The sequence below is a fragment of the Amycolatopsis sp. NPDC098790 genome (assembly GCF_044759945.1).
In the GTDB taxonomy this organism is placed as follows: Bacteria; Actinomycetota; Actinomycetes; order Mycobacteriales; family Pseudonocardiaceae; genus Amycolatopsis.
Window position 1 is genome coordinate 790233 of sequence record NZ_JBIWAI010000003.1, and the last position, 55992, is coordinate 846224.

General features: G+C 71.3%; 53 protein-coding genes and 1 pseudogene (2 of these 54 running past the window's edge). 22 read left to right on the top strand and 32 right to left on the bottom strand.

Features of this window, described 5'->3' with window-relative positions:
- Positions 1-540, bottom strand: partial view of a class I SAM-dependent methyltransferase gene (locus ACIQWX_RS28910; protein ID WP_400877388.1) — the 5' portion only. 312 nt of this gene lie to the left of the window's left edge; 540 of the gene's 852 nt are visible here — the first part of the coding sequence; it begins with the start codon at positions 538-540; the stop codon falls past the left edge of the window.
- 285 nt (positions 541-825) lie between these two features.
- On the opposite strand from ACIQWX_RS28910, the gene rpsA reads away from it, so the two are divergent.
- The gene (gene rpsA / locus ACIQWX_RS28915) at positions 826-2325 is read left to right on the top strand and encodes a 30S ribosomal protein S1 (RefSeq protein WP_364451091.1); all 1500 of its coding nucleotides are present in this window, start codon (positions 826-828) and stop codon (positions 2323-2325) included.
- 73 nt (positions 2326-2398) lie between these two features.
- Here the strand turns inward: rpsA and ACIQWX_RS28920 are convergent, their stop codons facing one another.
- The gene (locus tag ACIQWX_RS28920; protein ID WP_400877619.1) at positions 2399-3013 is read right to left on the bottom strand and encodes a TetR/AcrR family transcriptional regulator; all 615 of its coding nucleotides are present in this window, start codon (positions 3011-3013) and stop codon (positions 2399-2401) included.
- 181 nt (positions 3014-3194) lie between these two features.
- Between ACIQWX_RS28920 and ACIQWX_RS28925 the strand changes: the two genes are divergently transcribed.
- Positions 3195-3809 (top strand): HD domain-containing protein, encoded by a 615-nt coding sequence (locus ACIQWX_RS28925; RefSeq protein ID WP_400877391.1) that lies wholly within the window; start codon positions 3195-3197, stop codon positions 3807-3809.
- A 4-nt stretch (positions 3810-3813) separates the two neighbouring features.
- Positions 3814-4260, top strand: a complete 447-nt coding sequence (locus tag ACIQWX_RS28930; protein WP_400877393.1) for an OsmC family protein — start codon at positions 3814-3816, stop codon at positions 4258-4260.
- A 157-nt stretch (positions 4261-4417) separates the two neighbouring features.
- On the opposite strand, the gene ACIQWX_RS28935 is transcribed toward ACIQWX_RS28930, so the two are convergent.
- Both ACIQWX_RS28935 and ACIQWX_RS28940 read right to left on the bottom strand, forming a co-directional pair.
- Complete coding sequence (locus ACIQWX_RS28935) at positions 4418-4666, bottom strand: hypothetical protein (protein ID WP_400877395.1); 249 nt, start codon at positions 4664-4666, stop codon at positions 4418-4420.
- A gap of 137 nt (positions 4667-4803) precedes the next feature.
- Positions 4804-5037: a hypothetical protein gene (locus ACIQWX_RS28940; protein ID WP_400877397.1), complete on the bottom strand. Its 234-nt coding sequence runs from the start codon at positions 5035-5037 to the stop codon at positions 4804-4806.
- A gap of 143 nt (positions 5038-5180) precedes the next feature.
- Between ACIQWX_RS28940 and coaE the strand changes: the two genes are divergently transcribed.
- Positions 5181-6365, top strand: a complete 1185-nt coding sequence (coaE, locus tag ACIQWX_RS28945; protein ID WP_400877399.1) for a dephospho-CoA kinase — start codon at positions 5181-5183, stop codon at positions 6363-6365.
- Here coaE and ACIQWX_RS28950 read toward each other — a convergent pair.
- From ACIQWX_RS28950 to ACIQWX_RS28980, 7 genes are all read right to left on the bottom strand, one after another.
- Positions 6362-6985 carry a response regulator gene (locus tag ACIQWX_RS28950; RefSeq protein WP_400877401.1) on the bottom strand — a complete coding sequence of 208 codons (624 nt, stop codon included), beginning with the start codon at positions 6983-6985 and terminating at the stop codon, positions 6362-6364. The two genes, coaE and ACIQWX_RS28950, sit on opposite strands and share 4 nt — an antisense overlap.
- Positions 6982-8253: a sensor histidine kinase gene (locus ACIQWX_RS28955; RefSeq protein ID WP_400877403.1), complete on the bottom strand. Its 1272-nt coding sequence runs from the start codon at positions 8251-8253 to the stop codon at positions 6982-6984. Before ACIQWX_RS28955 ends, ACIQWX_RS28950 begins: the two co-directional genes overlap by 4 nt.
- Positions 8250-9758 (bottom strand): ArnT family glycosyltransferase, encoded by a 1509-nt coding sequence (locus ACIQWX_RS28960; protein ID WP_400877405.1) that lies wholly within the window; start codon positions 9756-9758, stop codon positions 8250-8252. The genes ACIQWX_RS28955 and ACIQWX_RS28960 overlap by 4 nt, the downstream gene beginning before the upstream one ends.
- Positions 9759-9845: 87 nt before the next feature.
- Positions 9846-11342 carry an ArnT family glycosyltransferase gene (locus tag ACIQWX_RS28965; protein ID WP_400877407.1) on the bottom strand — a complete coding sequence of 499 codons (1497 nt, stop codon included), beginning with the start codon at positions 11340-11342 and terminating at the stop codon, positions 9846-9848.
- Complete coding sequence (locus ACIQWX_RS28970; protein WP_400877409.1) at positions 11333-12076, bottom strand: ABC transporter permease; 744 nt, start codon at positions 12074-12076, stop codon at positions 11333-11335. Before ACIQWX_RS28970 ends, ACIQWX_RS28965 begins: the two co-directional genes overlap by 10 nt.
- Positions 12077-12087: 11 nt before the next feature.
- Positions 12088-12993 (bottom strand): ABC transporter ATP-binding protein, encoded by a 906-nt coding sequence (locus ACIQWX_RS28975; protein WP_400877411.1) that lies wholly within the window; start codon positions 12991-12993, stop codon positions 12088-12090.
- 117 nt (positions 12994-13110) lie between these two features.
- A complete protein-coding gene (locus ACIQWX_RS28980; protein ID WP_400877413.1) occupies positions 13111-13629 on the bottom strand; it encodes a DUF402 domain-containing protein in 519 nt (172 codons plus the stop codon).
- Between the two features lie 99 nt (positions 13630-13728).
- Here ACIQWX_RS28980 and ACIQWX_RS28985 point away from each other — a divergent pair.
- The 6 genes and pseudogenes from ACIQWX_RS28985 to ACIQWX_RS29010 form a co-directional block, all read left to right on the top strand.
- Positions 13729-14586 (top strand): annotated as a pseudogene (locus tag ACIQWX_RS28985) (DUF5685 family protein); the annotation flags it as partial.
- Between the two features lie 1009 nt (positions 14587-15595).
- The gene (locus tag ACIQWX_RS28990; RefSeq protein ID WP_400877415.1) at positions 15596-16201 is read left to right on the top strand and encodes a carboxymuconolactone decarboxylase family protein; all 606 of its coding nucleotides are present in this window, start codon (positions 15596-15598) and stop codon (positions 16199-16201) included.
- A gap of 177 nt (positions 16202-16378) precedes the next feature.
- Positions 16379-18535 (top strand): excinuclease ABC subunit UvrB, encoded by a 2157-nt coding sequence (gene uvrB, locus ACIQWX_RS28995; protein ID WP_400877417.1) that lies wholly within the window; start codon positions 16379-16381, stop codon positions 18533-18535.
- Positions 18536-18596: 61 nt separating this feature from the next.
- Positions 18597-18869 carry a type II toxin-antitoxin system VapB family antitoxin gene (locus ACIQWX_RS29000; RefSeq protein WP_400877419.1) on the top strand — a complete coding sequence of 91 codons (273 nt, stop codon included), beginning with the start codon at positions 18597-18599 and terminating at the stop codon, positions 18867-18869.
- The gene (locus ACIQWX_RS29005; RefSeq protein WP_400877421.1) at positions 18866-19264 is read left to right on the top strand and encodes a type II toxin-antitoxin system VapC family toxin; all 399 of its coding nucleotides are present in this window, start codon (positions 18866-18868) and stop codon (positions 19262-19264) included. Before ACIQWX_RS29000 ends, ACIQWX_RS29005 begins: the two co-directional genes overlap by 4 nt.
- Positions 19261-19608 (top strand): MmcQ/YjbR family DNA-binding protein, encoded by a 348-nt coding sequence (locus ACIQWX_RS29010; RefSeq protein ID WP_400877423.1) that lies wholly within the window; start codon positions 19261-19263, stop codon positions 19606-19608. The genes ACIQWX_RS29005 and ACIQWX_RS29010 overlap by 4 nt, the downstream gene beginning before the upstream one ends.
- On the opposite strand, the gene ACIQWX_RS29015 is transcribed toward ACIQWX_RS29010, so the two are convergent.
- Complete coding sequence (locus ACIQWX_RS29015; protein WP_400877425.1) at positions 19605-19991, bottom strand: VOC family protein; 387 nt, start codon at positions 19989-19991, stop codon at positions 19605-19607. The two genes, ACIQWX_RS29010 and ACIQWX_RS29015, sit on opposite strands and share 4 nt — an antisense overlap.
- A 61-nt stretch (positions 19992-20052) precedes the next feature.
- Positions 20053-21444, bottom strand: a complete 1392-nt coding sequence (locus tag ACIQWX_RS29020) for a S28 family serine protease (protein ID WP_400877427.1) — start codon at positions 21442-21444, stop codon at positions 20053-20055.
- Between the two features lie 222 nt (positions 21445-21666).
- On the opposite strand from ACIQWX_RS29020, the gene ACIQWX_RS29025 reads away from it, so the two are divergent.
- The gene (locus ACIQWX_RS29025; RefSeq protein ID WP_400877429.1) at positions 21667-22170 is read left to right on the top strand and encodes an SRPBCC family protein; all 504 of its coding nucleotides are present in this window, start codon (positions 21667-21669) and stop codon (positions 22168-22170) included.
- On the opposite strand, the gene ACIQWX_RS29030 is transcribed toward ACIQWX_RS29025, so the two are convergent.
- Genes ACIQWX_RS29030 through ACIQWX_RS29040 form a run of 3 tightly spaced genes read right to left on the bottom strand, consistent with a single transcriptional unit; the run spans position 22167 to position 26708 of the window.
- Positions 22167-22901 carry an enoyl-CoA hydratase/isomerase family protein gene (locus ACIQWX_RS29030; protein ID WP_400877431.1) on the bottom strand — a complete coding sequence of 245 codons (735 nt, stop codon included), beginning with the start codon at positions 22899-22901 and terminating at the stop codon, positions 22167-22169. The two genes, ACIQWX_RS29025 and ACIQWX_RS29030, sit on opposite strands and share 4 nt — an antisense overlap.
- A gap of 19 nt (positions 22902-22920) precedes the next feature.
- On the bottom strand, positions 22921-23844 hold the full coding sequence (locus ACIQWX_RS29035; protein ID WP_400877433.1) for an ABC transporter permease: 924 nt from the start codon (positions 23842-23844) through the stop codon (positions 22921-22923).
- Positions 23841-26708 (bottom strand): alpha/beta fold hydrolase, encoded by a 2868-nt coding sequence (locus ACIQWX_RS29040; RefSeq protein WP_400877434.1) that lies wholly within the window; start codon positions 26706-26708, stop codon positions 23841-23843. Before ACIQWX_RS29040 ends, ACIQWX_RS29035 begins: the two co-directional genes overlap by 4 nt.
- Before the next feature lie 304 nt (positions 26709-27012).
- Between ACIQWX_RS29040 and ACIQWX_RS29045 the strand changes: the two genes are divergently transcribed.
- The 3 genes from ACIQWX_RS29045 to ACIQWX_RS29055 are packed head-to-tail and all read left to right on the top strand — an operon-like array spanning position 27013 to position 30298.
- Positions 27013-27975, top strand: coding sequence for a TerC family protein (locus ACIQWX_RS29045; RefSeq protein ID WP_400877436.1), 963 nt, complete (start codon positions 27013-27015; stop codon positions 27973-27975).
- A gap of 53 nt (positions 27976-28028) precedes the next feature.
- Entirely contained in the window at positions 28029-29969 is a 1941-nt protein-coding gene (locus tag ACIQWX_RS29050) for an alpha/beta fold hydrolase (RefSeq protein ID WP_400877438.1), read from the top strand.
- Complete coding sequence (locus tag ACIQWX_RS29055) at positions 29951-30298, top strand: hypothetical protein (RefSeq protein ID WP_400877440.1); 348 nt, start codon at positions 29951-29953, stop codon at positions 30296-30298. Before ACIQWX_RS29050 ends, ACIQWX_RS29055 begins: the two co-directional genes overlap by 19 nt.
- A 1-nt stretch (position 30299) precedes the next feature.
- Here ACIQWX_RS29055 and ACIQWX_RS29060 read toward each other — a convergent pair whose 3' ends face one another.
- The 4 genes from ACIQWX_RS29060 to ACIQWX_RS29075 all read right to left on the bottom strand — a co-directional run bounded on the left by ACIQWX_RS29060 (position 30300) and on the right by ACIQWX_RS29075 (position 33832).
- Entirely contained in the window at positions 30300-30956 is a 657-nt protein-coding gene (locus ACIQWX_RS29060) for an RES family NAD+ phosphorylase (RefSeq protein ID WP_086680664.1), read from the bottom strand.
- 52 nt (positions 30957-31008) lie between these two features.
- Positions 31009-31590 (bottom strand): DNA-binding protein, encoded by a 582-nt coding sequence (locus tag ACIQWX_RS29065; protein WP_400877442.1) that lies wholly within the window; start codon positions 31588-31590, stop codon positions 31009-31011.
- A 352-nt stretch (positions 31591-31942) separates the two neighbouring features.
- A complete protein-coding gene (locus tag ACIQWX_RS29070; protein WP_400877444.1) occupies positions 31943-32920 on the bottom strand; it encodes a LacI family DNA-binding transcriptional regulator in 978 nt (325 codons plus the stop codon).
- 105 nt (positions 32921-33025) lie between these two features.
- Positions 33026-33832, bottom strand: coding sequence for a helix-turn-helix domain-containing protein (locus tag ACIQWX_RS29075; RefSeq protein WP_400877446.1), 807 nt, complete (start codon positions 33830-33832; stop codon positions 33026-33028).
- Positions 33833-33982: 150 nt separating this feature from the next.
- Here ACIQWX_RS29075 and ACIQWX_RS29080 point away from each other — a divergent pair, with 150 nt between their 5' ends.
- Together ACIQWX_RS29080 and ACIQWX_RS29085 are read left to right on the top strand one after the other, a co-directional pair.
- Complete coding sequence (locus ACIQWX_RS29080) at positions 33983-34444, top strand: MmpS family transport accessory protein (RefSeq protein ID WP_400877448.1); 462 nt, start codon at positions 33983-33985, stop codon at positions 34442-34444.
- An 8-nt stretch (positions 34445-34452) separates the two neighbouring features.
- Positions 34453-35208 carry an ABC transporter permease gene (locus tag ACIQWX_RS29085; RefSeq protein WP_400877450.1) on the top strand — a complete coding sequence of 252 codons (756 nt, stop codon included), beginning with the start codon at positions 34453-34455 and terminating at the stop codon, positions 35206-35208.
- Here ACIQWX_RS29085 and ACIQWX_RS29090 read toward each other — a convergent pair.
- From ACIQWX_RS29090 to ACIQWX_RS29100, 3 genes are read right to left on the bottom strand one after another with little or no spacing between them, the layout of a single operon-like run.
- Entirely contained in the window at positions 35192-35878 is a 687-nt protein-coding gene (locus ACIQWX_RS29090) for a histidine phosphatase family protein (RefSeq protein ID WP_400877452.1), read from the bottom strand. The two genes, ACIQWX_RS29085 and ACIQWX_RS29090, sit on opposite strands and share 17 nt — an antisense overlap.
- Positions 35879-35888: 10 nt before the next feature.
- On the bottom strand, positions 35889-37772 hold the full coding sequence (locus ACIQWX_RS29095) for a Na+/H+ antiporter (RefSeq protein ID WP_400877453.1): 1884 nt from the start codon (positions 37770-37772) through the stop codon (positions 35889-35891).
- A 33-nt stretch (positions 37773-37805) separates the two neighbouring features.
- Positions 37806-38213: a nuclear transport factor 2 family protein gene (locus tag ACIQWX_RS29100; protein ID WP_400877455.1), complete on the bottom strand. Its 408-nt coding sequence runs from the start codon at positions 38211-38213 to the stop codon at positions 37806-37808.
- A 55-nt stretch (positions 38214-38268) separates the two neighbouring features.
- Between ACIQWX_RS29100 and ACIQWX_RS29105 the strand changes: the two genes are divergently transcribed.
- Entirely contained in the window at positions 38269-39657 is a 1389-nt protein-coding gene (locus ACIQWX_RS29105) for a carboxylesterase/lipase family protein (protein ID WP_400877457.1), read from the top strand.
- Positions 39658-39703: 46 nt separating this feature from the next.
- Here ACIQWX_RS29105 and ACIQWX_RS29110 read toward each other — a convergent pair whose 3' ends face one another.
- From ACIQWX_RS29110 to ACIQWX_RS29130, 5 genes are all read right to left on the bottom strand, one after another.
- A complete protein-coding gene (locus ACIQWX_RS29110) occupies positions 39704-42769 on the bottom strand; it encodes a glycosyl hydrolase 2 galactose-binding domain-containing protein (protein ID WP_400877459.1) in 3066 nt (1021 codons plus the stop codon).
- Between the two features lie 119 nt (positions 42770-42888).
- The gene (locus ACIQWX_RS29115) at positions 42889-44121 is read right to left on the bottom strand and encodes a hypothetical protein (RefSeq protein WP_400877461.1); all 1233 of its coding nucleotides are present in this window, start codon (positions 44119-44121) and stop codon (positions 42889-42891) included.
- A gap of 68 nt (positions 44122-44189) precedes the next feature.
- Positions 44190-44570: a YchJ family protein gene (locus ACIQWX_RS29120; RefSeq protein WP_400877462.1), complete on the bottom strand. Its 381-nt coding sequence runs from the start codon at positions 44568-44570 to the stop codon at positions 44190-44192.
- A 78-nt stretch (positions 44571-44648) separates the two neighbouring features.
- Positions 44649-45416 carry a hypothetical protein gene (locus ACIQWX_RS29125; protein WP_400877464.1) on the bottom strand — a complete coding sequence of 256 codons (768 nt, stop codon included), beginning with the start codon at positions 45414-45416 and terminating at the stop codon, positions 44649-44651.
- Positions 45413-46108 carry a hypothetical protein gene (locus tag ACIQWX_RS29130; RefSeq protein ID WP_400877466.1) on the bottom strand — a complete coding sequence of 232 codons (696 nt, stop codon included), beginning with the start codon at positions 46106-46108 and terminating at the stop codon, positions 45413-45415. Before ACIQWX_RS29130 ends, ACIQWX_RS29125 begins: the two co-directional genes overlap by 4 nt.
- 72 nt (positions 46109-46180) lie before the next feature.
- Between ACIQWX_RS29130 and ACIQWX_RS29135 the strand changes: the two genes are divergently transcribed.
- Entirely contained in the window at positions 46181-47224 is a 1044-nt protein-coding gene (locus ACIQWX_RS29135) for a hypothetical protein (RefSeq protein ID WP_400877468.1), read from the top strand.
- A 43-nt stretch (positions 47225-47267) separates the two neighbouring features.
- Here the strand turns inward: ACIQWX_RS29135 and rnhA are convergent, their stop codons facing one another.
- Positions 47268-47729 (bottom strand): ribonuclease HI, encoded by a 462-nt coding sequence (rnhA, locus tag ACIQWX_RS29140; RefSeq protein ID WP_400877470.1) that lies wholly within the window; start codon positions 47727-47729, stop codon positions 47268-47270.
- 75 nt (positions 47730-47804) lie between these two features.
- Here rnhA and ACIQWX_RS29145 point away from each other — a divergent pair, with 75 nt between their 5' ends.
- The 4 genes from ACIQWX_RS29145 to ACIQWX_RS29160 all read left to right on the top strand — a co-directional run bounded on the left by ACIQWX_RS29145 (position 47805) and on the right by ACIQWX_RS29160 (position 51254).
- Positions 47805-48512, top strand: coding sequence for a Crp/Fnr family transcriptional regulator (locus ACIQWX_RS29145; protein WP_400877472.1), 708 nt, complete (start codon positions 47805-47807; stop codon positions 48510-48512).
- A gap of 358 nt (positions 48513-48870) precedes the next feature.
- Positions 48871-49836 carry a hypothetical protein gene (locus tag ACIQWX_RS29150; RefSeq protein WP_400877474.1) on the top strand — a complete coding sequence of 322 codons (966 nt, stop codon included), beginning with the start codon at positions 48871-48873 and terminating at the stop codon, positions 49834-49836.
- A gap of 7 nt (positions 49837-49843) precedes the next feature.
- Positions 49844-50449 carry a hypothetical protein gene (locus ACIQWX_RS29155; protein WP_400877476.1) on the top strand — a complete coding sequence of 202 codons (606 nt, stop codon included), beginning with the start codon at positions 49844-49846 and terminating at the stop codon, positions 50447-50449.
- Between the two features lie 22 nt (positions 50450-50471).
- Complete coding sequence (locus ACIQWX_RS29160) at positions 50472-51254, top strand: DUF1684 domain-containing protein (protein WP_400877478.1); 783 nt, start codon at positions 50472-50474, stop codon at positions 51252-51254.
- A 15-nt stretch (positions 51255-51269) separates the two neighbouring features.
- On the opposite strand, the gene ACIQWX_RS29165 is transcribed toward ACIQWX_RS29160, so the two are convergent.
- The 3 genes from ACIQWX_RS29165 to ACIQWX_RS29175 form a co-directional block, all read right to left on the bottom strand.
- On the bottom strand, positions 51270-51752 hold the full coding sequence (locus ACIQWX_RS29165) for a hypothetical protein (protein WP_400877480.1): 483 nt from the start codon (positions 51750-51752) through the stop codon (positions 51270-51272).
- Positions 51753-51878: 126 nt separating this feature from the next.
- A complete protein-coding gene (locus tag ACIQWX_RS29170; RefSeq protein ID WP_400877482.1) occupies positions 51879-55448 on the bottom strand; it encodes an NB-ARC domain-containing protein in 3570 nt (1189 codons plus the stop codon).
- A gap of 106 nt (positions 55449-55554) precedes the next feature.
- On the bottom strand, positions 55555-55992 hold the 3' portion of the coding sequence (locus ACIQWX_RS29175; RefSeq protein ID WP_400877622.1) for an MBL fold metallo-hydrolase. The gene runs 240 nt beyond the window's last position; the window shows 438 of its 678 coding nt (coding positions 241-678); the start codon falls outside the window, past its right edge; it ends in the stop codon at positions 55555-55557.

Below are 55992 nucleotides of genomic sequence, written 5' to 3' on the forward strand. Positions count from 1 at the left end.
CCACGGCGCACCCGGCCGCAGCACCCGGTGCACCTCCGCGAAGACGGCGTCCACCGAGGCCACGAACGGGATCGCGCCGAACGCCGAGCAGGCGGCGTCGAAGCTGCCCGACGCCAGCGGCAGGTACTCGGCGTTGGCCTGCACCAGCGGGACGTCGAGCCCGGTGCGGGCGTTGCCGTCGCGGGCGTGGCGCAGCATGCCGGCGGACAGGTCGGTCGCCACGGCCAACGCGCCTTCGGCCGTCAGCCAGCGCGCGCAGGCGGCCTGCCCGCACCCGACCTCCAGCACGCGCTTGCCGCGGACGTCGCCGAGCAGCCGCGCCTCCGCCTCACGCACGCCCTCCGGGCACCAGACGAAGTCGGCGTCGCCGAGGAACCCGCCGTGCTCGGCCTGGTAGTCGTCCGCGTCGGCGTCCCACCAGGCGAGGTTCGCGGCGGCGGCTTCGGCGCCCCCGACCTCGCGGTAGGCGACGGCCGCGGTGCCCAGCCGGTGCTCGGCCGCGTCGTGGCGCCCCGGCGCGGGCGGCTCCTCCGGTGGCATGATGGTGGTCTCCGGTCCGCTGCGTGTTTGCTTCCGCGAGGACCTTAGCGATCGAGGGGGACCCTGATTGTGCCCCCTAGCGGCCGCCGCGTACGATAAGTGTTAGCGCAGTGGGTTCGCGCTGCCTTCCGCTCAGCTTCTGGTTGGGACTCGGGTCGCGCACCGTATGCGGGGTCATGCCGCGGTCGTTCACTGGTGGACGTTTGCTCGCAGGGTCGTCGTATGCCGCCCATCGCGTCGACAACTGCCAACCCTCGATTCCCATCCACCGGAGCAACCCGCCTAATGACCACCGACACCGCCACCGCCCCGACCGCCCCCACCGGGCCCCAGCAGGTCGCCATCAACGACATCGGGTCGGAGGAAGACTTCCTCGCGGCGATCGACAAGACGATCAAGTACTTCAACGATGGCGACATCGTCGAAGGCACGATCGTCAAGGTCGACCGCGACGAGGTCCTGCTCGACATCGGCTACAAGACCGAGGGTGTCATCCCCTCGCGTGAGCTCTCCATCAAGCACGATGTCGACCCGGCTGAGGTTGTCACCGTCGGCGATGAGGTCGAAGCCCTCGTTCTCCAGAAGGAGGACAAGGAAGGCCGTCTGATCCTGTCCAAGAAGCGCGCGCAGTACGAGCGCGCCTGGGGCACGATCGAGGAGCTCAAGGAGAAGGACGAGCCCGTCAAGGGCACCGTCATCGAGGTCGTCAAGGGCGGCCTCATCCTGGACATCGGCCTGCGCGGCTTCCTCCCCGCGTCCCTGGTCGAGATGCGCCGCGTCCGCGACCTGCAGCCGTACGTCGGCCGCGAGCTCGAGGCGAAGATCATCGAGCTGGACAAGAACCGCAACAACGTGGTCCTGTCCCGCCGCGCCTACCTGGAGCAGACCCAGTCCGAGGTGCGCAGCGAGTTCCTCAACGCGCTCGCCAAGGGCCAGGTCCGCAAGGGCGTCGTGTCGTCCATCGTCAACTTCGGTGCCTTCGTGGACCTGGGTGGCGTCGACGGCCTGGTGCACGTCTCCGAGCTGTCCTGGAAGCACATCGACCACCCGTCCGAGGTCGTCGAGGTCGGCCAGGAGGTCACGGTCGAGGTCCTGGACGTCGACATGGACCGCGAGCGCGTCTCGCTGTCGCTGAAGGCGACCCAGGAAGACCCGTGGCGCCAGTTCGCCCGCACCCACGCGATCGGCCAGATCGTGCCGGGCAAGGTCACCAAGCTGGTTCCGTTCGGTGCGTTCGTGCGCGTCGAAGAGGGCATCGAGGGCCTGGTCCACATCTCCGAGCTGGCCGAGCGCCACGTGGAGATCCCGGAGCAGGTCGTCCAGGTCAACGGCGACGTCATGGTCAAGGTCATCGACATCGACCTCGAGCGCCGTCGCATCTCGCTGTCGCTGAAGCAGGCGAACGAGGGTGTCACGCCGGACACCGAGTTCGACCCGACCCAGTACGGCATGGCCGCCGAGTACGACGCCGAGGGCAACTACATCTACCCCGAAGGCTTCGACCCGGACACCCAGGAGTGGCAGGAAGGCTTCGACAAGCAGCGTGAGGAGTGGGAGCGCCAGTACGCCGAGGCGCACACCCGTTACGAGGCCCACATGAAGCAGGTCCAGAAGGCCGTCGAGGCCGACGCGGAGGCCGCGGCCGACGCGGCGACCGGCGTCGAGGGTGGCTCGGAGAGCTACACCTCGGGCTCGACCTCGACCGACACGAAGAGCAGCGGCGGCACCCTCGCCTCCGACGAGCAGCTCGCGGCGCTCCGCGAGAAGCTCTCCGGCGGTGCGTGAGCACTAGCGCTCTGAGCTGACGAACGAACCCCCGGTCCACTGCGGACCGGGGGTTCGTTTCGTGTTCCGGGGGTCAGCGGTTGCGCAGGCCGAGGCCGGTGATCATCGCCGTGACGCCGCGGCGGTACATCTCTTCGTTCGCCTCGTCGGTCGGCGGGATGAACCAGTCCGGCAGCGGCGTCCGCGACGCCAGCATCAGCTCCGCCCCGACCAGGCCGTGCATCGCCGTCCACAGCTGGTACGCCGCCGCGCGGGGGTCCGCTTCCGGTGGGCACACCCGCTCGACGCGGGCGATGAACAACGTGAACGTCGTCCGCAGCACCGCCGACCGCAGCGCGGGGTCGGGGTCGAACCCCGGCACCGGACGCTCGAACATCAGCGCGTAGCGGACGGGGCTCTCGCGCGCGAACCGCCGGTACTCGAGCGCCAGGTGCAGCAGGTCCGCGACGCCGTCCGGGCTCGACGGCGGCAGCCCCTCCAGCAGCTCCCGGAGCGAGTCGAACGTGCGCTCGTACAGGGCGTCGAGCAGGCCTGCGCGGCCGCCGAAGCGGGCGTACACCGAGAGCGTCGACGCGCCGGCCGCTTCGGCCACCCCGCGCACCGACAGCCCCGAGACGCCGCGGTCGAACAGCACCGACAGCGCCGCGTCCAGGAAGCGTTCGCGGTTGCCCTGCTCGGCGGGGCGCATCGACAGGTGCCTGGTGGCCACGGCGCACCCCCTTCGCGCACAACGACGTCCGGGTGACCCACCCGCAGCAGAAGATACGATATCCGGCGCTTCTTGGGAATGCGGCCGATGTCCGGATGTGCGGGGTTCCCGTCCGGCGGACGCATGTCCGGGCACGGCGGACCCGGGCATCGTCACCGTCATGAACGTTCCCGACAGCGCCCTCGCGCGTGAAGCCGCCGACTACGTCCGCGACACGGCCGGCCCGCTGCTCTACGACCACTCGTCGCGCGTCTACCTCTTCGGCGCCCTCCAGGGCGAGCGGCTCGGCCTCGACTTCGACGCCGAGCTGCTCTACGTGGCCGCCCTGTTCCACGACCTCGGGCTGGTCGAAGGCCACCGCACCGACCGGCGCTTCGAGCTCGACGGCGCGGACGAGGCCCGGCGCTTCCTGCTGGACCACGACGTCGACGCCGAACGCGCCCGGATCGCCTGGACCGCCATCGCGCTGCACACCACCCCGGGCATCCCCGCGCACATGGAACCCGAGGTCGCCCTGGTGACGGCGGGCGTCGAGTACGACGTCCTGGGCATCGGCTACGACGACCTGTCCGAGCGGGACCGGGCGGCGGTCGTGGCCGCGCACCCGCGGCCGGACTTCAAGCGGCGCATCCTCGCGGCGTTCACCGAAGGCATCCGTGACCGGCCCGACACGACGTTCGGGAACGTCAAAGCCGACGTCCTGGCCCGGTTCGTGCCAGGCTTCACGCGCACGGACTTCGTGACCACGATCGAGGACTCACCCTGGGAGGACTGACCGCATGGAGCACCCCGAGCCCGGCACGGTGGTCGTCACCGCGAGCGGCGACGGCACGTACACGCAGCAGGTGACGACGGCGACGCACGAGCTGCTGGTCGACGAGCCGGTCGCGGTCGGGGGCGCGGACGCCGGGCCGAACCCGTACGAGCTGCTGCTGGCGTCGCTGGGTTCGTGCACGGCGATCACGCTGCGGATGTACGCGGACCGCAAGGGCATCCCGCTGACCCGCGCGACGATCCGCCTGCGCCACGACCGCATCCACGCGGAGGACTGCGCGAAGTGCGAGACCGAGCGCGGAATGCTGAGCCGGATCACGCGCGAGATTTCGCTGGAGGGGGATTTGGACGACGACCAGCGCGCGAGGTTGATGGTGATCGCGGACAAGTGTCCGGTGCATCGGACGCTGTCTTCGGAGATCGCGATCGAGACCCGCGAGGTCGCGGGCTGAGCGCAGGCCGGTCGGGTCGGCCGGGCAGTTCGCGGCGGCGGCAAGTCGGCCGGCGCGCGGCGGGCCGGCGGTCGAGCGAGGGCGCAAACGTTCGCGTGGAGTCTTGCCGCCCCGAAGCGGCTCGGCCGATCAAGCCCGAGCCGGGTGCGGCCGGCAGCTACGCCGCTTGGGCCGTCGCCGGCCGGATCGTCGCCGTGCCGACCGCCGGGACCCAGATGCGTTCGAGAGCCGCCGCGCGGGCCTTGCGGCGCAACCCCGCGAAGCTGTGCTTCGCCGGGACCAGCAGGGTGCTCAGCCACGTCCGGCGGTAATCCGCCAGCGCCTCGGCCACGGGGCGGTGAAGAACGCAGTGCACCAGCCCCGGCGTGCCGAGCCGGTGCCTTCCGACGTGCTTGCTGTCCGCCATCGTTCCTCCGTGTGGGCGACCCTGTCGCGCGCACGCTACGCAATCGCGCCGGAGGACGTGGGTAAGCAACGCGGCGTGTCCGGATATCGGTTGAGTCACGCGTCACGTTCTCCTTGCGGCTCACCCGTCCGTGTGCCTCAAGCGGGCCCGGACGCGCCGCCGCAGGTCACCGTCCCGAACGGGATCCACGTCCGCTCCACCGTGTAGAGCTTCGCGGCCGGCGTGTACCGGAACCACGCCTGCACCCGGTACACCCCGGACACGCACGCGACGGGCGGTGCGGGCGACGCCGTCACCGCGTCGGGCACCGCCACCGCGAGCCCACCCGCGCACAAAACGGCGGCCGCCGGCCTGCCGAACCTCATCCTCATGGCTCCCCCTCCATGTGACGGGCCAGGCGAACCCGCTGACATCGCCATCGGTAATCGATTACCCGCGTTACGGGTCCGCCGCTGCCGTCACACGAATGGGCGCACGGAAAGCCCGTCCGAAGGGGCTGACTAGGGTGATCGGCATGTTGCGTGTGGGGTTGACGGGTGGCATCGGGGCAGGCAAGTCGACCGTGGCGAACCGGCTCGCCGAGCACGGCGCCGTGCTGATCGACTCCGACCGGATCGCCCGCGAGGTGGTCGCGCCCGGGACCGAGGGGCTCGCCCGGCTCGCCGAGGAGTTCGGCGAAGAGATCCTGGCCGCGGACGGCTCGCTCGACCGGCCCGCCCTCGCCGCCAAGGCGTTCGCCGACGACGAGTCGCGCCGCCGGCTGAACGCGATCGTGCACCCGCTGGTCGGCGCCCGCACCGGCGAGCTGATGGCCGCCGCCGCGCCGGACGCCGTCATCGTCCACGACATCCCGCTGCTCGTCGAGAACGGCCTCGCGACGGCGTACCACCTGGTCGTGGTCGTCGACGCGCCGGTCGAGGTGCGGGTCCGGCGGCTGGTGTCGGCGCGCGGGATGGCCGAGGACGACGCGCGGGCGCGGATCCGGGCGCAGGCGAGCGACGAGCAGCGCCGCGCCGTCGCCGACGTGTGGCTGGACAACGGCGGTCCCGAAGACGCCGTGCTCCTCGACGTCGACGCGCTGTGGGCCGACCGGCTGGTGCCCTTCGAGGCGAACGTCCGGCTGCGCAAGCCCCGCCCGCCGGTCTCCCCGAAGATCGCCGAGTACGACCTCACCTGGCCCGCGCAGGCCGAGCGGGTGCTCGCCCGGGTCCGCGCCGCGGCGGGGGAGCTCGCGCGTCGCGCCGACCACATCGGCTCGACCGCCGTGCCCGGCCTGCCCGCGAAGGACGTCCTCGACCTGCAGCTCACGGTGTCCACTTTGGACGACGCCGACACGCTCGCGGACCTGCTGTCCGACGCGGGGTTCCCGCGCCTGGCGGACGACTGGTACGACGACGCCCTGGACGGCACCGGGACGTGGCCGAAGCGCCTGCACGTCGGCGCGGACCCGAAGCGCGCGGTCAACCTGCACGTCCGGTCCGAGGAGACGCCCGCGTGGCGGCTCGCGCTGCTCTTCCGCGACTATATGCGCGCGAACCCGGAGGAGCGCGACGACTACCGCGACGTCAAGCTGCGGCTGGCCGACGCGCACGCCGAGGACGGCAACGTCGCCGCCTACGCCGACGAGAAGCAGGAGTTCGTCAACGGCGTGTTCGCCCGCGCCGAGAAGTGGGCCGCGACCACCGGCTGGACGCCCTAGGAGCCGAGCAACCCGCGTTCGAAGGCGACCGCCACCGCGGCCGCGCGGTCGTTGACGCCGAGCTTCGCGTAGACGTGGATCAGGTGCGTCTTGACCGTCGCCTCGCTGATGAACAGCTTCTTCGCCGCTTCCTTGTTCGTCGACCCGCGCGCGACCAGCGTGAGCACCTCGAGTTCGCGCTGGGACAGCGGTTCGTGCGCCGGCTCGCGCATGCGGCCCAGCAGCCGGCTCGCGACGGCGGGGGAGAGCACCGCCTCGCCGCGGGCGGCGGCCTCGACCGCGCGGAACAGGTCTTCGCGCGGGGCGTCCTTGAGCAGGTAGCCCGTCGCGCCCGCCTCGACCGCGGGCAGGACGTCGGAGTCCGTGTCGTACGTCGTGAGCACCAGGACGCGCGCCGGGTTGCCCAGCCGGGCCAGTTCGGTGATCGCCGCGACGCCGTCGGTGCCCGGCATCCGCAGGTCCATCAGCACGACGTCGGGGCGCAGCCGCTCGGCCAGCACGACGGCTTCGGCGCCGTTCGCGGCCTCCCCGACGACCTCGAAGCCGCGGCCGGTGAAGATGCCGCGCAGGCCGTCGCGGACGACGGGGTGGTCGTCGGCGATGAGCACGGTGATCGTCATGCGGAAGCCTCCGGCGGGGCGGGGACGGCGGGCAGGACGGCCGAGATCGCGGTGCCGCCGCCGGGTTCGGACTCGACGTGCAGCGTACCGGCGAGCCGCTGGACGCGCCGCCGCATCCCGGGGAGCCCGAAGCCGGGCCCGGGTCCGGGGACGAACCCGGCGCCGTCGTCGCGGACGTCCAGAGTCACTTCCTCGTCCATGTACGACAGGGTGAGGCCGACCCGCCCCGCCGCGGCGTGCTTGTCCACATTGGACAGCGCTTCCTGGGTGACGCGCAGGACGGTCGACTCGATCTCCGGGTGCAGCGGCCGCGCGACGCCGGTGGTGGTGACCCCGGCGGGCACGCCGGTCCGCGCGCTCCACCGCGCCGCGACCCCGGCGAGCGCCTCGGGCAGCGTCGCGGAGTCGAGGTGCTCGGGGTGCAGCGCGTGCACCGAACGCCGGGCGGCCGTGAGGTTTTCCCGCGCGAGCGCGGTCGCGGAGTCCAGGTGCCGCTGCCACTCCGCCGGCTCGTCCTTGGCCAGCGCGGCGGCTTCGAGCTGCGTGATGATGCCCGTGAAGCCCTGCGCCAGGGTGTCGTGGATCTCCTGCGCCAGCCGCTGCCGCTCGTCGAGCACCCCGGCTTCGCGGGCCTGGCTGAGCAATTGCCGTTGCAGCCCTTCGTTTTCCGCCTGCGCGGCGGCCAGCTCGTCGAGCATGCGCCGGCGTTCCTCGTTCTGCCGGGCGACCGCCGCCGACAGCAGCCCGCCGCCCCCGATGGCCGCGGTCTGCACGACGATGATCGTGATCCAGACGCCCGGCCGTTCTTTCAGGGCGTGCACGGGACCGCCGTTGCCGAGGGTGTTGATGAGCAGCGACGTCATCGCCAGCGCGGCGAAGGCGAGCCACGTCGGCCGCAGCCGCATGGCGGACAGGAACGCGTAGATCATGAAGATGACGTAGGAGATGTCGCGGACTTCGAGGGCGCTGCCCAGCCCGAGGACGCCGAGGAAGGTGAGCAGGGCGAAGGCGGGCCGCTCGCGCAACCGCGCCGGCGCGAACACCACCGTGCCGAGCACCCAGAGCGCGGTCCCGGCGATCAGGGCACCGGTGACCGTCCACCAGCGGCCGTCGTGGCCGCCGACGCCGACGCTGACGCCGGACGCGACGGCCAGGAGCACACCGGGCAGGAATCGTTCGACGCGGTACAGCCACGGCTGCCAGCCGGCCGCGGTCCGCGCCGACTCCGGCGGCCACATCGGCCGGTCCCAGTCGACCCCGAGGCTCACGCTCGCATGTCTTTCAGCTCCGGCCAGATCTCGGCCCAGCCGGCGGTCCGACCGGTGAGCTGCCAGACGGGCATGTGCTCGCTCGCGTTCCGGACGCCGAGCCGGTTGCCGACCTGGCCGACGACGCGCGCGTCCCCGAAGTACTTGGCGAGTTTCGACGGGTCGTAGCCGACGAAGAGCACGGTGCCGGCGTTGTCGGCCGGCCGGCCGAAGTACCAGAAGCCGCGGCTCGGGCTGTACGCCTCGGGCAGGCCGCGCTCGGGCCCGTACCGGCCGAGGGCGCCCGCCTGCCAATAGCCGCCGGTGACGATCGCCGTGTCCGGCGGCGCGGTCCGGTACAGCTTGGCGACGTCGTCGGCGAGGTCCGGCCAGCCGAGCTCTTCGGCCGCGTACGCGGGCCGCGGCGCGGCCGGGTGGTCGACCAGCCAGTGCGCCGGCCAGACCGGCAGCGTGAACGGCAGGCTGAACAGGGCCGACAGCACGAACACCGGCCAGGTCGGCACCCACCGCCACCAGCGGGAGGGCTCGAGACCTTCGAAGTGCACGGCCGCCGCGGCCCACAGCACGCCGAACGTCCCGGCCGCGTAGTAGTACCGCCCGTTGGCGACCAGGAAGACCGCGACGACGCCCAGGGCCGTCCAGCCGAGGAACCGGTAGGGCCGCAGCTGCTTGCTGCCGATCAGCACCGCGACGCCGTAGACGACACCGAGCGCGCCGATCACCCAGCCGGCCCCGGCCAGCAGCTGCGGAACGAAGCTTTCGCGGCCGCCCGCCGCGTCGACCTCGGCACCGACCGCGTCGCCCATCCCGAGCTGCGGCCAGCCGTTCGCGCGCTGCCACAGCAGGGTGGGCACCAGCGAGCCGGCGGCGATCAGCGCGCCCAGCCAGAGCTTCGGCCGCCGCAGCAGCTCCCGCGGGCCGAACGCGAGCACCGCGAGCCCGGCCACCACCCAGAACGCGCCGATGAGCAGCTTGTCGTTGAGCGCCACCGCCGTCACGACGCCGAGCCACACCAGCAGCTTGTCGTCGCGGGCGCGGACCCAGCGCACCAGCAGCCACAGCACGAGCGTCCACAGCAGCGGGTCGATCGTCGACGTCGCCAGGTAGTGGCCGCTGCCGACGAACTGCCCGCAGATCGCGTACGCCGCCGCGGCCCGCGCCTGCGCCTTGCGCCGCCCACCCAGCTCGCGGGCGATCAGCGCGGTGACGACGACCCCGGCCGCGGTCGCCGCGATCGCCGGCAGCCGGAAGACGACGAGCGAGCCCGGCGCCAGGGTGTCCATCGCCCATGCCAGGAACGGGACGAGCGGCGGCTGGTCGGCGTAGCCCCAGGCCAGGTGCTTCCCGGCGGCGAGGAAGTACAGCTCGTCGCCGAAGTAGCCGTAGCGGCCCGCCGTCAGCAGCAACGCGGTGGCCGTGCCCAGCGCGAGCAGCGCGACCGGCAGCCGGGCGAAGGGGGCGAGTGCGGCTTTCGCCTGGTTGGGTGCCGTGGCTACGGCGTCCATCGTGCTCCTTGTCCGTGGTCGGCGCCGGTCCTTCCCGCACCCTACGTGGGGGCCCTTGAAGCCACTGTGCGGATCGTGACGCCGGGCTCACGTGTGCGTGTTCACCAGCTTCGGCCACAGCTCGGCCCACGGTTCGACGCGGCCGGTCGCCAGCCACAGCGGCACGCCGTCGAAGGAGCTCGGCTGCGCTCCCCCGGTGTCGACCTCGCCGATCGGCCGGAGTTCGGCGAAGTGCCCGAGCAGCGGCCGCGGATCCTCGCCGACGAAGAGCACGTCCGTGGTGCTTTCCGGTGGGACGACCAGGGTGGCGTAGCCGCGGTTGCCGCTGGCCGGCTCGGGGAGGCCGAGGTCGGGGCCGTAGCGGTCGAGCGCGCTCGCTTCCCAGTACGTCTCGGTCACCACCGCGGTCCGGTCCGGGTCGGGTAGCCGGGCGAACGCGCCGGCCACCGAGCGGGCGCCCTCCGGCCAGCCGATCTCGGCGGAGGCGAACAACGTGGTCGGTAGCGATGGGTGCTCGGTCAGCCAGGCCCGCGGCCAGACCGGCAGGGCGATCGGCAGGACGAGCACCGCCGCGAGTGCGTAGCACGGCCAGGTCGCCACCCACCGCCACCAGCGCGCCGGTTCCCGGCGTTCGAGCGCGACGGCGGCCACCGCCCAGCACACCGGGTACATGCCGGCGACGTAGTAGAACCGCCCGTTCACCGCGAGGAACACGACGGTCAGCAGCACGGTCGTCCAACCGAGGAAGCGGAGTTCGCGGCTGCGCAGGAGTCGCCACAGGCCGTAGCCCAGCAGGGCCGCGCCGACCGGGAGCCCGGCGACGAGCACCGCCGTCGGCAGGAACGTCAGCCTGCCACCCCACGTGCCGCCGACCTCCGCCGAGATCGCCGCGCCCATCCCCAGCTGTGGCCAGCCGTGAGCGGCCTGCCAAAGCAGTGTCGGCACCAAAGCCACGACGGCGATCGCCGCGCCGAGCCACAACGCGGGACGGCGCAGCAGCTCCCGCGGCCCGCAAACGAGGATCGCGACGCCGGCGGCGAGCCAGAACCCGCCGATGAGGAACTTCGTGTACAGCGCGACCGCCGTCACCACGCCGGTCCAGACGAGCAGGCCGTCGGCGCGGGTGCGCAGCCAGCGGACCAGCAGCCACAGCACCAGCGTCCAGAGGAACGGGTCCACTGTGGACGTCGCCAGGTAGTGCCCACCCGCCAGGAACTCCGTCGAGACGGCGAAAGTGGCGGCGGCGATCGTCTGGGCCTTCGCGCCGCCGCCCAGCTCGCGGGCGATCAGCGCGGTGAGCGCGACCCCGGCGAGCACGGCCAGCATCGCCGGGATCCGCAGCACGAACGGCGAGTGCCCGACCGCGTCCATCGCCTTGGCCAGCAACGGAAGCAGCGGAGGCTGGTCGACGTATCCCCACGCGAGGTGGCGTCCGGCGGCCAGGAAGTACAGCTCGTCGCCGAAGTAGCCGTAGCGGTTCGCCGTCAGCAGCAACGGGATCGCCATCAGCGCCGTCACGACCGCCACCGGCTTCACGGCGAGCGGCCGCACGACGGCCGGGGCGGGCGCGGTCGTCACTCCCATCGGAACACCCGCACCGCGATGGCGGTGCAGCCGACCGCGAACAGCGCCATCGCGCCGAGCTGCAGCAGCTCGGGGGCGTCGCCGGCCCAGGTGGCGCGCAGCGCGTTGAGCGTCGCCCCGAGCGGCAGGACGTCGGCGACGTGCTGGAGGAAGACCGGCAGCTGCTCCTTCGGCACCCAGACCCCGCCCAGCGCCAGCATCGGGAAGAACAGCGCGCTGCCGATGCCGCTCGCCGCCCGCCCGGTCGGCGCCAGCGCGGCCACCAGCAGGCCGACCGAGAACAACGCGAGCGCGCCGAGGACGATCGAGAGCAGGAACCCACCCGGGTTGCCCGGCAGCGGGATGCCGAGCGCCAGCCCGCCGACGCCGGCGATGAGCAGGACCACGACGACGGCGGCCGCCAGGTTGACCAGCAGCTGCGCGGCCAGCAGCCGGCTCGGCGGCACCGGGCTCGCGGAAAGCCGTTTCAGCAGGCCCTTTTCGCGGTAGGTGGCCATCGCGTTCGGGAACAGCGTCAGTGCCAGCATGGCCAGCAGGATCGTGACGGCCATCGGCGCGATCACCGTGGCCAGCGCGCTGTGCCCGCCGTACTTGGGATCCGGTTCGTTCGCGCCGGGCATCAGCCCGAACACCAGCAGCAGCGCGAGCGGGATGCCGACGACGACGGCCGGCGCACCCGGGTCGCGCAGGAACACCTTGGCCTCGGCGGCGGTGAGCTTGGTCAGGACGGTCATGGTTCCCCCTTCTATTCCGGCCGGTGGCCGGTGAGCGCGACGAAGGCGTCGTCGAGGCCGGCCTGCTCGACGCGCAGGTCGACGGCGAGCACGCCGAGCCGCGCGAGCAGCGACGTCACCGCGTGGAGCACGTTCCCGTCGCCGCGGACGACGAGGCGCTCGCCGCGCCGCTCGACCGCGCGGACCTCGGGCAGCGCCTCGAGCGCGCCGGGTTCCAGCGGCGCCGACGGCCGGAACCGCACGACCTGCTCGTCGCTGACCCGGGCGACCAGCCCGGCGGGCGTGTCGACGGCGACGACGCGGCCGGCGTCGATCACCGCGATCCGGTCGCAGAGCCGTTCGGCTTCGGCCATGAAGTGCGTGACCAGCAGGACCGTCACGCCCTGGGTGCGCACGGTTTCGATGAGGTCCCACGTGTCGCGGCGGGCCTGCGGGTCGAGGCCGGTGGTGAGCTCGTCGAGCACCGCCAGCTCCGGGCGGCCGATCAGCGCGAGCGCGATGGACAACCGTTGCTGCTGGCCACCGGAGAGCTTCTTGTACGCGGTGTTGCGGTGGTCGGTCAGGCCGAGCGTGGCCAGCAGCTCGGCCGGGTCCGCGGGAGTCCGGTAGAACGCGGCGTAGAGGTCGAGCAGCTCGCCGACCCGCAGCTTGTCCTGCAACCGGCCCTCTTGGAGCTGGACGCCGACGCGCTGGCGCAGCTCGGCCCGGTCGCGGCGCGGGTCGAGGCCCAGCACCGAGAGCTCGCCGCCGTCGGGCGTGCGGAGGCCCTCCAGGCACTCGACGGTCGTGGTTTTGCCCGCGCCGTTCGGGCCCAGGATCCCGAAGATCTCCCCGCGTTCGACGGTGAACGAGACGTCGTCGACCGCGACTTTGTCCCCGTACCGCTTGTGGAGGTGCTCGACCTCGATGACCGGCATGCCGCCGTCCCCCTTCTCGATCCGATTCCGACAGATCGAGAATCCCGCGGCGGCGGGGTGCGGCGCGTCATCAAAACGATCCACCCCGCATCCATCGTTCGGAGGATGCGGCGGCCCCTAGGGGTGGCGGCGCCAGGTGAGCGCGATGTCCTTCGTGGACAGCCAAGCGGCGAGGTCGTAGCCGTGCGAGGCCAGCCCTTCGACCGCCGCGTAGGTGGTCTCCAGGGCGAACTGCGCGTCTTCGGCGGTGACCAGGCCGGCGGCGTGGGCCTCGAGGAGCTCGTCGGTGTCGATCACCCGCAGCGAGAGCTTGTCCTTGAGCACGATGTCGACGTAGAGGTCGGTGGCGACCCAGCGCGGGCCGTCGCGGCGGACGCGGACGACGTCGAGGTAGAAGTCCTGGTCGCGTTCGTGGCCGGGGGAGAACCAGAAGTCGGTGAGCCGCAGGCCGAGCCGGGGCACCAGCCACGACTCGAGGTAGTGGAACTGGGCGCGGCCCGGCGTCGGGCGCGCCAGGTACAGGCCGAACGGTTCCTCGCGGTACTCCTCGACCTCCCGCAGGATGCCCTTGGGGTCGATGTTCGCGCGCGCGGCGGGGTCGAAGACCTCGACCTTCGGGGGGTGCAGTGCGGCCATGGCGAACATCCTGCCGGGCGGGTCACGAATCACGCAGGCTCGCCACGCGCGCCACACGTTCGGGCTAAGGTTCGCCGACTGTGAGTGAGGGGACTGGGGATGTTCGGGATCATCAGGCCGTGCCGTCATCGGCTGTCCGAGGGACTGCACGCGGACTGGCTGGCGCACTTGTGCGGGCTGTGCCTGACGCTGCGTGACGAGCACGGGCAGTTCGCCCGCGTCGTCACGAACTACGACGGGCTGATCATCTCGGTGCTGGTCGAGGCGCAGACCGCCCGCGGCGACCTGCGCCGCGACGCGGGCCCCTGCCCGCTGCGGGGGATGCGGTCGGCGTCGGTGGCTCGCGGCGAAGGAGCCCAGCTCGCGGCGGCGGTGTCCTTGGTGCTGGCGGCGGCGAAGGTCGGCGACCACGTCGAGGACGGCGACGGCGCGTTCGGCAGGCGTCCGGTGGCTCTCGCTGCCCGCCGGGTCGCGGCTCGGTGGGCTTCACAGGGGAGCAGTACCGGTGGCGGGGTCGGGTTCGACACGTCGGTGCTGACGGAGGCGGTGTCGCGGCAGGGGGTGCTGGAGCGGTCGGTCGGGTTGGGGGACTCGGCGTTGCTGGCGACGGAACCGGCGGAGCTGGCGACGTCCGCGGCGTTCGCGCGGACCGCCGAGCTGGCCGGGCGGCCGGGGAACGTGACGCCGCTGGCTGAGGCCGGGAGGTTGTTCGGGCGGGTGGCGCACTTGCTGGACGCGGTCGAGGACTACGCGGCGGACGCTGCGGCGGGGGCGTGGAACCCGCTGCGGGTGACGGGGACGTCGTGGGCCGAGGCCCGGCGGTTGTGCGACGACGCGGTGCTGGGGGTGGAGCTGGCTTTGCGGGAGGTGGAGTTCGCGCAGCCGGGGCTGGTGCACGCGTTGCTGGTGCACGAGCTGCGCCAAGCGGTGCGGCGGGCGTTCGGTCATGGCTCGGCGCACGGGCACGGCGCGGAGGCCGCGCACGGTGATGGCTTGAACGGTGGCCACGGCTCGGTTGCCGGTTGGGTGGTCGCGGATGGCTCGGGCTTCAGCCACGGTTCAGCTCCTGGTGCCGGTTCGGTCGCTGAGGATGGCGCGGGCTTCGGCCACGGCTCGGGCCCTGGTGCCGGTTCGGCATTCGCGGGTGGCCCGGGCTTCGGCCGCGAGACGGCCTACGGTGTCGGTTCGGCGGCTGCGGATGGCCCAGGCTTTTGCCATGGCTCTGCTCCTGGTGCCGGTTCGGCGGCCGCGAGCGGCCCGGAGTTCGAGGCCGGCTCGATGCTCGCCCCCGGCGAGCGGTTGCCGGGCGGGCTCGCCGGGCAGCAGCCGCCGCCCGGGTGGATTGGGCCCGGGCCGACTCCGCAGCAACATCCGCACCAGCAGCCGCCGCCGGGGTGGATTGGGCCCGGCCCGGCTCCGCAGCAAGTGCCGCCGGGCTGGGGTTCGCAGCGGCCGCAGGGCTTTCCGCCGCCGGGGCCCATTCCCCCGCCTGGCGCTCCCGGCTCGGGCGGCCGTGGGCCCGGTGGCCCGGCTGGACCTGGCGGTCCTGGCGGCCGTGGCCCTGGCGGTCCGGGTGGGCCCGGCGGCCCTGGTGGTCCGGGAGGCCCAGGTGGCCCGGGTGAGCCCGGCGGTCCAGGTGGTCCGGGAGGCCCGGGTGGACCCGGCGGCCCTGGTGGTCCTGGCGGTCCAGGAGGCCCCGGCGATTCCTCCGGCCCCGAGCCCCTCGACGGCAAAGGCGGCGGCCTCTGGTACCCGAAGTTCGCCGTCCCGCCGAAGAAGCGCAACTTCCTCCTCGGCTGCGCCCTCACTCCCTACATGTGCTGCACCTGCCAGTTCTGCTGCCGCGATCCTTATCCTGGGCCGTGGAGCGGGAAACCGCACACGACCGGCGGCTGCGACTGCGGCTGTGACGGGTGTTGCGACTGCTGCTCCTGTTGCGACTGCAACTGCTGAAGGGGGAGCGGGAATGACCATGGACGACCTGCACGACCGCGGTCGCGCGAACTTCGCCGGGCTGGTCGAAGACGGCACCAAACGGCTCGACGCCCTGTTCGCCACCGTTCCCGCGCTGGGCGAGCTGGCCGTCGGCACCGTCTACGGCCACCTGCACGAACGGCCCGCGCTCGACAGCCGGACCCGTGAGGCCGCCACGCTGGCCGCGATCGTCGCGGCCGGGATGGTGGGTCCGCCGCTGAGCGTCCACCTCCGCACCGGGCTCGCCTCGGGGCTGTCGCCCGCGGAAGTCTGCGAAGTCGTCGTACAGACGGCCGCGTTCGCCGGCTTCCCGCGTGCCGTTTCGGCCGCCGACCAGCTGAACCGCCTCTTCGAAGGCCACGGCCTGCCGATCCCGCCGCCGCCCGCCCCGCGCGAGGTCGTGCTCGCTTACCTGGCCGAGCCCGCGGCGGACGTCGCCGAGGTGCTCGCGGAGTTCCCGCGCACCGAGGTCCAGGCGACCGGGCCGGACCGGGTGCTGGTCTCGTGCTTCGGGGACGACCCGGTGCCCGGCGCCGTCCTGCACTGCGCCGTGACCGGCGGCGAAGTCACGTCCGTCACGGTGTTCCGCCCCCGCTGAGCAGGCCCGACCGGAACTCGGCCGTGACATCTGGGGCTTCCGCCCCAGGTCGGCGGGCCCCGCCAGCCGAACCCCCGGAAAATTGGCTGTGACATATGGGGCCTCCGCCCCAGGTCGGGGGCTCCCGCCACCCGCACCCCCGGAAAATTGTCGGTGGGTCGGCTTACTCTGGTCGACGTGGCTTTCGCAACCGAACACCCCGTGCTCGCCCAGTCCGACTTCCGCCCGGTCTCGGAGATCCCCCGGACCGGCGGCCGCTTCGAGGTGGTCAGTGACTACCAGCCCGCCGGTGACCAGCCGGCCGCCATCGACGAGCTCGAACGCCGGGTCAAGGCGGGCGAAAAGGACGTCGTGCTGCTGGGTGCCACCGGTACCGGCAAGTCGGCGACCACCGCGTGGCTGATCGAGCGCGTCCAGCGGCCGACGCTGGTGATGGCGCCGAACAAGACCCTGGCCGCGCAGCTGGCGAACGAGCTGCGCGAGCTGTTCCCGAACAACGCGGTCGAGTACTTCGTCAGCTACTACGACTACTACCAGCCCGAGGCGTACATCGCGCAGACGGACACCTACATCGAGAAGGACTCGTCGATCAACGACGACGTCGAGCGGCTGCGGCACTCGGCGACGATGAACCTGCTGTCGCGGCGGGACGTCATCGTGGTCGCCAGTGTCTCGTGCATCTACGGCCTGGGCACGCCGCAGTCGTACCTCGACCGGTCGTCGAAGCTGGCGGTCGGCATGCAGCTCGACCGGGACGTCTTCCTGCGCGCGCTGGTGGACGTCCAGTACACGCGCAACGACATCGCGTTCGCGCGCGGCACGTTCCGCGCGCGCGGCGACACGGTCGAAATCATCCCGGCTTACGAAGAGCTGGCGATCCGCGTCGAGTTCTTCGGCGACGAGGTCGAGAAGCTCTACTACCTGCACCCGCTGACCGGGGACATCGTCAAGGAGGTCGACGAGGTCCGGATCTTCCCGGCGACGCACTACGTCGCGGGCCCGGAGCGGATGGAAAAGGCGATCCAGGGCATCGAGAAGGAGCTCGAAGAACGCCTGGCCGAGCTGGAGAAGGGCGGCAAGCTGCTGGAAGCGCAGCGGCTGCGGATGCGCACGGCCTACGACATCGAGATGATGCGGCAGGTCGGGTTCTGCTCCGGCATCGAGAACTACTCGCGGCACATCGACGGCCGCGGGCCGGGCACCGCGCCGGCGACGCTGATCGACTACTTCCCGGACGACTTCCTGCTGGTGATCGACGAGTCGCACCAGACCGTCCCGCAGATCGGCGGCATGTACGAGGGTGACATGTCCCGGAAGCGGAACCTGGTGGAGTACGGCTTCCGGCTGCCGAGCGCGGTCGACAACCGGCCGCTGACCTGGGAGGAGTTCTCCGACCGGATCGGGCAGACGGTGTACCTGTCGGCGACGCCGGGGCCGTACGAGATGGGCCAGGCGGCCGGCGAGTTCGTCGAGCAGGTCATCCGGCCGACGGGCCTGGTCGACCCGAAGGTGGTCGTCAAGCCGACCGAGGGCCAGATCGACGACCTGGTCCACGAGATCCGCGAGCGCGCGGACAAGGACGAGCGCGTCCTGGTCACCACGCTGACGAAGAAGATGGCCGAGGACCTGACCGACTACCTGCTGGAGCTGGGCATCCGGGTGCGGTACCTGCACTCGGAGGTCGACACGCTGCGGCGGGTGGAGCTGCTGCGGCAGCTGCGGGCGGGCGACTTCGACGTGCTGGTCGGCATCAACCTGCTGCGCGAGGGCCTCGACCTGCCGGAGGTGTCGCTGGTGGCGATCCTCGACGCGGACAAGGAGGGCTTCCTGCGCAGCGGGACGTCGCTGATCCAGACGATCGGCCGCGCGGCGCGAAACGTGTCGGGCGAGGTCCACATGTACGCGGACAAGATCACCGACTCGATGAAGCACGCGATCGACGAGACGGACCGCCGCCGCGAGAAGCAGGTCGCGTACAACGAGGAGCGCGGGGTCGACCCGCAGCCGCTGCGGAAGAAGATCGCGGACATCCTCGACCGGGTGTACAGCGAGGCGGAGGACACCGAGCAGGTCTCGGTGGGCGGCTCGGGCCGCAACTCCTCCCGCGGCAAGAAGCCCGAGCAGGGCGACCGGGTGCGCAGCTCGGGAATGCTGGTGGACAAGGACGTCTCGGCGATGCCGCGGGCCCAACTGGCGGACCTGATCCAGCAGATGACCGACCAGATGATGCAGGCGGCCCGCGACCTGCAGTTCGAGTTGGCGGCGCGGCTGAGGGACGAGATCTCGGACTTGAAGAAGGAGCTGAGGGGCATGGACGCGGCGGGCATCAAGTAGCGGGCGTCCGCCGAGGGGGGAGAAAGTGGAAGCATTACACCATCGTCGGTATCATTACACCATGGCGATGAACATCAAGGACTCGGAGACCGAACGCTTGGCGGCCGAAGTCGCCGAGCTGACCGGTGACACCAAGACCGGTGCCGTCCGCGAGGCCCTGCGGTTGCGTCGCGATCAGCTCGTGGCGCGGCGCGACCTGGCCCGGAACGGCGCCGAGTTCGTGCGGTTCCTGGAAGAGGAGATCTGGCCGCAGGTCTCCCCGGAGAACCGCGGCGTCCCGATCGGCAAAGCCGAACGCGAAGAGATCCTCGGGTACGGGCCGGGTGGCGTGTGATCATCGACAGCTCGGCGATCATCGCGGCGATCATGGGTGAGCCGATGGCGCCGGTGCTCGGCGAGGTCATCGGCTCCGCGCCGGTCTGCCGTGTCGGGGCGCCGACTCTCGTCGAGACCACTCTCGTCCTCGTGCACAAGGAAGGGCCGCGGGGGAAGGCCCTCCTCGCGGACTTCCTCCAGCAGCGGCGGTTCGAGGTCGTCTCCTTCGGCGACGCCCACTGGCGTTCGGCGCAGGTGGCCTTCACGCGGTTCGGCAAGGGACGGCATCCGGCCGGGCTCAACTTCGGTGACTGCCTCTCCTACGCCACCGCGTTCGTCGCAGGGGAGCCGTTGCTCTGCGTCGGCGACGACTTCCCGCAGACCGACCTCGAACTCGTGAAGCTCGAGCCGTGAACATCGAAGCCGTCGTCGCCCACTGTCTCGGGAAGGCCGGGGCCGAAGAGACCTATCCCTTCGGCGATCACGTTCTCGTCGCCAAAGTCGGCGGCAAGGGCTTCGCCTTCATCGGCCAGGACGAGCCCGGCAGCGTCGCCGTCAAATGCGGCGCCACCCGTGACGAAGCCGCCGAACTCCGGGAACGGTATCCCGATGCCGTCACCGTCATGGACTACCTCGGCCGCTACGGCTGGAACCGCGTTGAACTCGGCGCCGGCGTCCCCGGCGCCGAACTCGAAGAACTCATCGACGCCTCCTACGACGACGTCGTGCGCCGGCTGCCGAAAGCCAAGCGCTCCTAAGGCGCCGGGGCCTCGGAATCCGGCTGCAGCATGCCGAAGATGTTACCCTCCGTGTCCTTGCAGTACGCCAGCCAGCCCACTCCCGGGACCGGGCTCTTCGGCAGCGCCAGCGCTCCGCCCGCGTCGTTCACCGCGGCCAGCGTCGCATCCAAGTCCGCTACCGCGATCGTGTTCACGTACCCGTGCACCGGGGCCGACTCCTCGGGTGCCGGGCCGACGCGCGGGACCAGCCCGCCGTCGATGCCGTCGCCTTCGCCCGTGGAAATCACCCAGTAGGGCGCCTCACCCCAGCGTTCGAACTTCCAGCCGAACACCGCCGAATAGAACGCCACCGCGCGTTCGGGCTCGCTCGCGTGGATCTCGAAGTGGACGGGACGAGGCATGTGCGCCTCCTCGGGCCGGGCCGGCAACGGTGCCGTGAGACTACGCCCGGCCCGGGGAAACTCACAGCCGTGGCCGCGCCGGAAGGGTGAGGTCCGCGTCGAAGTCCGGGAACCCCGCCGGGGCGCTGCGGGCCGTCAAGGCGGCAACAGACGGCAGGCCCGCCCAGCGCCGGACCGTCGCGGTCGCCGCCGCCGCGTCGGCCGCGGGCAGCTGGGCGATCTTCGACCCGTGGTTGCCGCCCGGCACGTAGTAGCGGTACGAATCCCGGCTGCCGAAGCCCAGCTCGAACGGCTCCGCGCCCCAGGGGTCGTTCGAGCCGTACACGAACAGCAACCGCGTGCCGCGGGACTTCACCCAGAAGTCGATGTCCGGCATCGCCAGGTAGTCGAACCGGGGCAGCCGGATCGACGCCGGCACGAACGTCTTCGGCTGGTCCGCGCCCGGGTAACGCAGCAGGTCGCGCAGGTAGCCGTCGTACGCCTCGGGCGAACCCAGCTGGACCGCCGCCTGGTAGTAGTACGGGATGTACGGCGCCAGGTCCTGGTCGGAGTAGGTGTTGAGGCTCTCGACCTTCTCGTACCAGGCGTAGACGTCGGCCGCGGGCGCGCCCGGCGCCGGCACCGTCGCGCAGTCCGCCTGCTTCTGGTACTGCCAGAACGCGAAGTACGAGTCGATCACCGAGATCTCGAGGGACTTGTCGGCCGAGCCGACGATCGAGAACGTCAGTCCACGGCGAGCCGCGTCGGCGGCGGCGATCACGCCCAGCTCGTCACGCCTCTTCAAAGCGTCCCGCTGGATCGCCTTCAACGCGTCCCGGCACCCCGGATCGTTGCCGACGCGGGAAAGGAACCGGTTGTAGACGTCGACCGGGTCGAGCACGTCGTTCGGCGCCACGTACGGGATCGTCGCGTCGACGTCGTCGGGGAAGAAGCGGCGGAAGTACGTCGCCGTCATGCCGCCCTTGCTGCCGCCGGTGGCCAGCCACTTGCCCGGGTAGATCGCCTTGAACGCCTGCACTGCGCGGTGTTCGTCCGCGGCGGCCTGCCAGATCGTCAGCTGCTTCGCCCAGTTCTCCGGCTGGGGCCGCGACGGCGTGAAGTACCGGTACTCCATCGAAAGCTGGTTGCCGTCGACGATCTGCGTCGGCTCCGACCGGTTCGGCGTGGTGCTGACGTTGTAGCCGCTGGTGAAGGCGACCGTCGGCGCGGCGAAGTCGCGGTGCAGCAGGGTGAACCGCTGCTCGAACGTGCCCGCGCCGGGGTGGCGGTGGTCGGCGGGCTGGGTGAACGTCAGCTCGAAGAACCGGTACCCGGCCGGGGCCGGGTCCTCCTTGACGACCGTCAGCCCGGGGATCCGCGCCAGCGCGGCTTCGATGTCGGTCGCCGCGCTCGCGGCGGGCGTCAGGCCCACCGCCATCAGCACGGCCGCCACGGCGGTGAACAGTCTGCGCATGGGGCACCCTCTCCGGCTCGATCCCACGTGGGACCCTCACAGAACCGGGCGCGGTCGGCAATCGGCTGTCCGGGCGCAGAATCGGTCAGGTTCCGACTTTCGTCGGGTGGCGCGCGCGTCCTCAACCGTGCGCAACCGCGGGCACCGTGCGAGTTGTCCGGGTGATCAGCGCCACGTTACGGTCCGAACCCGTAGGCACCGGCATCGAGCGAGGGGTCCGCCATGAAGGTTTCCGACTGCCCTACGACGCAGGTCGAAGTCCGCATCGAAGCGCGGCCGGCCGAGGTCTGGTCCTGGCTGCTGGACGTCGACCTGCCGGCCCGGTTCTCGACCGAGTTCCAGGGCGGCGGCTGGGTCGAGGGTGCCGAGCCCGGCCTGGGCGCGCAGTTCCGCGGCCGCAACTCCCACCCGGTCGCCGGGGAGTGGGAGACGGTCTCGACCGTGACCGGCTACGAGCCCGGGCGGCTGTTCGCGTGGGCCGTGATGGACGTGACGAACCCGGCCGCGTCGTGGAAGTTCGAGCTCGTCCCGGACGGCGACGGCACGATCCTGCGCCAGTGGGCCCAGATCGGTCCCGGCCCGTCCAACCTGACGACCATCATCGGCTCGATGCCCGAGCACGAGGAGGAGATCGTCGCGATGCGCCTCGGTGAGCTGCAGGGCAACATGCAGAAGACGGTCGAGGGCATCAAGGCGCTCGCCGAGAGCGGCGTCCGCGCCGCCTAGCCGAGCACGCCGTCCACATAGGACTTGACGGCGGCGAGCGCCGCGGGGGACCGCCACAGCCGTTCCACCTCCGGGTCGTCGGTGTGGCGGTACTCGGCGATCCGCTCGTGGAAGGGCTGGCGGATCTGGGCCTTGGTGTGCGCGAACGGCTCGGCGGGCAGCTCGCCGAGCCGGGTCGCGACGGCCAGCGCCCGCTCGAGGACGTCGTCGGCCAGCTCGTCGACCAGACCTCGGGCGAGGGCGTCCGCACCGCCGTACGTCGACCCCGAGTAGGTGAGCGACGGCAGCGGCGCGGTGCCGTACGCGCAGCGCAGGATTTCCAGCGCGGCCAACGGGAACGGCACCCCGACGAGCAGCTCGGTCACGCCGAAGGTGCCGGCGCCGAGCACGCGGTGGTCGCACGCCGCGGCGAGCACCGCGCCGCCGGCGACGGCGTGCCCGTTCAGCGCGGCGACCACCGGCCGCGGGCAGCCGAACACCGCCAGCAGGGCGTCGGACAGCAGCGGCAGGAACTCCGACACGTAGGACGCGCCGCCGTCGTGGATCCGCTTGAGGTCGACACCCGCGCAGAAGATCCGCCCGGTGCCGGTGAGCACCACCGCGCGGGCGTCGGCGGCCTCCTCGAGCCGGAGCACGAGCTCCCGGCACGAGGAGGTGTCGAGGGTGTTGCCGCCGCCGTGGTCGATCCGCAGCACGGCGAGGTCGTGGTGGCTCTCCAGCGTGATCGGCACGAGCCCGACCGTACCGGGTTCAGCTGGTGATGTCCTTGCGGGCGAACCGCCGCCCGGCGTACAGGAAGAACACCGTCCCGTAGATCACCGCCGAGAGCAGGCCGCTCGCGAGGTTGGTCCAGTCGACGTCCGTCGAAATCAAGTCCATCCACGAGAACGCGTAGTGCGTCGGCAGGTAGTTGCGGAGCCCCTCCAGCGCCGTGATCTGGTCGAGGATCTGCGACAGGATCGCCACCAGCACCGCGCCGCCGACCGCGCCCAGCGGGGCGTCCGTCGACACGCTCAGCGCCAGCGCCAGCCCGGCCACCCAGGCCAGCTGCAGGATGATGTACACAGTGGACAGTGCGATGGCCAGCAGGCTGTCGCCGAAGGACACCGCGTCACCCGTCGGGCTGATCGCGTCTCCCGCGCCGTACCAGAGCACGCCGACGCCGAGTGACACCAGTGGCAGCAGCACCAGCGCGAACGCCGAGAGCAGCCCCGACACGATCGCCTTCTGCCGCAGCACGCGCTGCCGCGGCACCGGCACGGCCAGCAGGTACTTCAGGCTCGACCACGACGCCTCGCTCGCGATCGTGTCGCCGAAGAACAGCGCCACGATCATCGGCAGCAGGAACGTCCCGGACACGAACAGCGCCAGCACGACGAAGTTCGGCGCCGACGCCGTGGCCAGGTCGACGAACCCGCCGCTGCGCCGGTTCGGGTTCGACTGCCCCAGCTCGAACGCGATCACCAGGATGAACGGCAGGATCGCGACGAACCCGAGCAGGAACTGCGTGCGCCGCCGCTTGAGCTGGCGTCGCAGCTCGACGCCGAGCCGCAGCGTCCGGCGCGCCGAGTAGCCCTCGACGGCGCCGTCCGGCCCGACGCCGGCGTGTTCGGCCGAAGCGACGTCGCTCAGCTCGTCGAGCGCGTGCGGATCGGTGTGCACACCCTCGCTCATGACTCTTCTCCGACCAGTTGCAGGAACGCGTCTTCCAGCCGGCGCCGAGGCCCGGCCTGTTCCACCGCGACGCCGGCGCGCACCAGCGCGGCCACGCCTTCGGCCCGCGGCAGCGCACCGAGGTTCGCGTGCACGAGCTCACCCTCGACGTCGACATCGGTGACACCACTGAGAGCCTTCAGCGCCGCCGCGGCCGCCGCCGGATCGTCGACCCGGAACGTCGCCTCGCCACCGGCCGCGGCCAGCTCGCCGACCTCGCCCGAGGCGACCAGCGAACCGCGGTGCATGACCACGACGTGCGTGCAGGTCTGCTCGACCTCGGCCAGCAGGTGGCTCGACACCACCACCGTGCGGCCGGTCGCGGCGTACCGCTTCAGCACCTCGCGCATCTGGTGGATCTGGGGCGGGTCGAGCCCGTTGGTCGGTTCGTCGAGCACCATGAGCTCCGGCAGGCCGAGCATCGCCTGCGCGATCGCCAGCCGCTGCCGCATGCCCTGGCTGTAGGTCCGCACCCGGCGGTCGACGGCCGTGCCGAGCCCGGCGATCTCCAGCGCCTCCCCGAAGTGCGCCTTCTCGGCGGGCCGCCCGGTCGAGGCCCAGTACAGCTCGAGGTTCTCCCGGCCGGACAGGTGCGGCAGGAACCCGGAACCCTCGACGAACGAGCCGATCCGCGAGAGCACCGGCGCGCCGCCGGTGATCTTGTGCCCGAACACGCGGATGCTGCCCTCGGTCGGCGTGATCAGGCCCATCAGCATCCGCAGCGTGGTCGTCTTGCCCGCGCCGTTCGGCCCGAGCAGGCCGAGCACCTGGCCCGGTTCGACGCGGAAGGACAGGTCCTTCACCGCGACGAACCCGCCCGCGTACTGCTTGCGCAGCCCTTCGATGACCAGTGGCGTCGCCGACAGCTCCGGGTCGACGTCGGTCGCGCGACGGCGGCGAAGGGCGGCGAAGAGCACCGCGGCCAGGCCGATCGCCAGCGTCACGGCGATGCCGACCAGCTGCCCGACCGGGGCTGGCGAGCCGACCGACGTCCCGGGCACGACCGGCACGGCCAAGGCGGTGCCGCCGGCCAGCGCGACCCGGAACACCGCGGGCGCGGCCGGCGACGCGAACGCCTGGTCGGTGGTGCCGACGACCAGCCGCAGCGAGTGCCCACCCTCGATCGGCCGGACGATGCCGGGCAGCGTCACGGTGACCTCGACCGGCGTGCCGTCGGCGGGCAGCCCGCTCACCCGGAACGGCGCGATCGCGTTCGCCGGCAGCACGCGGGAGCCGTCCTGGCCGACGTCGTAGAGCTTCGCGAACAGCACCGCGTCCGGCTGTGGGTGCGCCGGGTCCGCGGCGACCTGCAGCCGCACGGTCGACGAGCCGCTGACGACGACCTGCCCGTCGACCGGGGCCGTCGTGAACTGCGCGGCCTGGCCCGGCGGGTCGTTGCTGAACAGCGCGCCCAGCCGCGACGAGCTGCTCGCGACGCCGTTGAGGCCGGGGATCCCGCTCACCGCCGCGGGGTTCGCCCCGGCGGGGCGCACGATCGCCTGCGCGGGCCCGGACATCGCCAGGTTCCGCCGCTCGGTGGCCGGGCCGGTGAGCCCGGGGTAGGCGGCCGCGGAGACCGTGCGGACCGATGGCGTCCCGTTGGCGCGCAGGGTGCCCTGGACGTCGTAGCTGAAGCCGGTGCCCGGATCGCCGCCGTCGACCGCGCTCCACAGGAAGTCGCCGATCTTGGCGCGCAGCTGCGGCCCGGGCTTCCCGCCGTCGTGGCCGCCGGTGTACCAGATCGTCTTGACCTTGCCGCCCGCCGCGGTGATCTGCCGCGCGGTGGCGTCGGACTGGTCGAGGCCGAACAGCGTGTCGCTCTCGCCCTGCACCAGCAGCGTCGGGACGGTGATCTTGCTCGTCACCGACGCGGGGGAGACGCGGCGCAGCAGGTCGACGCTCGCCTGGCTCGCCTGCCCGGTCGTGCCGAGCTCGGTGTAGGCGCGGCAGACGGCGGCGGTGAACCGGCCGCACGGGTCGGCCGGTCCGCTCTGGCGCCCGCCGCCCGCACCCGGGGGCACCGCGGGGACGGCGGCCGCGGCGGCGGTTCCGGCGGCACCGGTCGAGCCGGCGTCGGTCTCCTGCCCGGCTTCGGGGGCTTCGGCCGACGGCGAACCGCTCGTGGCCGCACCCGAGCCCGCCGAGAAGAAGATGCCGGCCCAGCTCTTCTTGAACACGCCGTCGGTCGCGAACGCGCCGGCCGCCGGGGTGCCCGACGTCGTGCGGGCGGGCGTGGCCGCGTTCGGGACCAAGCCCTGCGCGAGGTCGTTGTAGGTGATCACCGGGGCGATCGCGTCGACGCGCTGGTCCGTGCCGGCCAGCAGGAGCGACAGCGCCCCTCCGTAGGACGCGCCGGTGACGGCCACCTTCGGGTCGCCGGTCGCGTCGAGCGTCACCTGGTGCCGCGCGACGAGCCGGTCGATCAGGCGGCTCGCGTCGGCGACCTCGCCGTCCGGGTCGTTGAGCCCGATCTTGCCGGTGCTCTTGCCGAACCCGCGCGCGGACCACGTCATGACGACGAAGCCCTTCCGCGCGAGTTCGCGGGCGTCGTCGGCCACGCTGGTCTTGTCCCCGCCGAAGCCGTGCGCGAGCAGCACCGCGGGCGCCGGCACGGTGGCGGGCAGGTAGGTGGTCGTGTCGATCTTGACCTGCTCCGCCGAGCCGGGCGCGGCGGGCATGTCGATCAACGCGTCCTGCGTGGGCACCGGCGCGGGCGCGGCGGGACGCGTGATCCAGAAGACCGCGCCGGCGGCCAGGACCACGACGACGGCGGCGAGCGCGGTGAGGCGGGCTCCACGGGTGCGTGGGAGCGGGAGTCGGGGCACGGGAGAAACCTATTTGAGGTTTGCTGAGAGTGTCGCCCGGACCTCACGTCGATCACACGCCAGAGACCGCCTGGTGGACCCAGGTGACCGAAACCACAGGACCAACCTGGTGACGTGCGCGATCCCGGCTGGCGCTCGGGCGGGGGGAACCGGCAAACTGGACGCGCTGTGAGGGGAGTATTCCTTCGCGGCGGTGTCGTCAGCACGGTGGCCCTGCGCCCCCGGCACCGTCGGCCGGTGTTTTCACCGGCGGGAGAGACCTCCGGTTAGTTGCTGCTGCGCACTATCCGGAGGTTTTGGTTCCATGACTGTCCCCCTGTGGCTGTGGATCGCCACGATCGGTGGCCTGCTCGCGCTGATCGCGCTGGATCTGGTCATCGTCGACCGCAAGCCGCACGAAGTGACCACGGGGGAAGCCGCTCGCTGGGTGATCTTCTACGTCTCCTGCGCGGTGCTCTTCGGCGCGGGCGTGTGGATCTTCGCCGGGCACGACCCGGGTGTCGAGTTCTTCACCGGGTACATCACCGAGTACTCGCTGAGCGTCGACAACCTGTTCATCTTCATGATCATCATGGCGTCGTTCAAGGTGCCCGCCATCCACCAGCACCGCGTGCTGCTGGTCGGCATCCTGCTCGCGCTGGCCTTCCGCAGCGTCTTCATCGCCATCGGCGCCGCCTTGATCGCGCAGTTCGTCTGGGTGTTCTTCCTCTTCGGCGCGGTTCTGGTCTGGACGGCGGTCAGCATGCTGCGCGGCAAGGGCGAGGACGAGGAGTACCACGAGAACGCCGTCACCCGGCAGGTGCGCAAGTTCGCCCCGGTGACCGACGACTACCACGGCCACCACTACACGGTGAAAATCAACGGCAAGCGGATGATCACGCCGATGCTGCTGGTGATCGTGGCCATCGGCTCGGCGGACCTGCTCTTCGCCGTCGACTCGATCCCGGCGATCTTCGGCATCACGCAGGAGGCGTTCCTCGTCTTCACCGCCAACGCGTTCGCGCTGATGGGACTGCGGCAGCTGTACTTCCTCCTCGGCGGCCTGGTGACGAAGCTGGTCTACCTGACCTACGGCCTCGCGGTGATCCTCGCCTTCATCGGCGCGAAACTGTTCCTGCACGCGCTGCACGAGTACCACGTCGTGCCGGACTGGCTGGACATCAACAACTGGATCTCCCTCGGCGTCATCGTCGTCGTGCTGACCGTGACCACGGTCGCGAGCCTGGCGAAGGCACGGCGCGACGAACGCAAGCAGGTCGCCGCGTAAATCCCGACTTAAGGTCGTTCGCAGCGCTAAGGATTTCCGGTACGGTCGGGGACGTGCGTCCTGCCGACATCGAAGCCCTCGTCGCCCCCGGCCGTCCCGCGCTGCGCGGGAACCTGCTGCTCACCGCGCTGAAGAAGCCCGACCTCGAGACGAACGCCGCGCACAGTTCGCTGCGGCGCGTCTCGCTCGACGGCGGGGACACCGCGTGGACGCACGGTCCGCGCGACTCGGCGCCCGCGATCTCCCCGGACGGGCGCTGGGTGGCGTTCCTTCGCGCGGGGGAGGGCAAGGGTGCCGAGGGCAGCCCGCAGCTGCACGTCATGCCGGCCGACGGCGGTGACGCGCGCCGCGTGACGTCGCTGCACCTCGGCGCCGGCGAGCCGGTGTGGGCGCCGGACTCGCGGCGGATCGCCTTCACCGCGCGGGTGCCCGAACCCGGGCGGTACGGGACCGAGGACGCCGACGGCGAGACCCCGGAGCCGGCCGCCGAGGCCCCGCGCCGGATCACGCGCATGGACTACCGCATCGACGACATCGGCTTCCTGCGCGACCGCGTGCAGCGGCTGTTCGTCGTCGACGCGCTCGACGAGGACGCTCCGGAGCCGGAGCCGCTGACCGGCGACGGCTTCGACGTGACCAGCCCGGTCTGGACGCCGGACGGCACCCGCGTGGTTTTCACGGCGCCGCCGGACTGGGGCGCGGCCGAGAGCGACTTCCGCGACGTCTGCGCGATCTCCGCTTCCGGCGGCGAGCCCGAGCTCGTCGTGCGGGGCGAAGGGTTCTCGGAGCGCCCGGTGTTCGCCGCCGACGGCACGTTGTTCTACTTCGGACAGTCCTACGCGGAGCACCACGAAGCCGCGATGACCGGTCTCTACTCCGCGACGCCGGAGTTCGGCGCCGGCCCGGCGAAGGCCCGCCGGCTCACCGACATCGAGACCGTCGACTGCGAGGCGTCGGCGGGGCCGCCGGCGCCGCGCGAGAGCGACGTGCTGGTGGCCGTCCGCAACCGCGGCGCTGTCGAGCTGCGCGCGGTGCCCTTCGCCGCCGCGGACGCGCCGCTGGCCGACCTGCCGGTGGTCTACGCGGACCGCACGGCGCTCCGGTCGTTCACCGTCGACGGCCCGGTGCTGGCTGCGGTGATCGCCACGCCGTCGACCTCGGGTGAGGTCGTGCTGCTCAGCGCCGATGCGAAGGTGCTGACGGACTACTCGAAGCCGTTGCGCGACAAGGGCATCCGGCCGATGATCGAGCTGGAGACCACGGCACCGGACGGCTACCCGGTGCACGGCTGGCTGGTGCTGCCCGACGGCGACGGCCCGCACCCGGTGCTGCGCGTGGTGCACGGTGGCCCGTTCACCCAGCAGGACTGGGCGGTGTTCGACGAGGCGCAGGTGTACGCGGCCGCGGGTTACGCGGTGGTGCTCGGCAACCCGCGCGGGTCGGCGGGCTACGGCCAGACGCACGGCCACGCGATCACGCACGGCTTCGGCACGGTCGACGTCGACGACGTCCTGGCACTGCTGGACAAGGCCCTCGAGCGGCCGGACCTGGACGCCTCCCGCGTCGGCATCATGGGCGGCTCGTACGGCGGGTTCATGACGAGCTGGCTGGCGGCCCACCACGGCGAGCGCTTCAAAGCGGCGTGGAGCGAGCGCGCGGTCAACGCGTGGGACTCGATGGCCGGCAGCTCCGACATCGGCTACACGTTCGTCGACGCGTACATCGGCTCGTCGCCGGACGTGCAGCGCGAGCGTTCGCCGCTTTCGTACGCGGCGCAGATCAAGATCCCGTTCGCCGTGGTGCATTCGGAGCAGGACTGGCGCTGCCCGCTGGAGCAGGCACAGCGGATGTTCGTCGCCCTGCGGCGGGCGGGCGCGCCGGCGGAGATGCTGCTGTTCCCGGGTGAGGGCCACGAGCTGTCGCGGTCGGGCCGGCCCCGGCACCGCGTCCAGCGCTTCGAAGCGATCCTCGAGTGGTGGGGCCGGCACCTGTGACCGTGCCGGAGGTCGACTTCGAGCTCGAGACCTGGCGGATGGTGCTGTTCCGGGCGGGTCCTCGCGCCGGAGAGATCTCCGAGGAGATGGCGCGGGAGCTGCGGGCCCGCCACCTGTCGTCGGCGCGCCAGCAGCAGGCGGCGGGAACGTTGCTGTTCGCCGGGTCGGTACCGGAGCCGTCGTCGGCGCTGCCGGTGACGGGGGTGGCGTTCTTCCGGACGTCGGAGGCGGAGACGCGGGCGATCCTCGACGCGGATCCGGCCGAGCAGGCCGGGTTGATCGCGTCGGAGATCGTCGGGTTCGTCTGCCCGCGGGGCGCGCTCGGCTGACTCAGTTCAGCAGCGTGTAGTTCAGCTCTTCGCAGACCCGGCCGAGCGGGACGTCCAGGCCCGGGTGGTCCAGCGGCAGGAGCACGTCCGGCGCGATCGGCAGTGCCGCGCCCGCCGGCGGGTCCCACAGGCAGATCGCCGGGTCGCCCGAGTCCATCGAGGACCGGTACCAGAGGCCGTCCAGGTCGCTGAACGCGCCGCGGATCGCGCGCGCCCACGCCTGGGTCAGCTTCTTCGGGCCGCTCGAAATCTCCTGGGACGCGCCCACCCGCGTCGGCCACAGGCCGGTCAGGTCGAGCAGACGCAGCGTGCGCGTCGGGCGGACCACGACCAGGCGGGGCCCGCGCGTGCGGCGGTCGACCGTCGAGCTGGTCTGGAAGACCTCGGCGACCGACGTGCGGACCGTGAGGCCGAAGTAGAGGACCCCGTTCGCGGGGTCGGTGACCGGCGCGCCGCCGCGGCCGGGCGACTGCTGGTCGAACCGGCCGTGCGGGAGCGGGCCGGTGTAGCGGAACGAATTCCACTGCTGGGGGTGGTTGCCGTGCGCCGTGAAGATGCGGACCAGCCTGGTCGCGGGCTGGACCGTGACCACGTCACTCGCACGGTTCAGCTGCCGGACCAGGACGGATCGGGCGGGCGGCAGCGGTAGCCGGGCCATGGGTCGGGGGTGGTCCGTCCTTGTCGGTGATCTTGCTCGGGGACGCTCCAGCCTAGAACGGCGAGCCGAGCGTGGCGATGAGGCGGGCGATGTGGTCCGGGTCACCCCCGGAGAGGAGCCACTGCCGCGGGGTCGCGGGATGCTCGTTGATGACGAGGTCCGGCTGCGGCGTGCTCATGAACGCGGCGACGACCAGCGCGGGCTGGTCGTCGGGGAGGGCCTTGAGCACGACTTCGAGGCCGGGGAGCACGCCGGAGCCGGCGAACTGCCACGCGGGGAGCCGCCAGCCGCCGTCCTTCCAGCCGGTCAGCCTGCCTTCCTTGAGGCGGTGCCGGATGCGGCTGTCGTCGACGCCGAGGGCCCTGGCCGCTTCGTTGACGCTGAGCGCGCCTTCGGCGAGGACGGCGTGGGCGGCCACGGTGCGCGCCCGGAAGTCCGGTTCGCCTTCCCGGCGCGGCGAGAGGTCCAGGCCGACGTCGGCGAGCGCGGCGCGCTGGTCGGCGGAGAAGTAGTGCGAAGGATCGGGGTTCGGCGGTGACAGTCTGCGCGCCGCGTCTTCGACGAGCGTGAGGAACTCGTTCGCGTCGACCTTCAGGCCCGCCTTGGCGAGGATGTTCTCCAGCGCTACAGACATGCGGTTCAGACTAACCCGAAACAGCGCGCGTGTGCGGGTTCGTGCGTTTTCTTGCCCTGTCTGTGGGTGAATTCACCAGAGATCGACACTTAACGCACATCACTCAACACGTTGAGTAGGCAACTTCCGGTCAGTCTGACGGCATCGGGTGACGATGTCCAGGCTTGACAGTGTGCTTGCGTGGCTTTACGTTCCGTGTGAGTAAACGATTTCCGCTCCGTGCTCACAGGATCCGGCGGTGTTCGCGCCGGTCATGGGGGACACAGGGGGTGGGGCGTGCCTGGAGGCCCGGCACGAGCCGGCCCCCTGGGCACGTCGCTCCACCCCTCGCGCACGTGAGCCGGTCCTCGCGTCAGCGGCGCGAACTCTTCCGCTCGATCAACGTCGCTTCGAGCGTCGTGGTCGTGGCTTCGCGGCCGCTGTCCGAAATCCGGGCCAGCAGGAGCTGCGCCGCCACGCGGCCGACCTCGTACGCCGGCTGGGCGACCACCGTGAGCGGCGGGTCGATGAGCGTCGTCCACGGCGCGTCGTCGAACGAGACGATCCCGACGTCGCGTCCCGAGCGCAGGCCCCGCGACGACAACGCCTCCAGCACGCCGATCGCCATGGTGCTGTTCGCGACCAGCAGCGCGTCCGGCGGCTGGGGCTCGTCGAGCAGTTCCAGGGCCGCCAGCCGGGCGCCCTCCGCGCGGTATTCCGCCCGCCGGGACACGACGTTCGCTTCGCCGACCACGTCGGCGTACCCGGCCAGGCGGTCGTCGGCCGTGCGGACGCCGGCCGGGCCGGTCAGGCAGCCGACCCGGCGGTAGCCGCCCGCGAGGAGGTGGCGCGTCGCCTCGGCGGCCGCGTGGCGCGTGTCGACCAGGACCTGGTCGCCGGTTTCGGCGGGCAGCGGGCGGTCGACGGCCACCAGCGGCGTGCCCTGGCGGCGCAGGCCCTCGACGTTCGTCGAGCGGCCGGTCGGCGACAGCACCACCCCGGCGACCCGCTCCTGCAGCGCGACCTCGATGTAGCGGCGCTCCTTGTCCTCGTTTTCGTCGGAGTTGCAGAGCACGACGGAGTAGCCCGACCGCTGCGCGAGGTCTTCGACGCCACGCGCGATGGCCGTGAAGAACGGGTTTTCGACGTCGGAGATGATCAGCGCGAGGACGGCGGTCTCCTGCCGGCGCAGGTTCCGGGCCAGCCCGTTCGGGTGATACCCGAGCTCGGCGGCCGCTTCCTGCACCCGCGCGGCGAGCGTTGGGTCCACAGTGGACTTCCCGTTGAGCGCGCGCGACACGGTCGCCGTGGAGACGCCGGCCCTCGCCGCGACGTCGCTGATGGTGGCCACACGCCCTCCCTGATCACCGGTCGAGGGGAGAATAGCGCTCTTGGTGGCCGTTTACCGTCCGCTTACCTCACCGGAGGAGGGTCCACTTCCGGTTGACTGTGCGGGTTACGCCGAACGGAGCCGGTCACGCCGGGTTGGGTCCACAGTGGAGGATGGGCGGAAGTAGTGACGCGGGGTGAGGCCGGTGAGGGCCCGGCAGTCCCGGCTGAGGTGGGCTTGGTCGGAGTACCCCGCGGCGGCGGCGAGCGCGGCGAGGCCGGAAAGGCGCGGAGCGAGCGCGACGGCCCGCTGAAACCGGGCGACGCGCAGGTAGGTGGCCGGCCCGTAGCCGACGGCTTGGACGAACCGCCGCCGCAAGCGCCGCTCGCTGACGGCGGAGGGTTCTTCGAGCCGGGTGGCCGCGCGGGACTGTGCTCCGGTTTGCGCTGGTCCGGCATCACCGCGAGCCAGGCATGCCGCGGCATCGGCGACCCTCGCCGCCCCCGCGTCCAGCTTCTCGATCAGCTCCGCCACCGCCCAGTCCTCCGACTCCACCTCCACCGCGGCGAGCCGCGACTCCACCGCCCCCGCCGGCGACACCTCACCCGCCAGCAACCGCTCCGCCAGCTCCTCCCCGGACCGCCCCCACAGCTCGCCCAGCGACACCCGCCGGTCCCGCAGCTCGTCGGCCGCCACCCCCAGCACCGCCGGCGCGTGCCCCGGCTTGAACCGGACACCCCGCAAAACCGCCCCGGGCCTCGTCACCGATGACCACGACGCCGTGTCGGGGCCCGCGACGAACACCCCGCCGTCGCCGACCACCAGGTCCAGGCAGCCGTCCGGGACGATCCGCTTCGGGCCCGCCGACGCCGATCGCCACACGCAGCGCGCCACGCCCGCCAGGCGCCGGGGTGGTGCCGCCTCCTCGTACACACCCCGATCATGCACCCCGGCACCGACAAAAACCGGGCGGCACCCGTTCGGGTGAAACCCGGCGGGTAACGGCTAACGCGCGGTGAGGTCACGGCGAGATAGAGATCGACGCACCCGGCGAGGGTGCGCGCGACGAGAGAAGACCTCTTCATGGGTGCTCACACCGCGGGCCGCGACCAGGGCCGCACCCGGTCGGCCGGCAGCGTCGTGGTCGTCCTGGGCGTGCTCGCCGCGGCCTTCGCGGTCACGTCGTTCGTCGTGCCGCGGTCGGCTCGCGGGCCGGCCAAGGTCGAGCCCGTCGCCGCGCCGGTCGTGCCGGCCGCCGTCGCCACCGTGAGCCACTCCGTCGTCTACGAACTGCTCGGCGCGCACGGCGCCCAGGACGTCACCTACGCCGGCGCCGGCTCGGTGCTGACCCAGCACGCCGAGGTCGCCACGCCGTGGTCGGCCGCGTTCACCCGGGTCGGCCCGGCCGGCCGCACCGAGTTCTACAGCGTCGCCGCGCGGAACCCCGGTCCCGGCGAGCTGCGCTGCCGGATCGTCGTCGACGGGCTCGTCGTCGCCGAGAAGACCGTCGCCGAGCCGGGCCGCCAGTTCAGCTGCGCCGTCTGACGCCCACCATGGGTGGCGTGAACGACGCCGCGATCACTTTCGGCCCCGCCCTGGTGACGGTGCTGGTCCTGCTCGCCCTCGCCGGCACCGCGGTCGTCCAGGCCGGCGGGCTCGGGCGGGGACGTGACGTGCTGATCGCGGCCGTCCGGGCGGTCGCGCAGCTGGCCCTCGTGTCGTTCGTGATCACCGCCGTCCTGCGGTCGGCGCCGCTGACCGGCCTGTTCGTGCTGCTGATGTTCGGCATCGCCGCCGTGACGTCCGCGCGTCGCGCCGGCCGGTGGGCGAACCTGCCGTGGACGGCGCTGGCGATCGCGGCCGGCGTCGCGCCGGTGCTCGCGCTGGTCCTCGGCGCCGGGGTGGTCCCGCCGAAGCCGATCGCCGTCGTGCCGATCGCCGGGATCGTCATCGGCGGCGCGATGACCGCGACGTCGCAGGCCGCCCGGCGCGCGCTCGACGAGCTCAGGGACCGCCACGGCGAGTACGAAGCCGCGCTCGCCCTCGGGTTCCTGCCCCGCCCCGCCGCGCTGGAGATCTGCCGCCCGTCGGCGGGCCACGCGCTGATCCCGGCGCTCGACCAGACCCGCACGGTCGGCCTGGTGACGCTCCCCGGCGCCTACGTCGGCGTGCTGCTCGGCGGCGCCGGGCCGATCGAAGCGGGGCTGACGCAGGTGCTCGTGCTGATCGGGCTGCTGGCCGCGGAAGCCGTCTCGATCCTGGTGACCGTGCAGCTCGTCGCGGCGGGGAAGCTCAGCCGAGCGGCGTAGCCAGGTGGGCGGTGTCGTTGAAGCGCCGGATGATCCAGTTGTCGCCGTGGATCACGAGGTGCGAGATCGAGCCGTTGTCCGCGCCGAGGAACGCGAACCGCTCGACCGACCGGCTGGCCTGCGCGAACACCTCGCCGATCACGCCGCCGTGGGTGAACACGGCGACGCGCTGGTCGGGGTGGGCGGCGGCGATCCGCGTCAGCGCGCCGCGCAGCCGCGCGCCGAACGCCTCGTCGGACTCCGCGCCCGGGATGACGTCCCAGCGCTGCTCCTCCCACAGCCGTTCGATGATCGGGTGGCCGTCGGCGCTGTACTTGCGGAAGAGGCCGTTCTCCCAGTCACCCAGGTGGATCTCGCGCAGGTCCCGCTCGACGGACGGCGTCAGCCCGAGCTTCTCCGCCAGCGGCGCGGCGGTCTCGGCCGTGCGCCGCAGCGTCGTCACGTAGATCGCGTCGATGCGCTCGCCGGCCAGCCGGTCGCCGACGCGCCGGGCGTGGTCGCGGCCGTCGGGTGCGAGCTCCGGGTCGGCCTGGCCCTCGACCAGCTCGAACGGGTTGTCGCCGCGCGCGGGAGCGGACTCGCCGTGCCGCACCAGGAAGATCTCCGTCGCGCCCGGGGGCGGGCTGAAACGGTGCTGGCGGTACTCGATCTCCTGCTCCGGCGTGCTCATGGCCCCGACACTAGCCGAGTTGCTTGTCCACGAAACACCACCGCCACGTCTCGCCCGGCTCGAAGCTGCGCATGACCGGGTGCCGCGACTCGTGGAAGTGCCGGGTGGCGTGGCGCCGCGGCGAAGAGTCGCAGCAGGCGACGTTGCCGCACTTCAGGCACATCCGCAGGTGCACCCACGTCGTGCCCTCTTCGATGCAGGCGGCGCACGTGTCCGGCGAGCTCGGGTCCTTGTCGACCCACTCGTGGGCCAGGTGCTTGCACGAGCCGGCGGTCGCGGCCGGGGTGCGCAGTTCGCGGCCTTCGACGTCGGGTTCGTCCTCGTCGCGGTCCAGCATGGACTCTTCGATGTCGAGCCGCTCCAGCACCTTGCGCAGGACGTCGTCGTCGGCGCTGCCGCTGTCGCGGGCCTTGAGGAACTGGCGGCGCTCGACGTCGAGCAGCTCCAGCCGCAGGCGGCGGTAGGCGTCGCTCGGCGTCTCGGCCAGCGCGCTCTGGCGCCCGAGCTGCTCCCACGCCGAGTCGGCGCGGTGCTGCAGCCGGTCGCGCAGGCGCTGGATGATCTCCGGCGGGTCGTCGTCGGTCCGGATCTCTTCGAGCTTGGCCAGCGCCGCGCGGGTCATGTCGTGCAGGACGGCCGCCTCCTGCAGCGCGTCCTCCGCCGGGTCCGGCCGCGGCAGGCGCAGCTTCCGGATCAGCGGCGGCAGCGTCATGCCCTGCACGGCCAGGGTGCCGGCCACGACGACGAACGCCGCCAGCACCAGCACGGCCCGCTGCGGGGTGTCCGCGGGCAGCACGAACGCCGCCGCGAGCGTGACCACGCCGCGCATGCCCGCCCAGGCGATCACGGCCGAGTAGCGCCACGGCCAGATCTTCGCCCGCGGCTTGTCCGGCAGCAGGTGCCGTTCCACCCGCTTCACGGTGCCGATGCCGGCCATCCACAGCACGCGCGTGAGGATGGTCGCGGCGAGCACGGCGACGCAGATCCAGGTGAGCATCGCCAGCGACAGCCCGCTCTCGCCGACTTCGGCGAGGATCCGCCGCAGCTGCAGGCCGATCAGCAGGAAGACCATGTTCTCCAGCAGGAACGCGATGGTCTGCCAGTTCAGCCGGGACGCCAGCCGGGTCGAGCCGGACAGGATCTGCGGCGCCTTGTGCCCGAGGATGAGCCCGGCGATGACGACCGCCAGCACGCCGGAGCCGTGGATCGCCTCGGCCGGGATGTAGGCGATGAAGGGGACGGCGAACGACAGCGCGGTGTCGAGCACCGGCTCGTTCAGCCGGGCCCGGACGAACGCCGCCGCGAACCCGACGACGAGCCCGACCACGGCCCCGCCGATGGCCGCGCGGAAGAAGTCGGCGCCGACCTGCCACAGGCTGACCGACCCGGCCAGCGCGGCGATGGCCGTGCGGAGGGCGACCAGCGCGGCGGCGTCGTTGAAGAGGCTCTCGCCTTCGAGCAGCCGGATCAGCTTGCGCGGCATGCCGACCCGGCGGGCGACGACGCTGGCGGCGACCGCGTCCGGCGGCGCGACGACAGCGCCGAGCGCGATGCCGCCGGCCAGCGGGAGACCGGGGATCACCGCCCAGGCGACCACGCCGACACCGAGCGTGGTGAACACGACGAGCCCGACCGACATCAGCCCGATGGCGCTGCGGTTCTTCCGGAAGTCGACGAGCGACGTCTGGATGGCCGCCGAGTACAGCAGCGGCGGCAGCAGGCCGAGCAGCACGACCTCGGGGTCGAGGTGGACCTCGGGCACGCCGGGGACGTAGGAGGCGGCGACGCCGACGACGATCAGGCACAGCGGGGCGGACCAGTCCAGCCGCCGCGCTCCGGCGCTGACGACGAGGACGGTCACGACCAGCGCCACTATCTCTGCCGCGATGTGCACGGGGTAATCATCACCCGGGGGTCGCGGCGGGTGTCACCGGGCCAGCTCGGTGAGCACCTCGGCGACCAGCTGGGTGTCCATGTACTCGGTGATCTCGCGGATCCGGCCGTCTTCGAGGCGGAAGACGAAGCAGTACCGGTTGTCGTACCGCGCGCCGGTCTTGGTGGCGACGCTGCCCTGCGTTTCGACCACGACGACGTCGTCTTCGGCGACGAACCGGCTCGCGGTGCTGGTGTAGGTGCCCTCGAACTGCTCGCCGAGCGGGCCCAGCAGGTCACGGCGGACGGAGTCCTTGCCGGCGAAGGTGCCGGACCAGCTGTTGTGCCCGCTGACGGTCCAGGTGACGTCGTCGGCCATCGCGGCGATCAGCGGCCGGATGTCCCCGGTGGCCCAGGCGGCGAAGGCGGTTCTCAGCAGTTGCTTGTTCTCGGCTGCGCTCATGGCTCTCAGTCAACACGCTGGAGCGCGCTCCAGGGCAAGTTCGTAGGCTGGGTCCGTGACGACGGTGGAGACCGCGGCCGGTGCGCTGCGCGGGGTGGAGCGGGACGGGGTCCGGGCGTTCCTCGGCGTCCCCTACGCCGAGCCGCCGGTGGGGGAGCTGCGGTTCCGCGCGCCCCGGCCGGTGCGGCCGTGGAGCGGCGTCCGTGAAGCGACCGACTGGGCGCCGCGGGCACCGCAGCCCGCGCTCACCGGCCGCGGGTTCACCGGCGACGAGGACTGCCTCTACCTGAACGTCTACGCGCCCGCGGCGCCCGGCTCGTACCCGGTGCTGGTGTGGATCCACGGCGGCGGGGGCGTGATGGGCGCGCCGCACCAGTTCGACGCGTCCGCGTACGCCCGCGCTGGCGTGGTCGTCGTGACCGTCGCCTACCGGCTCGGCGTGCTCGGCATGCTGCACCTACCCGGCGTCGCCGACTCGAACCCGTCCCTGCGCGACCAGGTCGCCGCCCTCGAGTGGGTGCGGGACAACGCCGGTGCGTTCGGGGGCGATCCGGGGCGCGTGACGCTCGCCGGGCAGTCCAACGGCGGCCGCACGGTCGGGACGCTGCTCGCCGTGCCCGCCACGCGGGGGCTCGTCCACCAGGCGATCGTGCAGAGCGGCACCGGCGTCGGCTCGGTCGTGCACACCCCGGCCGAGGGCGCGGCGGTCGCCGACGCGGTCCTTTCCGAGCTGGACGCCTCGCCCCGGGACCTCGCCGATCTCCCGGTGACGCGGATCCTCGAAGCGCAGCAACGGGTTTCGGCGGTGTCCGGCACCAAGGTGACCTACCGCGTGGTCGTCGGCGACGAACTGCTTCCGCGGCGACCGCTGGACGGCGTCCGTGAGATCCCGCTGCTCATCGGGACGACGGCCGACGAAGAGGACCTGTTCAGCTGGCTGCAGTCGGGCGGCGCGAAGCTGCTGGGCGTCGGCTCGACGATGCTGACCGCCGAGGAGATCGAGAAGGCCGTCGCGGCGTACGCCTCGGTTCTCCCCGGCTGGCCGGACGACCAGGTCCGCAACCGCGCGCTGACCGCGGGGGACTGGTGGATCCCGGCGATCCGCTTCGCCGAAAGGCAGCCGGACGCCTGGATGTACCGGCTGGACTGGCGGATCGCCCCGCGCGGCCGCGGTCTCGGCGCGGCGCACGGCCTCGACCTGCCGCTGGTGTTCGACGACATCCGCAACAAGAACTGGCGGTTCCTCTTCGCCGGCCGGACGTTCCCGGCCGAGCGCATGCAGGCGGTGGCGACGGAGGTGTTCGGCGCGTGGGTCCGCTTCATCGCCACGGGCGACCCGGGCTGGCCGCGCTACCGCCCCCAGGACCGCGTCACGCGGATCTTCGACGACGTCTCCACGACGGTGGCCGACCCGGACCGCGCCCAGCGCCTCCTCTGGGCATGACCGAGGGCGGCACTTTCGTAGGGAAAGTGCCGCCCTCGGTCGGGAACTAGACGGTGATCTTGTCGACGTTCGGGCCGCCGTTGGCGGTCGTCGCGGTCGCCTTGATCTTGGACGTGCCCGCGGGGAGCGTGACCGGGATCGTGACGGTCTGCCACGTGTCCCAGTTCCCGGTGCCGCCGAACGCCACCCCGGACGCCACCTTCATGCCGTTCACCGAGATGTCCATCGGCCGGTTCGCCGTGGTGCCGTTGGCGTACCGCAGGACGACGTTCGCGCTGCCCGCCGCGGCCGCGTTCACGGTGAACTCCACCGCGCTGCCGGTCGCGTTGTCGTAGTTGACGAACCCGGTGCCGGTGAAGCCCGCGTGGTTGGACTCCGCGACACCGCTGGTGATCGTGGCGTCCTCGGCCTGGTAGTCGGCCGGGGTGCCCGGGGTGCCCGTGCCGTCCGCCGGGATCGTCTTCGTCCCGGTGTTCCAGCCCGCGACCCGCACGGACGGCTTGGCGCCCTTGAGGTCCGCGGTCCGGTAGGTCGCCGTCAGCGTCGTCGACTCGCCCGGCCACAGGCTGACCTGGTTGTCGGTCCAGCGCACCGGCAGCACCGGCGCGCCCGCCGTCCCGACCACGTGCGCGTCGACGAAGAACGCCGGCACCTTGCCGGACGCCGGGTTCGTCAGCGTCACCTTGGTGGTCGTGGTGCCGTCGCCGTTGGTGGTCGTGGTGGCGGTCGACCCCAGCGACACCTGGGCCAGGCCGTTCAGCCCGGAAAGATCCGCGTAGGCGGACTGAGGCGTGTAGTACCAGTCGCTGTTGCCCCAGTCGAGCGTGTCGGCCTTGGTGGACAGCCAGTAGACGTTCCGGCTGACCTCCTTGCCCGACGAGTCGGTGAGCACCAGCTTCGCCAGGTACGTCGTCGACAGCCCGCTCACCGAACCGATGGTCAGCGCGGTCGTCTTGGCGCCGTCACCGCTCACCGAAACGGCCTTGGACTGGTTGAACTTCTCCGTGCCGTCGAGGTTGTAGAGCTTCACGGACGCGGTGAGGTTCGACGCCGCGTCGTGGTTGTGGTTGACCACCACGACGGACTTCGTGTCGTACGAGTACTGGATGTGCAGCGGCTCGTTCGCCTTCTTGGCCCCGAAGTAGGAGCCGTTCTGGTCGAGGTAGGCGTCGAACAGCTGCCAGTGCAGCGACGTCCAGCCGCTGTTGAGCATCCAGTAGATGATCCCGGTGGCCGGGTTCGAGCTGTCGCTGAAGTTGCGCGAATGCGACTCGAACTCGGCGCGGACGTTCTCGTACTGCGCCAGCTGCGCCTTCCGGACGAAGTCGTCCAGGCTCCCCGGCTTGCCGTAGCGGGCGGTGAGCGCGTCGCCGAAGAGCTTCAGGTTGGCGAACGTCGAGGACGACGACCGGTGGTACTGCGCCGTCGACGGGCTCTTCCACATCGTGTCGAGCTCGCTCGAGGACATCATCCGCTTGAGCGTGTCCATGGTCGGGATGTCCGGCCCGGCGCTGGTTTCGGAGTTGAAGCTCCACGCGCCGCCGAGGTCGGTGTGCGCCTTGTCGTACCAGTAGTTCGGCGGGACGTAGTCGTACGGGCCGTTCATCTTCATGCCGGACGCGCCGAGCTGCGGCGACGACTTCGCCGACGCGGCCGGGACCACCGGGGTGGGCCAGTCCGCGGCCTTCAGCGCGTCGAGGTAGTTCTTCTCGATGGTCGCGTCGGGCGCGAAGTCGCTGCCGATGAGGAAGGAGATGACGCTCGGGTGGTCGCGCAGCCGTTCGGCCTCCGCGGTCATCGACGCCTTCGCGACCGGGTAGTCGGCGGCGGTCCAGGGGTCACCCTTCTCCTCGCCGTTGACCTGGCCTTCCCACTTGTCGCAGCACTCCCAGCCGGGCAGCGTCAGCACGCCCATCCGGTCGGCGAGGTCGAAGAACTCGTCCGGCTCGATGTGCCCCTCCAGGCGCACGGTGTTGAGCCCGAGGTCCTTGACGTAGGCGAGCTTGTCGGCCGCGAACTGCTCGTTCCAGCGCAGGAACAGGTCCGGCGAGTAGCCGCCACCCTTGATCAGCAGCGGGCGCCCGTTGATCGTGTAGGACCGGCCGCCGCTCGAGTTCTTGTTGGCCGTCACCGTGCGCACGCCGAAGCTCTCGTGTGCGGAGTCGGACGCCGCGCCGCCGACGTTCGCGGTCAGGTCGAGGTCGTAGAGCGGCTGGCCGCCCATCCCGGCCGGCCACCAGACCTGCGGGTTGTCGATGCCGACCACCGGGAAGGTGACGGTCTTCTTCTCCTTGGCCGCCAGGGAAACCGTCTGGCTGATGGGTTTGCCGGCTACCGTGCCGGAGACCGTCGTGCTGACCGCGCTCGCCGAGTCGTTGCGGACGTCGGCCTTCACCGTGAGGTCGGCGTGGCTCAGCCCGGTCAGCTTCGTGACGACGTGGCCGCCGCGCAGCGCCACCGGGCCGCTGCGCCGGACGAGGACGTCCCGCACGATGCCCATGTTCTGGTCCGGCGGGGTCTGGGCCCAGTCGATCCAGCCCATCGACAGGTCCTTGTTCGGGTCGTTGGGGTAGACCTTGAACGCGACGCTGTTCGTGCCGGCCTTCACCAGCGCGGTGATGTCGAGGTCGTGGCGGGTGTAGGCGCCGGTGACCTGCGTCTTGTCGGCGACGCGCGTGCCGTTGACCCAGACGTCGGCCTTGGACAGCACGCCGCTGAAGTCGAGGTACGTCCGCTGCGCGGGGTCGGTGACGGTGAGGTCGGTGCGGTACCACCACGGGACCTGGAAGTCCGCGGCCGGCACGTTCTTCATGTTCGTCGAGTAGAACGGGTCGGCGTACTTGCCGTTGGCCAGCAGGCCGGCGTAAACGGTCGAGCGCGGGCCGACCGGGTACCAGCCGCTGGTGTTGTACCCCGGCTTCGACACCGCCGAGTCGTCGCCGACCTGCGCCGACGTCTGGATCAGGAAGCCGGGGACGGCGGTGGCCGGACCCGCGGCCGCGACCGTCGCTCTCGCCTGGACCTGCCCGGCGGCCGCCGGGACGGTCGCCCCGCTCACGGCGACGGCGAGCACCGCCGCCGCGACGAGGGTTCTTCTCTGCCGATAGCTCACTAGCGCGCCTCCTAGGCACCACGGCGGCGTGGGGAACAGCATGCCATCGTTAGGGAACTTTCCTAACAATTGCGGACGATCGTAGCGGTCCGGTCACGCCGGGAACAGGGGCGAATCGGTCAGACCCGCGCCGTCTGCCACGCCGCCGCGGCGCGCAACGCCAGCAGGAGGGGCAGCGAGCCGTCCTCCCAGATTCGTTGCGGCAATGCTTCGCTGAGCGGGACACCGCCGGCCAGCGCGGCGCCGATCGCCGGCAGGTCGACGTCGAAGAGCGTCAGCCCGGCGCTGTACAGGCGTTCCCCGCTGGCCGGGCGGCGCGCGGCGACCTCGGTGCTGTCGACCGCCAGCTCGGTCACGCCGAAGAACTCCGGCTTGGCACCGCGTTCCATCCAGCGCGCGAACCCGACGACCTTGGTGTCGCGAACGTCCTGGGGCGTGAGTCCGCTCTCCTCGCACAGTTCGCGTTCCATCCCGGCACGGACGGCGGTGTGCAGGAACCGGCGCGCGTTCTCGTCGGGAGTCCGCAGGTCCCGCGGCTCGAGCGAGCCGCTGCCCGAGGGAGCGAGCAGCAGGCCGCTCACGGCGTTCAGCGAGGACTGCCGGACGGTGACGAGCTTGCCGTCGGTGGTGAAAGCGACCGTCGAGACGCCGATGAGGTCGGCCAGCGTGCTGCTGCCGAGCTCGCGCAGGGCGCCGTCGGTGTCGGTCAGCTCGGCCTTGCGCAGGTCGTACTCCTCGCCGGTGTCGGCGCGGGTGATCCGGAGCGTGCCGAGCTCGTTCGAGCAGACGGCGTCGAAGAACCGGGCGCGGTGCAGCCGGATCGGCGCGGGCCGCGCGCCGGCGGCCGGCAGCGGGTCGCCGCGCATGCCGACGATGGGGCCGTTGAAGAGCAGGCGGCCGCGGGCCCGCAGCGGAAGGACGTGCGGCGCGGTGGCTTTCAGCGCGGGCGGCAGCCGGTAGGGCTCCTCGGCGACGTCGATCGTGTGCCGTTCGGTCCACAGCTCGCGGTCGATCGCGGCGCTGACCAGCGCGGTCCCGCGCGCGGGCACGGCGAGGTAGTCCGACGGCGGGTAGGCCGACGGCGGCGGCAGTTCCGCCGTGGGGAAGGGCGCGGCGATGGTGGTGAAGGCGAACCCGGCCCAGCGACGGCGCAGCAGCCGGACGTCCCGGGTGAAGGTGGCGACGCCGAGCGCGAGCGCGACGACGGAGAGCACGACCCCGACGGCGCTCGGCAGGATGGTGACGACGCCGAGGACAACGCCGAGCCCGGACGCGGCGAGCGGCCACTCCCGGGCGCCGAGGAAGCCGAGGTAGTCCGCTTTGGCCCGGGCCCGGCGCGTCAGTTTTCCCATCGCCGCTTTGTTTAGCACGGCGAAGGCGTGGCGTGGGGCGGTTTCCGGGCTACGGTTCGATCTTGGGATCAGGCTTCCGCGTCGAGGTAGACCCACTGGCCGTCCGCGCGGCGGAAGCGGCTGTTCTCCTCCAGGAACCCGTCCCGGCCGTGGTGGCGGTAGTGCGCCCGGAACTCGACCGTGCCCTCGGTCTGCAGCAGGCCGCCACCGGTGCGGCCGAGGATCTGCAGCCGCGTCCACTCCTGTCCCGGGTCCAGCCGCAACCGCCGCGGCCGGGTGTCGGGGTGCCAGGTGCGCAGGAGATACGCGGTGTCCCCGACGGCGAAGGCGCTGAACCGCGACCGCATCAGCAGTTCGGCCGTGGGTGCCGCGAGGGTGCCGTCGTGGAACCGCCCACAACAGGCGGCGTAGGACTCGGCGAGGCCGCACGGGCACGAGGCGGGAGGCACCCGGGAAGTGTGTCACGAGCGGCCGCCGCTCCTTCGCGAAGATCGTTGAGCGCGTGTCGGCGTGCTGGTCGAAGGCGTTCAGCTGCTGTCGAACTCGAGAAGCTTCCGGGACTCGACGTCGTGCTCCCCGGCGCGGGTGATCAGCACCTCGGTGCCTTCGAGGTGTACGAGAGCCTTGTCGTCCAGTGTTCGCACCGTCCGGCGCAAGTTCTTCTGCATCGAGTCCGCCACCCAGGCGGTGAGCTCACCCAACGTCGTGGGTGTCGCGCCTCGGTGATAGAGGAGAACCAGCACGGTGTCGCTCGCGCGGAGGTCGGCTCGCAGGACTCTGGGCCGGTCGCCGAACATCTGCACGACCGGGTACTTGCGCGTGACCAGTTCCGTGACGAGCCGCTGAGCGGTGTCGGCGTCGACGCGTTCGCTCAGCCGGACGAACTCGGCCACCACCCAGTCCAGTACGGCCGTCACGAGGGTGGCGTCCTGAAGGTTCGGATCGATTCCGTCGGCAAGATGTGCGACGTCCCGGCTGTTGCGGATGTCGTAGACGACCCGCAGTGCCCGGGGCAGGTAGATGCGTACGGATTTGGGGAAATCGGCGGCGTTCAACGATTCCAGTGCCCGGGCGGTTTTCTCGGTGTCCAGCTGTACGCCGATGGGCGTGTGCCGACCTTTCGTCAGGTGTTCGAGAATCCGGTATGCAGCCTCGCAGAACCGGCCACCTTCCACGGCGCTGAGGCGATGTCCGCCCAGCAGGTAGTTGTGCTTGGCTTCGGTGTACGCCTCGAGCAATTCCGTGGCGAGGGTGCGGTCATAAGACGATTCGAGAACGTTCCGGGCGGTGATCACTTGTCGATCTTTTCGTCCGGCGAACTCTTCTTGCCGCCGCTCGACCGCTTCTGCCGGTACGGGTACTCGTGCAACGCTGCCTTCACCCCTTCGCGATCCGGGAGAGCTTCGACGACCGCGTCGCCGCGAGCGGTCATCTGCTTCGCCCCTTGCCCCGCTGATACCACGTAGCCGCTCTGCCGATCGGCGTTGTCCAAGTCCCTCGGCAGGTTGCCGAACTTCTGCCCGGCCGCCTCGAGGTTGAGACTGGTGATGTCCGAGGCCTTGAAGTGCGCGGTGTCCCGGTGGTGGGTGAGGTAGTAGGCGAGGCAGGCGATCCGCTCGACCTGCGAGCCGGGCTTCTTCTGGCTCATGAAGTCGCGCGCGCTGACCACCTGCCTCTCGGCGCCCGTGGGCGCGCCCGGCACCGCAGTCGCGAGCGGCTGGTTCGGGTTCGGACCGGCGGGCACGAGGTCCGTCAGCCCCAGTGTCTCGACCAGCCACGAGGCCGCGCGCCGGCGAGCCTCCTCCGTGAGTGGACTGAGGACTTCGTAGGAGGTTTGCATGGCCTTGAGTTCGGCGATCCTGTCCTCGGCGGAATCGGCCGATTTCTGTTCTTTCTGTTCGAAATCCGTATGCACGACGTTGCTCGAAGCTCCGTCGGCGGGGTCGTGGTCGGAGTTGGCCGGAGTCGTCGTTGTCTCGTCGTCCACGATGATCCTTCCCGGGTTATTCGGCGTTGCGCTCCAAAGCTAGCGCCGAGTTGGCGCATCTCTGTCGCAGTTGTGTCGCACGACGATCGCCGCGCCCACGGGGGAGGGTTATTGCCGCAGGTCGCGATTCATCCGTGTCACCCGGAAGCGCAGTTTTCCTTCGCTCCGATGTCACTACAATCGGCGCCGTACAGCTTGGAGGTGCCAGTTGTGGCTCAGTCCGAACCCAACGTCCGCGCGACCGGCGCTCTTCTAAGTCGGCTTCTTGCCGAATCGCCTCCCTACCGGGCGAGGTGGCGAGCCCGGACCTCGCGAGCCACCGGGAAGCTGAATCAGTCCGCGATCGCGAAGGTGATCGAAGACCATTTGTGGGCGGAGGACCCGGGTGCCACCGAGCGTACGGCGCGGATGCTCAAAGACCGCGTGTGCCGAGCCTTGACCGGTCGGACTCTTTCGCACGAGACGCTGACCTGGTTCGTGGAAGCGTTCGAGATGACGGACACGGACCGGCTGCACCTTCGCGAGGTCTACGACGGCCGACACACGCCGACCAGCGAAATCGCCCATACGCTGCGAAGCAGGCGAGAGATGATCCGCGGGCAGCGGCATCGCACGATGAACCTGGTCGAACGGTACGACGTCACCGACGGGCGCCTCAGCGTGCGACGCACAGTGCACACGATCCGGGCGATCGAGGACGGCGTCGACATCTACCTCTTCAACCACGAGCCGGAGGCTTCACGCATCGATGTCGCGTATGGCGGGCGACTCGGGCAGAGCCATGAGTACGGCGGCGGGCTGCGGAGCGTCGAGATCGAGCTCGACCGGCCGTTGCGGAAGGACGAGACGACGGCGCTCGAGTACGCCGCAGCCTTCGATCGGCGTTCCGCGGGATTGACTGAAGTGCGACGGGCGGCGTTCGCCAGAGCCGAGAACGTCGACATCGCCGTCGAGTTCAGCGGCAGGGTCCCGCGCCGCGTCTGGTGGTGCGTGTGGTCGGACCACCTGGAGGGCTCACCGGTCTACGAGGAACCGGTCGAGTTCGTCAACTCCGCGACGAGGAGGTTCGTCCGGTCGATGGAGGACACCGTCGTGGGCTTTCGATGGGAGTGGTGAGCACGACCCGTTCGGCGGCGGTGGTCACCCGGTCCACTCAGGACTAACCGGCGTTGACCGGCTTCCCGCTCTCCCGCGCTTCCTGGGCCCCGCGCACCGCGAGCCGGTCGGCGCGCTCGTTCTCCGGGTGGCCCGCGTGGCCCTTCACCCAGAGCCACTCGACCTCGTGGACGCCCGCCGCCGCGTCGAGGCGCTGCCACAGGTCCGCGTTCTTCACCGGCTCTCGCGCCGCCGTCTGCCAGCCGTTCTTCTTCCAGCGCGGGAGCCACTGCATGATGCCGTTGCGCACGTACGTGCTGTCCGTGTACACGCGGACCTGCGACGGCCGGGTCAGGCTTTCCAACGCGCGGATCGGGGCCGTCAGCTCCATCCGGTTGTTCGTCGTCGGGGTGGCTTCGCCGCCGTACAGCTCGCGCTCGTGCCGCCCGTAGCGGAGGACCGCGCCCCAGCCGCCCGGTCCCGGGTTCCCGCTGCACGCGCCGTCGGTGAAGATCTCCACGTCCACGCGGCGACCCTACCGGTCGCGCCCCTCGCCGAGAGCCGCCACGCCGGGTTACGGTGAACCTCCGGAGGGGAACCAATGAACGGGCACGACGACGGCGGCGAGGGTGCACTCCTCGCCTACCTCGCCGATGCCGATCGCGAGTACCTGCTCGGCCGGGGCACCCGCCGCCGGTTCCGGGCCAACGACGTCGTGCTCATGGAGGGCGACCCGTCCGACCACGTCCACGTGCTGGTCTCCGGCTGGGTCCGCGTCTCGACGATCGTCGAGGACGGCCGTGAGGTGCTCTTCGGCTTGCGTGGCCCGGGCGAAGTGCTCGGCGACCTCGCCGCGGTGACCGGCCGCCCGCGGTCGGCGTCGGTGCGCGCGATCGAACCCTGCGTCGTCTTCCAGCTGACCGGCGCGGAGTTCGTCGACGTCCTGCACGCGCGCCCGGAAATCGCCATCGCGACGATCAAAACCGTCGCGGCCCGGTTGCGCAGCGCCGAGTCGGCCCGGGTCGACTCCGCCGCCTTCGACGTCAGCCGCCGCGTCGCGGTCGTGCTGGTCAGGCTGGCCGAGGAGCACGGCAAGCGCGTCCCCGAGGGCGTGCTGATCGAGGCCGCCTTCTCACAGGAGGACATCGCCTCGCAGATCGGCGCCGCGCGGCGTACCGTCGCACGAGCGTTGCGCGTGCTGCGGGAGCGGGGGATCGTCGAGACCGGCCGCCGCCGGATCCTCATCCGCGAACCGCGCGTCCTGCGCAACTTCGCCCGTTCTGAGCCAAACGGCACACAACACCCGTGACAACGGGCATCTGAGCGCGCCCGCGCCGGCGAGATCATGATTCCGGCCGGAAAAGATGCCGACCGGCCGCAATTCCCATTCGGACGAGACCGGGACGTGTTCTGCCCGCGTCGCAACGGTTTCCGTCCCGGTCTCCGCCTCGGCCTGGCTGCAGCGATGAGGAGGTGTGTGATGGAGAGCCACTCGATCTGGGCGCTGATCTTCGGCGCGAACTGACCCGCGGCGGCCCGGCCGGCCGACTCGTGGGGGGTCGGCCGGCCGGGTATTCCGCGAATGCGGTGTCCACGATTTGTCACCTCGGCGCGGAATCGCGCTTGGTAATCTGGTTCTTCGATTCCACCGGCACGGGAGGGGTGGGATGCGGCCGGAGAACTCCTTCCCGTTCGTGCGCGAGCTGAACGAACTGCGCCGCGGCCGCGGGCTCGACGCGGCCGACCTGCACCAGCGGATCGGCCCCGGCCTGCAGGAAGCGTGCGACATCACCGCCGCCGACCAGCCCGTTGCCGCCCGCCAGAAGCTCGTGCTGCGGCTCACCGAGCTGTGCGGCCGGCTGCCCGCCGACCTGCGGCTGGCCGCGTTCGCGGCGCTCGGCCTGCACGAAGAGGCCGCGGGGGAGTTCCTCGACCGGCGGATCTCGTGGCTGGCCAGCGTCCTGGACCGCGACCCGCGCACCGCGCGCCGCCGGATCGACCTCGCGTTCCGCCGGCTCGACGAGCTGCTCGGCGCGTCCCCGGCCGGGCGTGACCGGCACCCGCTGGCCGGCTGGTACGTCGAGTCGATGAAGGCGCGGCTGTGGCTCGACCGCGACCCGCCGGAGCTGGAGGAAGAACGCCTGATCGTCGCGGAGGTCGACGAGCTCGACGAGCTCGTGCTCCCGTTCAGCGTCCCCGCCGAGCCGGGCAGCGACCCGGTCCCGGACATCACCGCCGACGCCCTGCTGGGCGGCGAGATCGTCGAAGCGCGCCAGGTTTCGGCCAGCCACGCGCAGTTCGTCCTGCGGCTGCCCAGCCCGTTGCGGCTGGGCCAGCGCCACGAGTACGGGATCCGGTTCGCGCCGCGGCGCACGACGCTGCGGCCCTACTACGTCATGACACCCCTGCGCCGGTGCGAAGAGTTCTCGGTGCGGGTGCGGTTCGACCGCGCCGCCCCGCCGTCGCGCGTGTGGCGGCTCAACGGCGTGCCGGGCCGGGTCGTCGACGACGGCGTCGACTCCGGGGAGGCGCTGACCGTCAACCGCGTCGGCGAGGTGAGGCTCGAGTTCCACGGCCTGCACCAAGGGCTGAGCTACGGCTTGCAGTGGTCCTTCGACCCCCGGGAGGACTGAGGAGGTCATGCGCACCGTCCCGGTGGCCGCGACCGTCGTCCGGATCGGGATCGTCGCCCCGAGCCGCGGCGGCACCGCCCGCGCGGTGCACCTCGGCGCCACCCTCGACGGCGTGCTGGACGAGGTGTTCGACGGCGTCCCGGTGCCGTACCGGACGCCGACGTGGTACCGCCGCCCGGAGGGGGACCACACGACGCTGGTCCTCCCGCCGACCGTGCCGCTGCCGTGGGTGGCGGACGCGTTCGCCGGCGAGCTGGCCGGCGCGCTGCGGCGCCGCAACCGCCACCTCAACGAGTTCGGCAGGCTCCGGCTGCGGCTCGCGGCCGACCACGGCGACGTCGTGCTGCGCCCGCCGAACTTCGGCGGCGCCGCGGTCGCGCTGGCGGTCTGGCTGTGCGAAGCCGAGGTGCTGAAGGCGGCGCTGGCGGCGGCGCCGGACCTGGACGAGCTGCTGATCGTCTCCGACCGCTTCCACGCGGCGCTCCCGGACGGGCCGGGCTTCCGGCGCGTCGTCGTCCCGGCCGGAGGCGAGCGTGAAATCGCGTGGCTGCGGACGGGTCCGGATACTGGGACGCGGAATACCGGCTCCGGCGGCGGGTTGGCACCGTCGTAGCCGACCGCGAAAGGGGCCCGCGATGAGCACGTTCACGAGCGAGTGGCAGGACTGGAAGACGCAGCGCGAGGAGGACCTCGCGGCACCGCACGGCTGGCTGGCGCTGGTGTCGCTCGACTGGCTGACCGACGCCCCGCGCGAGTACCCCGGCATCCCCGGCCGCTGGTGGCAGGACGAGGACGCGGCGTACGTCGACCCGGCCGGCGCGTCGCTGGCGCACGACGGTTCGCCGATCACGGAGGTCCGCCGGTTCGAGCTGGTCAACAGCGGCGCGGGCACGCGGGTGCTGGCCGGCGACGTCGAGATCGAGGTCGCCCGCCGCTCGGGGTACCTGATCCGCGTCCACGACCCGAAGGCCGAGGTCCTGCGCGCGTTCCACGGCGTCCCGGCGTACGAGCCATCGCCGTCGTGGGTGGTGCCGGGCCGCTTCGAGCCGTTCGACTCGCCGCGGCCGACGACGGTCGGTGCCGTGGTGGAGGGCCTGAGCCACGTCTACACGGCGCCCGGGCTGGTCCACTTCTCTTTCGAAGGACAGTCACACACGCTGACGGCGTTCAACGGCAAGAACGGCGGGTTGAGCATCCTGTTCACGGACGGGACGAGCGGCGTGACGACGTACGCGGCGAACCGGTCGCTGCCGGTCGGCGCGCCCGGGCCGGACGGATCGGTGACGCTCGACTTCAACCGCGCGGTGAACCTGCCGTGCGCGTTCACGGACTTCGCGACGTGCCCCCTCCCGCCGGCGGGCAACCACCTGCCGTTCGCGGTGGAGGCGGGGGAGAAGATCCCGCACGAGCGCGGGTGACTCCCCCGCGGTCCGTCAGTGGGCCACGTCGATGACGACGCGGTTGGGCGCGGTGAGCGTGAAGACGTTCACCGCGGTCCGCGACCGCACCCCGAGCCCGATCAGCAGGTGCGCCTCCCAGTCCCCGATCACGGCGACGGCCATGACGTTGCTCAGGTTCCGGGTCCGGAACTTCTTCGGCCCGGGGTAGGTGGAATTCCCGTTGTCATCGTGCGCCGCGGCGTACGGCACGCTGACGTTGATGAAGTATTCGCCGGTGAGCCACACGATTTCGCTGCTCGGATCGGCGATGAGCTCGTCGACCAGCTGGTAGCTGGGAGTGGGCGCGCTCCCGGGACCGAGATCGAGCACGATTCGGTCGAAGGTGGCGTTGTTCCCGGTCCGGATGTTGGTGAGGGTGGGAACGCTGTTGACGGCCTGAGCCGGCGCGGCGGCGGCAACGCTCGCGGCGAGCAGCAGTGTGATGGCGAGAAGGGCGCGTCTGACGGGTCTGGACATGGTGGACCTCCTGGTCGGGTGAACCTCGGGAAGTCCCAGCGCTGGGTTCTCGGGGGACGTCCGGTTGGTCCGGGAGTTGCGCGGGAGTCCCTTATCGTTACCCGGCTGCTCCGAACGTGTCCGCGGTCAATCGTTTCCTCGATGGTGAACCAGCCGCCGGCGGTTCGCGGGATCGGCCGCAAGGCGAGCGGATGCCGCCGGATCGGGGCCGGTTGGTTCGGTTCCGGAGGCGAAGGTGAACCAGAAGATCCCGTGGCCGCCTAGCACAGCGAGGCGGTTCCCGGTCAACCATGCGCATCCGTTCAATTCGCCATCCAGGCGCAACTCGGTCAGGCACAGGGAGCCAAGGGTGTCGCTGATCCGCACAACGCGATCCCTGGACAACGTGGCCAGGAGTGACCCGTCCGGCGACCAAGCGCTTTCCGTCGTATCGGGACCTGGACCATAACCGTCGACTTCGTCGGCTATAGTCCAGGTGGCGGTTTTCAAGTACCGCAGGGTGCTCCCGATGCCGACTGCGAGCCACTGGCCACCGGGCACCGGGATGAGCTCGGCAATTTCGCCTCCCATCGAAATCGTCTTGACGACGCTCCATGCCTTTGGCTCCACGATGTGGACAGTCGTCCCGATCCCGATCGCGAGCCACTCGCCCTCGGGGCCCAGTTGTGCTTGGACGTCACCTTTCCTCTTGCCACCGCGTTTGAGGCGCTGCCGTATCTTGTCCGCCAAGGAGTCCGAAGCATCAGTAGGTGGCTCGACCCGGTGGACGCCGGACTCGTCGGCCGTCGCGAACAACGGGCCTTCCCAGTTGCCGGTGTCCCATACGAGCACACGATCTTCGTCGTCGGTCATGGACACCAGGCGCCCGCCCGCCGACATCGCTTGGATCATGGAGCTCGTTGGGTGGCAAAGCGTTCGCGAAGCTTGCCAGTTTTCCGGACCGCAGATGAGAACGGACGAATTCTGTTCCATGACCAAGGAGTTGCTTCCCGCGCACGCGATCTTGTACGTCCGGCCGGGATAAGTGAGGTTTTCGATCTCCGCCTTGGAGGCCGGGTCGTGGAGGGTGACGGAGTCACTGCGGGCCACTGCCAACCATGAGCCGTCTGCCGCCGCTGCACACGATCGCGCCCAACCGGGCGTCGCGCTCGCCCGCGCGGTTTCCGAGCTGGCCTGACTGGTGTTCCAAAGACGCACGGTGCTGTCGTCGCCCGCCGTTGCCAGCACGGAGCCGGTGGGGTTGAAGGCGAGGTTCTCGACATCGGAGCCATGGGCGGATATCCGGCCGGCGGGACGCCAGTCTGTTGTATCCCAGAAGACGACGAGGCCGGTGCTGCTACCAGTAGCGAGAGTGCGGCTGTCCGGGGAGAAGGCAGCTGCCGTCAGATCTTCGTGCCGGTGCAGTGAAAGTGCCGGACGGTTGCTTTCAGTCAGGTCGAAGACCGCGAGTCCGTCGGCTCCGGGTGCGGCGAGCCATCGTCGGTCGGGGCTAACGACCACAGTCACCGGTGAGAAAGCCATCCTGGGCAGAGCCTGGAACCTGCCGGAACCGACGTCCCAGATCCGCAGCACCTGGCTTTCAAGAGTGACCACTGAGCCATCGTGGAGCGGGACGCAGGCTTCGATGTCGCTCGGCATCTTGTGAGACCGGAGCTGCCGTCCGGATCGGGTGTCCCACACCCGCATGGTGCGCTCGTCGGTGGTGACGATCAGCCGGTCGTCGGCCGGGAAACAGCAGGTGGCCGTCGACTCCCGCAGACCGGTGATGACGGACCGGACCTCCCAGGTGGCGGCGTCGCGAATCTCGATCGTGTTTCCTTCGGCCGGCACCGCGAGCGAGCGGCCGTCGGCCGAAGGCGCGAACTCGTTGCCGGAGGAGGTTTTGTGCAACCTGATCAGGCTGCCGGTCTCTGCGTTCCAGACACGAATACCGTCGTCCGCCGCTGATACGAGGTGTCCCTTCGACGTGAAGGCGCACCGCCGGATCCAGCCCTCGTGGCCGGCCAGGACACGGTTCAGCGCCGGGTCGGGCAGGTCAGGCAGGTCGAGGTCGGCGATGAGCCGAGGCCGGCCTTCGAGTTCTGCCACGGCGGTCTCGCGGAGCTCCTCGAGCGCGGGTGACCGGGGCAGTCGGAGGGCGAGGGCGTTGACCACCGCGTGGTCAGGTGTCGTCGGGGTGAGCAGGTGGCCGAGCTGGTCGAGGAAGCGGCTGAGTTCCTTGGCGATCGGGGTGTCGACGGTCGCGAGATCTTCGGCGACGGCGACTGGGCCGAACCTACGCAGCTTGGTGATCACCCACTGGGGGTGGGTGATCACCTCCGACAGCTCGCTGGTCCGGTCCGCACCGGCGAGGTGGTAGCCCAATGCCCGCCACAGGTAGTCGGCGGACGACGGCAGCTTCCACCATTCCACCGGTTGCCCGTCCGCGGTGGCGAGAGTGGCCGCGACGGCGTCGAGCAGGATCCGGTTGAGCATCTCGAGCCGGCCACCACCGCACTCGTGCCGGAGGTAGGCGCGGATGACATCGTGCAGTCTGAATCCCGGGCGATCGCCACGCCAGATGATCAGCGAGAGTTCGGCCATTTCGTGGCACAGCCGGTCGCTCTCGTCGAGCGTCAGCCCCGCGGTCGTCTGCCATAACAAGACGACCTGGTCGACCGGTATTTCGGTGTCTTCGGGGAAGATGGCCAGCTCCACCGCGCGGTCGCGGTGTTCGCGAAGCAGGCCGAGCGAGGATTCGAGCGTCGCGGCGACCGCACGATCGCGTCGTGCCGCGTCCGCGACGTCGAGCGCGGCCGGCCCCAGCTCGCGCAGCCGGCGGAGCAAGCGCTCCGCGGCTTCGCCGACACCCGCTCCGTCGCGTCCGGCCCGACGCAAGGCCGCGTTCGCCAGGCTGAGTGCCAGCGGCCAGCGGCCGGTGATGTCGAGCAACTGCTCGCCGAGTGCTTCCGGTAGCGTCGCGAGGCCACCCCGGATCAAATCCTTCGCTTGTTGTCGGCTCATCTGGTCGACGCGGACCGGCTCGACATCCGTCGGGAGCAGATCGGGTATCCGTGTCGTCACCAGCAGGGTGCAGCCCTGACCGGCGCTGAGGAAGGGACGCAGTTGTTCAGCCGTCCAGACGTCGTCGACGACGAGCAGTGACCGTCCCCTGGCCTTTAGGGCCGCACCCAGCCGAATTCCGGCCTGCTCCGGGCTCGTGATGCCCGGTCTCTGCCCTTCGACCTGTGCGATGAGGTCGTTGATGAGGTCGGCGAGAGCGGCGCCGTGAACTTCCTGTCCGACCGTGCCCCAGAGCGGAGTACCGAATACCGTCGTGATCGCCGGGAGGGCGCACACCTCCTTGGCGAGGGTTGTCTTGCCGAAGCCACCGGCCCCGGAGAGCGCCGTCGTGATGCCGACCTTCGCGGAGCGCCCGGCGAGCAGTGAGCGCACGATGCGCCCAGTCAGCTCAGGCCGGGGGACGTACGTGTCTCCGGAGCCCGGCAGCGCGGGTGCGCCGAGGTAGTAACCGCGGGTTCGCCGGGGAACGGCACGCCAGACCTCAAGGGTCACCCACGCGGCCGAGAGCGCGGCAAGCACCGCGAAGACCAGCCAGCTCCACCCCGATGTCAGGATGTTCACCGTGACGGCGACCGCGATGTTGGCGAAGGTGACCGCCGCAGCGACGGCAGCCTGGTTCCGCGTTGACGTCACGCTTGCTCCCCTGCACCGGACGAGATCCTGCGCCTTAACTGGTAGCACGTCGGTGACGTGAAGTCAGCAACCTGGGTTTGCCCTCGCGATCCGGGAGGCTTTCAGCTCACCAGCCGCGGTCGCGCCACTCCTTCAGCTTCGGCCGTTCCGCCCCCAGCGTCGAATCGTCCCCATGCCCCGGATAGAACCAAGTCTCATCCGGCAGCTCATCGAAGATCCGACCCGAAACATCGTCCACCAAAGACGAGAAGTCCTCCGGCGACGTAGTCCGCCCCACCCCACCAGGGAACAGCGAATCCCCGGTGAACAGATGCGGATGCCCAGCAGGATCCCGATAAAGAAGCGCGATCGACCCCGGCGTGTGCCCACGCAAGTGGATCACCGAAAGAGTGACCTGCCCCACCGACAACGTGTCCCCGTGCTCCACCAAGAAGTCCGGCGGCACCGGCAACGGCGAAGCGTCCAACGGATGAGCCGCCGTGTTGGCCCCGTTCGCCCCGGCGACCGCACCCAGTGCCTGCCAGTGGTCCTGGTGCTGATGGGT

Coding starts and splice junctions, on each gene's coding strand:
- rpsA (WP_364451091.1), top strand. CDS start 826: ATGACCACCGACACCGCCACCGCCCCGACCGCCCCCACCGGGCCCCAG.
- ACIQWX_RS28920 (WP_400877619.1), bottom strand. CDS start 3,013: ATGCGCCCCGCCGAGCAGGGCAACCGCGAACGCTTCCTGGACGCGGCG.
- ACIQWX_RS28925 (WP_400877391.1), top strand. CDS start 3,195: ATGAACGTTCCCGACAGCGCCCTCGCGCGTGAAGCCGCCGACTACGTC.
- ACIQWX_RS28930 (WP_400877393.1), top strand. CDS start 3,814: ATGGAGCACCCCGAGCCCGGCACGGTGGTCGTCACCGCGAGCGGCGAC.
- ACIQWX_RS28935 (WP_400877395.1), bottom strand. CDS start 4,666: ATGGCGGACAGCAAGCACGTCGGAAGGCACCGGCTCGGCACGCCGGGG.
- ACIQWX_RS28940 (WP_400877397.1), bottom strand. CDS start 5,037: ATGAGGATGAGGTTCGGCAGGCCGGCGGCCGCCGTTTTGTGCGCGGGT.
- coaE (WP_400877399.1), top strand. CDS start 5,181: ATGTTGCGTGTGGGGTTGACGGGTGGCATCGGGGCAGGCAAGTCGACC.
- ACIQWX_RS28950 (WP_400877401.1), bottom strand. CDS start 6,985: ATGACGATCACCGTGCTCATCGCCGACGACCACCCCGTCGTCCGCGAC.
- ACIQWX_RS28960 (WP_400877405.1), bottom strand. CDS start 9,758: ATGGACGCCGTAGCCACGGCACCCAACCAGGCGAAAGCCGCACTCGCC.
- ACIQWX_RS28965 (WP_400877407.1), bottom strand. CDS start 11,342: ATGGGAGTGACGACCGCGCCCGCCCCGGCCGTCGTGCGGCCGCTCGCC.
- ACIQWX_RS28970 (WP_400877409.1), bottom strand. CDS start 12,076: ATGACCGTCCTGACCAAGCTCACCGCCGCCGAGGCCAAGGTGTTCCTG.
- ACIQWX_RS28975 (WP_400877411.1), bottom strand. CDS start 12,993: ATGCCGGTCATCGAGGTCGAGCACCTCCACAAGCGGTACGGGGACAAA.
- ACIQWX_RS28980 (WP_400877413.1), bottom strand. CDS start 13,629: ATGGCCGCACTGCACCCCCCGAAGGTCGAGGTCTTCGACCCCGCCGCG.
- ACIQWX_RS28990 (WP_400877415.1), top strand. CDS start 15,596: ATGACCATGGACGACCTGCACGACCGCGGTCGCGCGAACTTCGCCGGG.
- ACIQWX_RS29000 (WP_400877419.1), top strand. CDS start 18,597: ATGGCGATGAACATCAAGGACTCGGAGACCGAACGCTTGGCGGCCGAA.
- ACIQWX_RS29015 (WP_400877425.1), bottom strand. CDS start 19,991: ATGCCTCGTCCCGTCCACTTCGAGATCCACGCGAGCGAGCCCGAACGC.
- ACIQWX_RS29020 (WP_400877427.1), bottom strand. CDS start 21,444: ATGCGCAGACTGTTCACCGCCGTGGCGGCCGTGCTGATGGCGGTGGGC.
- ACIQWX_RS29025 (WP_400877429.1), top strand. CDS start 21,667: ATGAAGGTTTCCGACTGCCCTACGACGCAGGTCGAAGTCCGCATCGAA.
- ACIQWX_RS29035 (WP_400877433.1), bottom strand. CDS start 23,844: ATGAGCGAGGGTGTGCACACCGATCCGCACGCGCTCGACGAGCTGAGC.
- ACIQWX_RS29045 (WP_400877436.1), top strand. CDS start 27,013: ATGACTGTCCCCCTGTGGCTGTGGATCGCCACGATCGGTGGCCTGCTC.
- ACIQWX_RS29060 (WP_086680664.1), bottom strand. CDS start 30,956: ATGGCCCGGCTACCGCTGCCGCCCGCCCGATCCGTCCTGGTCCGGCAG.
- ACIQWX_RS29065 (WP_400877442.1), bottom strand. CDS start 31,590: ATGTCTGTAGCGCTGGAGAACATCCTCGCCAAGGCGGGCCTGAAGGTC.
- ACIQWX_RS29080 (WP_400877448.1), top strand. CDS start 33,983: ATGGGTGCTCACACCGCGGGCCGCGACCAGGGCCGCACCCGGTCGGCC.
- ACIQWX_RS29085 (WP_400877450.1), top strand. CDS start 34,453: ATGGGTGGCGTGAACGACGCCGCGATCACTTTCGGCCCCGCCCTGGTG.
- ACIQWX_RS29090 (WP_400877452.1), bottom strand. CDS start 35,878: ATGAGCACGCCGGAGCAGGAGATCGAGTACCGCCAGCACCGTTTCAGC.
- ACIQWX_RS29100 (WP_400877455.1), bottom strand. CDS start 38,213: ATGAGCGCAGCCGAGAACAAGCAACTGCTGAGAACCGCCTTCGCCGCC.
- ACIQWX_RS29115 (WP_400877461.1), bottom strand. CDS start 44,121: ATGGGAAAACTGACGCGCCGGGCCCGGGCCAAAGCGGACTACCTCGGC.
- ACIQWX_RS29145 (WP_400877472.1), top strand. CDS start 47,805: ATGAACGGGCACGACGACGGCGGCGAGGGTGCACTCCTCGCCTACCTC.
- ACIQWX_RS29150 (WP_400877474.1), top strand. CDS start 48,871: ATGCGGCCGGAGAACTCCTTCCCGTTCGTGCGCGAGCTGAACGAACTG.
- ACIQWX_RS29155 (WP_400877476.1), top strand. CDS start 49,844: ATGCGCACCGTCCCGGTGGCCGCGACCGTCGTCCGGATCGGGATCGTC.
- ACIQWX_RS29160 (WP_400877478.1), top strand. CDS start 50,472: ATGAGCACGTTCACGAGCGAGTGGCAGGACTGGAAGACGCAGCGCGAG.
- ACIQWX_RS29165 (WP_400877480.1), bottom strand. CDS start 51,752: ATGTCCAGACCCGTCAGACGCGCCCTTCTCGCCATCACACTGCTGCTC.